Origin of the sequence: Lactobacillus kefiranofaciens (assembly GCF_900103655.1) — a bacterium.
Taxonomy (GTDB): domain Bacteria; phylum Bacillota; class Bacilli; order Lactobacillales; family Lactobacillaceae; genus Lactobacillus; species Lactobacillus kefiranofaciens.
This window is the reverse complement of record NZ_FMXC01000020.1, coordinates 1-41,293: the sequence shown is the minus strand read 5'-3', so window position 1 is coordinate 41,293 and position 41,293 is coordinate 1. Positions and strand designations below refer to the sequence as shown.

Sequence of the window (41,293 nt, the reverse complement as noted above, 5' to 3'; positions counted from 1 at the left end):
AAAAGCATCAGTTCATGATGCCAGGGAGACAGTTGAACTGATGGAAAATACCCATCCATCTAATTACTATCTTCTTGGCGACGAAGGCTATTTAGGCAAAGAACTGCATCAACAGCTAAAACAAATGGGTTATGAACTTTGGACACCATATCGTAAAAATATGACAGGAGCTAAAAAGCACAATGATCATCAATTGATGGCTATTCGCAGAACAATTGAAAGCGACTTTTCGCTTCTGACCTATTACAATGCCGAGAACAATCGAGCACGTAGTCTGATAGGCTTTCAAAGCCGGTTAGAAATTGCAATTTTAGCTTATAATTTGGCTTATTGTCTAGAACGATTTAACTAGCACCACGCGTATTATATTATACATATTAGCCTAAAAGTCACTTACTTATTTTTAACTAAAATGCTCTGATGGTTAATAATTTAACACAATAAAAAACAGGCTTTAAAGCCTGTTAAATCGCCATATTTAGCACTCTCAAATTTTACTCAAACACACTCTAAACACATGCATTTTATCTGTGTGTTTGAATTGTGTTAATTTCAAAAAAAGCCTTATTATTTCAAAGAATTTCACATTAGTTCAAAGTAACAAAAAAGCCTTTCAAATCAAGCTTTGTTGAACTTCTTTGAAAGACTTAAACGTATTTCTAATGCTGACTAGAAGGCTCGAACTTCCGACCTCCTCATTACTAGTGAGGTGCTCTGCCAACTGAGCTAAGTCAGCAACTCTGTGTTGCTTCATCAACAACAGTATTTATTAAACCATATGAACTAGACTTGTGCAAGTCTTTTTGCAAAAAAAGTTAAAAAAGTTTGGAAAACTGTCAAATCAACTTATTTACGTTAGAATTATAATGTAACATTTATAGATTATCCAAATAAGGAGTGATTTGATGCAGACATTAGCTCCAATTTCTACTGAATTGGATTGGCTACTTAGAATTGTTGTTGCCGCCCTCTGTGGTGGCGTGATTGGTTACGAACGGGCAATTCAGAGAAAAAGCGCCGGTATCCGAACCCACATTGTAGTAGCGATTGCATCCGCACTTTTTATGATTGTTTCTAAGTACGGCTTCAATGACATATTGAACATGCGAGATATCGCGCTGGACCCATCAAGAATCGCCGCCCAGATCGTTACCGGTATTTCCTTTATCGGTGCCGGCACGATTTTGGTGAGAAAAGAACAAATTTCTGGTCTAACTACAGCTGCCGGCGTCTGGGCCACTGCCGCAATCGGGATGGCCATCGGTGCTGGGATGTACTTCATGGGCATTCTTTCAACGGCTCTGCTTTTCTTAATCCAGATGCTCTTCCACGATGATATGATCATTAGCAAGATTACCCCGCACATTCGCTTCAACATCCAGATTGAAGCCGCGAATACACCACGGATTCTTTCTCGTATTCAAAAAGAATTAGAGAACAGTCATGTTGAGAATATCTCAATTAAGATTCTCGATGTTAGTGAAAAATGGATTGTATTCTATGTAGACGGCGTAATCAATAATAAGCTTGATGAAAATAAGATCATCATGTCTTTAAGAAAGTACCCTGATATCGATCGAATCAGTTACACGCGTGGCGGTAGATCGAACGGCTAAGGGACACAACTTTAAAAGAAGTAGCGGAAAAGCTACGCATCTTACCTTCATTTCAGGTTCAAATGCAAGATTTAGCCGGCTCACAAGTCTTGCTTTTACCTCAAAGTCCTCGTTTAGGCGAACTCCAGATTTTAAACTGGACCAATCGCTTAGAGACAGATCCTTATCCTCTTCAATTTACCGCGGCCACTTTTCGCTTAACTGCCGATACGATCATCATTGTCTACCGCGGTACTGACAGCTCATTGATCGGTTGGAATGAAGACATGAACATGAACTATATGCCTAAGGCCTACGGTCAAGACGTGGCGGCTGATTACCTGAGAGAAATCGCACAAAAATATCCTAATGACAAAATCTACTTAGCTGGTCACTCTAAAGGTGGCAACTATGCCGAATATGCATTAAGCGTGGCTGAACCGGAGTTGCAAGACCGCATCATTCGTGCACTCAGTTTTGACGGACCCGGATTTTTTCACCAGGTCTGGAAGGCCCCCGGCTTCGTGCGCGCTGAAGCCAAGATGAAGACTTATCTGCCAGAAAGCTCTATCATCGGTACCATGCTGGATCATCCTGAACGCGTAATTATTGTTAAAAGCACGGCACCAATGGTACAGCAACACGATCCGCGCAGATGGAGCGTGGGTCGAGATAGCTTCGTTTTAGCTGATAGTTTATCTTCAGGAGCTCGTTCTTTGCGTCATTCCTTTATTGATTTTAACCATACTATTCCTGATAAGCAGCGCGGTGAATTATGGGACGCACTTTTTCAAGCCTTCGATGAATTGAACATTACCGATGTCTTTCAAATCACTGCGCACAAATTATTGGGTACCGTTCGCTTCAGCCGAGTAATTATGTCGCTGCCACCGGAAACGCGAAAATACTTTTTGCATATGCTCGGCGAAATTATCAACGCCATTCGTGGCAACATTAGTTTGCCATTTTCTGAGACGGATTTTGCCATGTATCCCAAGAGCAATGATTCAAAGAAGGCACCGATTTTCTTTGAATTTTATGACACTACGGTGCCAAGCATTTTGCCTGACGAGATCAAAAGACGATTTATAGCAGAAAAAGAAGCAGAGAAAAAGAAGTAAAGTTTCACATGAAACACAAAAAGGACACATTGCGTGCCCTTTTTTATTATTCAATTTTAGTTCTTAGTCAGTTCTTCTATTGAGCATCCATAATACGAATGAAACAACCAGCACTAAAATAATTGCTCCTAGCAGCGATGGCACGATTGCCATACCTGCTACGTTTGGTCCCCATTCGCCAAAGATTGCTTGACCAAGAGATGAGCCGATTAAACCAGCTAAAATATTAGCAAGCCAACCCATTGCACCGCCTCTGCCAGTGGTAGCACCAGCAATAGCGCCAATAATAGCTCCTACAATTAAAACCCAAATCCAGTGTAACATGAGTATCACCTTTTTTCTTTCTAATAGCTCTGTTAGTTTGTCAATGTTTTAATGTTCAAGATCTTCCTTCAGCCTCTTAGCCTTATCTTTGATCTTGCCTTTTGCCTGTTGAGCTTTGCCTTGGGCTTCGCGAATCTTGTCGCCGGTAACCTTACCTTCGACTTCTTTCACTTTGCCGACAACTTTGTCTTTTAAGCCATTATCTGTCTTATTCATTGTCATGATCCCTTTCTATAATTCAGATAAATCTATTAGCTTTATATAGTCTATACTACAGGATTAAGTCAAAAAAGGATATAAAAAAAGACTCCCTTACGTCTTTCTTAATAAGTGGAGTCTTTCTATTATATACTTAGTTAGTTCTTATATATCTTTACTTAAGCAAATTCTTAGCAAGCTCAAAGTCGCCCAAGGTAGCAGATCCGTTGTGAGCAACGGCTGGACGTACGATCAGGTCATTCAAATCTGGGATTGCTACATAGTTATTGTTGAATTTATTGAAAAATTCTCTTACCTTAACCAGATCATCTTCGTTTAAAACTGAACCACCAACAATCATTACATCAGGACGTGCTGCCATGTAAACATTAAAAAGCATTTGAGCAATGTAATATGCGGAGTAAGTGAAGACCTTGTTGTCGCGAGATAATTTTTCACCAGGGATACCAGTTCTGCCTTCAAGACTTGGACCCGCAGCCATTCCTTCAACACAAGCATCATTGTGGAATGGACAAGCACCCTTGTAGTCATCGCCAGGGTAGCGACGCACTAACATGTGGCCCATCTCAGGGTGATGGTTTAGACCTAAAAGCTTGCCTGCTTGTACAATCCCGGCACTTACGCCAGTACCAACAGTTGCGTAGAAGTAGCTCTTAGAATCATCGCGGCCGCGGGCAACATATTCACCGTAGCAAGATGCATTAACGTCGGTAGTCATTACTACAGGAATGCCGAGTTCTTTTTCAAAGAAACCTTTGACATTAGTCCCAGACCAGCCTGGCTTTGGAGTGTCCAAAATATAACCAAAAGTACGAGACTTAGGGTTGATGTCAATGGGACCAAAGGTACCGATGCCTAATGCATCTACCGGGTGCTTTTTAAAGAAGTCTGCAGACTTTTGCAAGGTTTCCTTATTGGTGGTAGTAGGAATTCTGTCGCGGGCAACTTCCTTGCCACTTTCCACATCTTGTACTGCTACAATAAATTTGGTACCGCCGGCTTCAATACTGCCGACATATTTCTTTTCTGCCATATTCTCATCCTTTTCTTGTAAGTTTCTTTCTCCAAATAGTTTTTGTGCTGCACTTATTATAAAGAAAAAAGTCCTTAGGTGTAAGGGCTTTTATGTGTATGTAACTAGATTTGTTTACTTATAATTTATTTTGTTTCATCCGCAACTTCTTTTGACTTAATATCTTTAACAGGTTGACCATTTTCATCAAAATAATCATCGAGGTCGCGGCACCAGATCATCGCCATTGTACCTTTGCCCACGTGTACACCGACCACTGGGCCAATGATGCTGTTATCAAACTTATACTTCGGAGACTTGGCACTATAGTCTTCAACCCATTTTTTCTTTTGCTCTGGATCAAGCGAATCAAAGATCGTGCATTGAATCTCATAGGGCATGTTCTTAGTCAGATTATCAAAGTCATCTTGAATATGCTTATAAGCTCGCTTAGTTTGGCGTTCCTTGGCAATTGCAGAGATATGACCTTCTCCCTGCACGTCAATTGATAAAATTGGCTTAATCTTGAACAAGGTTCCAACAAAGCTAGCGGCATTAGATAAGCGGCCAGTGCGTTTCAAGTGACTCAAATCATCTACCATAAAGCGCACATCCATCGTTTTTTGCAAATCGATAAGATCATGCATAATCAGATCTACGTCCGCTCCTGCCTCAACTAGTCGCCCTGCTAGCATCGCAAAATCTGCTTCGCCAGCACATGTAATCTTGCTATCAAATGGGTGAATCTTAATTCTGTTTTCTTCTCTAGCCACGCTCATCACAGTAGAGTAATAGCTTGAAAGTCCACTAGAAATGCTAACAATAATCACATCGGTGTAACCTTGATCAACATACTCATCAATTTTCTTTTTTAAGTCACCAATTGCTGGTTGAGAAGTAGTAGGCAAATTGGTTGCTTGAGCTAGTTTTTGATAAAACTCCTCATAGCCAATATCGATCAAATCGCGATAAGTTTTACCGTCCCAGATAATTGGAATTGGCAAAACATCGATCTGGTATTTTTCTTGTTGCTCTTTGGTTAAGTAAGCCGAACTATCTGTTAAAACGGCAATCTTCATAAATAAGTCCCCCTTCGATCGTTATACCTATTCTACTTGATAGTTAGTAAAGAAAAAAGAGGATTGCAAAAACCACTTTCTAGAATAGATCTAAAAAGTGGCTTTTAACTTCAAATCAGTTTTTTATTTGTTATTAGTGCCGGTAGCCTTGTTGACAATCTTTTGGTATTCACGCAAGCCATCAAAGTCTGAATCCTTAGCATCAACATAACCGTAGTGGTTGTAGATACTTTCAATAATCTTGTTGCCTTTCTTCGACTTAGCGATATTCTTAAATGCCTTAGCTAACTTCTTTCTGAATTTTTCAGGCATATCTTTTCTAACCGCAATAGTGTCATTAGGGATCCACTGGGTGAAGTAGATTGGCACAACGTCCGTCATTGCCTTCTTGTCATCCTTAGCAGCAATATTACGTGCATCAGAGAAGACAAATGCGGCATCGACATCACCGTTTAAGACTGAAAGAACTTCCTGATCGTCACCCTTAATGTTGACGAGCTTGCAGTCTTTGGTGACATTCAAACCCTTCTTGTAAAGTTCCGCAACTGGGTAAACATAACCGGATGCAGAACTTGGATCGTCGATGGCAATCTTTTTGCCCTTTAGATCTTTCCAGGACTTAATCTTTGAGCCCTTCTTAACAACGATCATGCCGCGATATTTGTGCATTAAAGTATGGTTCATCTTGCCTGATGGTTCATCGTAGCCGTAACGTTCTGCTTGCAAAAGCACATCTGCAATCCCACGCTTATGCGCCAAAATATATGAATATGGTGGCATGAAACCAACGTCTACCTTCTTAGATGACATTGCTTCAACTAGACCACTATAGTCGGTAGAGACCGTGACGTGGACTGGAATATGAAGTTGCTTTTGGAGCAGCGTACCTAATGGCTTGGCTTTGGCTTCCATCTTGTTGGCTTGCGTACTTGGTACGAATTCAACATTCAATTCTTTAGGTTCATTTGATGAAGATGAACTCTTCTTATTGTTTGAACATGCGGCAAGCGAAACGGTAGCTAACACTGCCAACGCACCAACTAATACTTTTTTGAATTTCACCACTTATTTTCCCTCCATAAGTATATTCGTGAATTACATTTTATACTAATAGGTATAGCAGAAAAATTGGTATTATTCAATATAAAATACAAACAATTATAATTATTTTTGCTTTAAATATTCATATATACTGGATTGATAAATAAAAAATAATTTTATTGCTTATAATGATCAATATAGATTAGAAAGGATTTTTTATGACTATAGGACAAGCATTACACAAAATTAGATAAGAATTATATCTTACTCAAAAACAAATGGCGGCTGACATTGTCACTCGTCCTTTTTATGCCAAAGTTGAAGCAGGAAAAAGCAGAATTAGTGCAGACAAATTAGCAAAAATTCTTTTTGAATATGATGTTGATGTCGCTTACTTTTATCAACTATTACGACCAACCTATATTTCAAAGCAAAAAAAGATCGAATCAAATTTAAATAGTAAAATGGAACAAGCTTTTAATAGAGGAAAAATTGACGAAATAGAATCATGCTACCAAGAAATTTTATCGCAGTCTCATTCCAAAATTTTGAAATTGAGAGCCATGATATCCGTAGCTAATCTAAAAGACGAATTAAAGCAAGTTGATCCTCAAATAAAAGCAGATTTACTCGTTGAATTTAATGACGAGCAAAATTGGATGACTAATCCTGAATCACTACGTCTCTTCACGAATACAATGCCATTATGGCATCAAGAAAGCTTAGCATTTTTCATCAATAGACTACTTGCTAGAGCTAAAAATAATAAAAATCCTTCTGAATTAGAGCAAGAAAGATATCTACGTATTTTCGAAAATTATTTATCCATCTGCTATGATAGAAAACTTACCCCAAAACAATTTCAAACAGCACATATTAAAGAAATAATCGACTTCATTATGGATTCGAAACCTACTATTCATTTTTTACTTTATAAAATTGCCTGCCTATACTTAAAAAACTTACTTTCAGGTAACCGAGAAGGCGCACAGAATATTAGAAATGAAATGAAAAAATATGGTTACGAGGATTTAATTCAAACTTGGCCAAAATAATTTGTACACTATATGATACAAAGATAATTTATTCAAAACATTGGGAGTAGTATTTAAGCATGTAGTAATAAGAAAGGAGGTTGCACAGTAATGTGGTGGCAATTACCTATTCTCATCCCAGCTGAGAACTAAAAGCTTTGAAAACTATCAGGAAGATAATTAATTATGTTAAAAATCAAACAAAGCACATTATTAATTTTATTAGTAGTATTTGCCACTATTGCAATAGTGGCAACTGTCGTATTAAAGGAAAATGTCATTAACTCTGACCATTGGCTTTTGGGTGTTCCAATTAGATGGACCATTCCCTATTTAACTTGGTCTTAGTTTCATAATTGTTAGGAGTGATCTTGTGAATGAAAAAACAGTACTAGCAATATTAAAAAATAGAAAAAGAAATAGGTTTTTTCTAACACTAGAAGGAATCTACGCAATTATCTTATTATTTTCCGTTTTGTTTTGCTTTCCACTATTTATTTTGGAATTAAAAATTCAATTTATTTTAATTTCAACTTTTTATCTAATTAACTGGATAATAATAAAATTTCACAAACACTCTTAGATTAAACTTTCAAAAAGATTTGCAGTAATTTTTTATTGCAAGTCTTTTTATTTTCATATCAAAAAAGGCGTTCATTTTACTGAACACCCCTAAATATTTAATTACCATTCGGATCATCATGCGCATAATCCAGATTTGAGAATCGGTTAAACGGCTTAGAGAACATCAATTTAACAGTGCCCCGACTACCTGAACGGTTCTTTTCGATAATGACTTCCACTTCGCCATTATCGTCTTCGGCACCTACTTCATCTTGACTGCCACTATTTTCACCGTCTTCTGGCTCATCACGATAATAGTCATCACGATATAAGAAGGAGACGATATCGGCATCCTGTTCAATTGATCCAGATTCACGAATATCGGACAATACAGGCCGTTTATCTTGTCTCTGCTCTACTGACCGTGATAACTGAGAAAGGGCAATAACGGGCACGTGAAGTTCCTTAGCCAGCTTCTTTAACTGACGCGAAATTGCGGAAACTTCTTGCTGCCGTGATTCGCTTCTTGGTCCTTCAATCAGCTGCAAGTAGTCGATTACGATCAAGCCTAAATTGCCCTTTTCCTTAGCCAACCGCCGCGATTTTGCTCGGATCTCACTCATCTTAATTCCTGGCGTATCATCAATAAAAATACTGGTATTAGCTAACGACCCAGCTGCAACAACCAACTTTTTCCACTCATCTTCATCTAGTTGACCAGTCCGCAAGTGCTGAGAATCAATTAGCCCTTCAGAGGCCAGCATTCTCTGCACCAACTGCTCGCCACTCATTTCTAGAGAAAACATGGCTACTGTATTTTCAGTATGCAGCCCTACATATTGCGCCACATTTAGCGCAAATGAAGTCTTACCTACACCAGGACGAGCCGCGATAATAATCAGTTCATCATCATGAAATCCGGTAGTCATCTTATCCAGTTCAGTAAAGCCCGTTGCTAACCCGGTAACTGCATTGCCATCATTAGGGATACTGTTGATCTCGCTTAATGTAGAATTAACGACATCCTTGATCGTCCTGAAGCCACCTGTATTATTTTCAGAAGAGACATTCATGATCTCGCTTTCGGCGTCATCAAGAATATCAGTCACATCATCTGAACCGTCTATTGCCGTGGAAATAATTTTTTGACTGGCAGAAATTAATCTCCTAAGCAAAGCCTTTCTGTGCACAATCTGTGCATAATATGTTACATGCGCCGCCGTTGGCGTGGCCATGGCTAATTCTGAAACATAGCCAATCCCACCAATATCATCTAACTGATTACGCTTTTTTAATTCATCCTGCAGAGTCAGCGGATCAATTGCATCCCCGCGATCAGACAATTCCAGCATTGCTTGAAAGACAATCTGATTAGCCCGCTCATAAAAATCTTCCGGCTGAACTACCGCACTAGCATCGGCAATTGCTTCTGGATCGATAAAAATCGCACCCAGAACAGCTTTTTCAGCATCAGAATCATGCGGAATTTGTTGAGAAACGATATTATCCATCAATCACAACCACTTTTTTAATTAAATTAATCTTGTTCAGTAACGTGAACACGAATAGTTGCTTCAACGCCCTTGAACAACTTAGCGTGAACGTTGGTGTAGCCTAATGTCTTAATTGGTTCAGGCAAGTTAAGCTTACGCTTATCAACCTTAATGCCGTATTGCTTCTCAAGGCCTTCAACAATCTTCTTGCTAGAGATTGAGCCAAATAAACGTGAGTCAGTACCAGCCTTTGACTTGAAGTTAACGATTGTCTCGTCTTTTTCGAGTTCTGCCTTGATCTTCTCGGCTTCAGCTTTTTCAGCTTCATAAGCGGCCTTTTCATTAGCTTCTACACGCTTCAAGGTGTTCATATTGACCTTAGTGGCTGCCTTAGCTAAACCACGCTTGATCAAGTAGTTTTGTGCATAACCATCTGGCACGTTCTTAACTTGTCCACGCTTGCCGCGACCTCTAACGTCTTGTGTAAAAATAACCTTCATATTTCTTTTCCTCCTAATCGTTTTCTTGTTCATATTCATCAATTGCCTGCAGCAATTTTGCTCTCGCTTCTTCAATAGTAACATCTTTGATCTGCGTTGCCGCATTAGAAAGATGTCCACCACCGCCAAGCTTTTCCATGATAATCTGGACGTTGATCTTGCCCATTGACCGCGCTGAGATACCAATTGTATCAGAGCTGCGCCGCGTAATGGCAAAACTGGCACCCACATTTTCCAAATCAAGCGCCGTATCAGCAGCCTGGGCGGTAATAATCGGATCAATGATCTTATTATCCGGTCCACATAAAACGGCCATATGAGGTTTGACCATCTTCAATGTAGCTACCAAATGCGTCTTTTCAAGGAAGCTGTCGATATCTTCTTTTAAGAGCAGGCTGACCACAGCTGAATCAGCTCCAATCGAGCGCAAGTAGCTAGCCGCATCGAATGTTCTGGTACCAGTTCTAAGTGAAAATTCCTTCGAGTCAACCACAATCCCAGCCAGCATCGCCGTGGCTTCTAGGTCAGTTAATACCCGCTTGCCATTAGCTGGCTGTTGATACTCAATCATTTCCGTAACTAATTCACAGGCTGAGGAAGCGTACGGCTCCACATACGTCAGCATTGGATTCTCCGGGAATTCTTCACCTCGTCTGTGGTGGTCAATTACGATAATCCGATTTTTCAACCGCTCGTACAATTTCTGCGAATAAGTAATGGAATATTTAGAGTGGTCCACCATGACCAGCATCGACTTATCCGATACTTCCGCTAACGCAACCTCAGGATCGATAAAAATATCCTTATCCTGATTTTTCTGCTGCATTCGGGTAACTAACCGGCCAACATCATAATTCGTCTTGTTAGTGTCCAAGACAAAATTAGCTTTCACGCCATGCAGACGCGCCAATTTTACCATTCCGATTCCGCTACCAACTGAGTCCATATCGGGACGCTGATGCCCTACAACGAAGACGCGATCGGCATCCTTGAACAATTCGCTAACTGCTTGTGAAACCATTCGAGCTCTGACTCGAGTTCGTTTTTCCATCGGATTGGACTTACCGCCATAAAAGCGAGCATCCTTGCCCGGCTGACGCAAAACTACCTGGTCGCCGCCTCGACCTAAGGCCAAATCCAAGTTAGACTGCGCCTGGTTGGCAATCTCCGACAAGGAGTCGCTACCAAAGGCAATACCCATGGATAAGGTAAGCGGCGTGTTATTACGACTCGTTTCTTGACGAACTTTATCCAAGACGGAAAACTTATCTTTTTCCATCTCAGCTAGATCCTGCATATGCACTAAGATCAAAAAATGGTCTTCATCAATTCGCTTCAGATAAGCCTTAAATTTCTTAGCATAATTACTCAACGTGTTTTGCACATACGAACTCATGCTAGTCAATTCTTGGTCATGCATTGTTTCACTTAACTCATCGTAATTATCGATAAAGATCTGCCCAATAGCCAGACGCTCTGCCTTGTATTTATCCTCAATTTTGGCATAGCGCGTAATATCCAATAAATAAATGACGCCCAAGTCATCTTGAACTACCATCTCAAAGCGGTGGCCGTCCCAGTCAACAAGGTGATTTTCTGAAGTTTTAGCTGCCAGTACCTCATTAAGCAATTTGTTTAAATTAGGGTCAACTGCCTCAATAGTATGGCCAACCAGATCATCATCTTTTAAATAAAGCTGCAAGTAAGGGTTCACCCACTGAATTTGGTGATCTGAGTCATACAATAAGATCCCCAATGGCATCTTAATCATGGCTTCTTGCTCACTACGCTTTATCCTGTAAGACAGGTTAACTGCAAAGTTGGTTGTATTGCCTGCTAAGATATAGGTTCCATAAATTGCAAATGCTACAGTTAAAATGAAAATTAACACCATAGCTAAACCGAATAACGGATTCATGATCATCGCGATAATGCTGCCCAGCAAAGACAGCGCTAAGATTATCGCTACAGAAGCCGTTAATCTGGAATCCTTGATAAATTCAGGCAATACTAGCTTGTGTATAAAATCTTTCATGAAGATCCTTCCTATTACAAGGTGAAATACATCAGTTTCAATTATACCTTATAACGTGCTGGGATTGAAAAAGTAGATACGAAAAAAGGACAGAACTTAATGTCCTGTCCCTTGGTTAAATTCGATCTAAATTAGCCTTCAGCAACGAATGGCAATAAGCCCATGATACGAGCTCTCTTAATTGCATTAGCTACTTTACGTTGGTTCTTAGCACTAGTGCCAGTAACACGACGTGGTAAAATCTTACCTCTTTCTGAGATAAAACGTTTCAACAGATCGACATCTTTGTAGTCAACGTAGTCGATGTGGTTAGCTGCAATGTAGTCAACCTTACGACGACGACGGCCACCTCTTCTTTGTTGAGCCATGTTCTAGAATCCTTTCTTAATTAAATTAGAATGGAAGATCATCATCAGAAATATCAATCGTATCGCCAGAACCAGCAAATGGATCTTGCGCCTTATGTTGTTGATTGTTATTATTCTGTGGATTATTATTTTGCGATCCACCATTATTTTGGAAATTATTAGTGCTTGGTGCACCATTATTATTTCCAGTATTCGGTGTGTAACCACCATTTTGACCGCGGGCTTCACGATCCTTGCGTGATTCGAGCAATGAGAAGTTATCAACAATAACTTCGGTGACATATACTCGTTGCCCATCTTTATTATCATAACTTCTGGTCTGAATTCGGCCATCAATACCAACTAGTGAACCCTTGGAAGTAAAGTTGCAGAAGTTCTCTGCGGCCTTTCTCCAAATTACACAGCTAATAAAGTCTGCGCCTCTCTCGCCTTGGCTATTCGTAAATTGACGGTCAACAGCAAGAGTAAACGTAGCAACCGAGATTCCACTCCCAGTAGTACGCAATTCAGGATCACGTGTTAAACGGCCAACAAGTACAACTCTATTAATCATACTTATGTACCTTCCTTTCCTAAATCACATATCATTCAAGATAATAAATTAAAAATTACTTATCTAACTTAACGGTCATTGAACGTAAGATGGCGTTGTCAATCTTGGACAAACGGCCAAATTCGTTAACTGCGTCAGCGTTGTCAGCAGTGAAAGTCATAATGTGATAAGTACCTTCACGATACTTTTCGATTTCATATGCGAAACGACGCTTGCCCCAGTCTTTGGATTCTACCATAGTACCACCGTTATCAGCGATAACCTTGTCGTAGTTTTCTACGAGGGCCTTCTTGCTGTCTTCATCGACATCAGGCTTGATAATGTAAGTTACTTCGTACTTTGTAGTTGCCATGACTATTGCACCTCCTTTTGGACTATATGGTTCTTGCTAAAATCAAGAACAAGGAGTAATTGAAAATATTACTCGCAATTTCTAATTCTAGCATATAAATAAAAAATTACCAAACAGTTTTTCACGTGATCCAAGTGTTTTTTACCACTCACTATTTATTACGCAAAAAAGTTTGATAATTTTTTCAAAAGTTCAAATTTTTTGTAAATTTAATTATTTACTCATTGTTTTCGTTGTCATCATCGCCAGTTTGATCTTGTTCTTCTTCAGTTGGAACAATAGTTAAGCTAGCAACTTGACTGCCCTTGTTGACTTTGATCAAACGTACACCCATGGTGCTTCTACCAGTTTGAGAAACATCCTTGGTGTGGAAGCGAATCATAATTCCATCCGTGGTAATGACCATAATGTCCTTACCCTTTTCAATTACAATTACGCCAGCCAGTGGACCGTTCTTTTCGGTGATATTGGCGGTCTTAATGCCTTTACCGCCACGACCTTTGACTGGATATTCAGCGGCAGAAGTACGTTTGCCGTAACCCTTTTCTGAAATTACCAATACCTGGTCATCACTGCCTAAGACGCCGGAACCAACAACATAGTCGTGTTCACGCAGGTTAATACCGCGAACACCGGCTGCAGTTCTACCCATAGCTCGGACATCATTTTCATTGAAAGTAACGGCATAGCCTAAATGAGTACCAATCAAGATATTCTGCTTACCGTCAGTAGTCAAAACATTGCTCAATTCATCCCCATCACGCAGGGTTAAAGCAATCAAACCACTATTTCTAATATTAGAAAATTTGCTGACGTGGGTGCGCTTGACCGTTCCCATCTTGGTAATGAAGAACAGATAATTGTCTTCTGCTCCTTCTGGAATATTGATTACAGTTTGAATCTTTTCACCCTTTTCCAGCTGGAGCAAGTTGACTACAGGCAATCCTTTAGCAGTTCTGCCATATTCAGGAATTTCATAGGCCTTCTTGGAATAAACCTTACCGGCATTGGTAAAGAACAAGAGCGTGTCATGCGTACTTGAATAAATCAAATGTTCAATAAAGTCGTCATCTTGTACGCCCATTCCTTTAATCCCTTTACCACCACGGTTTTGGGTCTTAAATTCTTGAATTGGCATTCTCTTGATGTAGCCATTATGCGTTACCGTTAGCAAAACGTTTTGCTTTTCGATTAAATCTTCATCCTCAATCGAAACGACCTCGCTAGCACCGATCTCGGTTCTACGTTTGTCGCCAAAACGCTTTTGAATATCAAGCAATTCATCATAGATGATTTGGTTGATTCTTTCTGGTTTAGCCAAAATATCCTTGTAATCTGCGATTTTAACTTGTAAGTCATGGTATTCTGCTTCAACCTTGTCACGTTCCAAACCTGTCAGACGAACAAGGCGCATGTCCAAAATAGCTTGAGACTGCTTATCATCAAGCCCGAAGCGACTAATTAAAGTTGCCTTGGCAATATCACTAGAATGACTGCTACGAATAATGTGGACAATTTCGTCAATATTGTCCAGCGCGATTCTTAAACCTTCCAGAATATGTGCTCTGGCTTCAGCCTTAGCCAATTCAAACTTGGTTCTGCGCGTTACTACGTCTTCTTGGTGATCCAAGTAGTATTGCAGCATTTGCTTCAAGGTTAAGAAGTGTGGCGCACCGTCAACGATGGCAACCATGTTCATGCCAAAATTGGCTTGCATTTGCGTTTGCTTGAACAAATTATTTAGCACCACGCTGGCACTGGCATCCCTACGAATGTCAATGGTGATCCGCATACCAGTCTGGTCAGATTCGTCCCGCACGCCGGTAATACCATCAATAATTTTCTCTCTGGCTAAATCCGCGATCTTTTTAACCAATTCAGCCTTGTTAACCATGTACGGAATTTCACTGACAATAATCCGTTCACGGCCGCTCTTTTCGGTTTCAATATTGGTTTTAGCGCGAACTACAATGTTGCCCTTTCCAGTTTCATAAGCACGGTAAATGCCACCGAGGCCCATAATAATACCACCGGTTGGGAAGTCTGGACCGGGGATAACTTTCATCAAATCCTTAGTTGTCGCATCCGGATTTTTCATCAACATGTGTAAACCGCTAATTACTTCAGTTAAGTTGTGCGGCGGAATATTGGTCGTCATCCCAACGGCAATACCATTTGCACCGTTAACCAACAGGTTAGGAATTCTAGCTGGCAAAACAACCGGTTCATTTTCGGTATCGTCGTAGTTTCTTTGCCAATCAATGGTGTTTTTGTTGATATCCCGCAACATTTCCACAGCGATTTTGCTCATTCTTGCTTCGGTATAACGCATTGCGGCTGGTTCATCCCCATCGACAGAACCAAAGTTGCCGTGCCCATCTACTAGCATGTAACGGTATGAGAAATCTTGAGCCATATGGGCCATAGCTAAGTAAATTGAGGAGTCGCCGTGTGGGTGAAATTTACCCATAACTTCCCCCACGATTCTAGCACTCTTCTTGTATGGCTTGTCAGGCGTAACGCCTAATTCACTCATTCCATAAAGAATACGACGCTGCACTGGCTTTAAGCCGTCACGAACATCAGGCAAAGCACGCGCAACAATAACTGACATCGCGTAGTCCAAAAAGGAGCTACGCATCATACTGGTCAGATCGACGTTTCTAATTCTACGATCTTGAGTTTGATTATCGTCCATCTAAAACCTCCTATGCATCCAAGTTTTCAACATACTTAGCGTTCTTTTGGATAAAGTTGCGTCTTGGTGCAACCTCATTGCCCATTAGCAATTCAAATACAGCATCTGCATCCTTGGCATATTCTGGGCTGACCCGGTCGAGACGTCTATTTTCAGGATTCATGGTAGTTTCCCACAATTGCTCTGGATCCATTTCACCTAACCCCTTGTAACGCTGAACAACCGGTTTAGGACTTGGTTGCAAACTGCCCAAATAATCATGCAATTCTTCATCAGTATCAAGATATTTAACTACCTTGCCTTGACGAACTTGGTACAGAGGCGGACGAGCGATGTAAACATATCCTTTTTCAATCATCGGACGCATGTAATTGTAGAACAGCGTGAGGAGCAGCGTTCTAATGTGAGCACCATCGACATCGGCATCAGTCATGATAATTAACTTGTGGTAACGAGCCTTAGAAACATCAAAGTCTGCACCAAAGCCTGTGCCTAAAGCTGTGAATAACGATCTGATTTCTTGGTTAGCCAAAATTCGATCCATCGAAGCTTTTTCCACATTCAATATCTTGCCTCGAATTGGCAAAATAGCTTGCGTCAAACGAGAACGTCCTTGCTTAGCAGAACCACCGGCTGAATTACCCTCAACGATGAACAATTCTGAAATGCTTGGGTCGTTACTAGTATTATCAGCTAATTTACCTGGCAAATTAGCAATTTCCAAACCAGACTTTTTCCGCGTGACTTCACGTGCACGTTTAGCAGCGGTTCTAGCACGTTCAGCAAGTTGGCCCTTTTCCACAATCTTGCGCCCAACTGACGGATTTTCCATCAAGAAGCGACCGAAAGTTTCAGAGAAAGACTTATCAACAGCAGTTCTAGCATCGGAGTTGCCTAGCTTAGTCTTAGTCTGTCCTTCAAACTGTGGATTAGGGTGTTTAACTGAAACAACTGCAGTCATCCCTTCACGGATATCTTCCCCAGAAAGGTTGTCATCCTTGTCCTTCAAGATCTTAGCTTTGTGAGCATAATCATTCACTACACGAGTTAACGCAGTCTTAAAGCCAGCTTCGTGCATCCCACCTTCATAAGTGTGAATATTGTTGGCAAAAGTCATTAAAGTCGTCTTGTAGCCATTAGTATATTGCAAAGCCACTTCAACATCGATGCCGTTATAAGTGCTTTCTACATAGATTGGATCGTCAAATAATACTTCTTGGCCCTTGTTCAAAAAGGCAACATATTCTTTAATCCCGCCTTCGAACTTATACACATCAGTTTCCGCACTGTCTTTGCGCTTGTCAGTAAAGGTGAGTTTTAATCCCTTGTTCAAAAAGGCCAGTTCACGAATTCTCTTCTTCAGAATCTTGTCATCGAAAGTGGTAGTTTCGGTAAAAATGTCTGGGTCCGGATAGAAATGCACAATAGTCCCATGCTCATCAAGAGGAACTGTACCAATTTGTTTCATTTCATCCTTAACGCGGCCCTGATCGAAATCGATAAAATACTTCTTGCCATCGCGCATTACGGTAACATCAAGCTTAGTGGACAAAGCGTTAACAACTGAAGCACCAACACCGTGCAAACCACCAGATACTTTGTATCCGCCACCGCCAAATTTACCGCCGGCATGTAGCACAGTAAAGACAGTCTCCAATGCAGGGCGTCCGGTTTTTGCTTGAATATCCACAGGAATTCCACGACCATCATCTTGCACAGTTACGCTGCCATCTTCATTAACAGTAACCTCAATTTTGGTGGCAAAACCAGCCAAGCGTTCATCGATACTGTTATCAATAATTTCCCACGCCAAATGGTGCAAGCCTTGAGAACTAGTCGAACCGATATACATACCAGGACGCTTACGAACCGCCTCTAGGCCTCCTAAGACCTGAATTTGACTGGCATTATACTTGTCGGCCTCTTTTTCATATTTTTTGACCTTTTCAAGATTTTCTTTTGAATTATCAGCCATTTAATTCTCCTTCTCCAAACTAATTTTGCCTGATTGAATGTGATACACGCGCGGCTTCTTGATTATTTCCCAAGAAATTCCAGCCAAATCCGTGGTAGTAATAAAAGTCTGCGTTTTACCATGAATATAATTAAGCAGCGCACTCTGGCGACCATGATCAAGCTCACTCATCACGTCATCTAATAAGAGCAGCGGATATTCATCAGTTAACTGATGAACCAGTTGAATTTCAGCTAGCTTAATACTCAAGGCAATTGTTCGCTGCTGTCCTTGCGAGGCGTACAAATGAGCATTTTTATCATCAAGCTTGAACTCAATATCATCTCGATGAGGCCCCGAAGTTGTAGTTCCTTTGCGTATTTCAGATTGCTTGTTGCGCTGAAAACTAGCTAAAATCTTTTGATAGATTTCTTCAGTAGTATCACCAGCTTCAATGTCGCTTACTGACGGATGATAAGCAATGGTCAATCTTTCACTGCCTAGGCTAATATGCGCATAAGTATCACTAGCATAATGACTCAAATAAGTTAGAAATTTAAAACGGCGAGAAATAACCTCCGCCGCGATTCCAGCTAATTGATCTGAAAGGACATCCAAGAAAACCAGGTCTTTCGCCTGCTTCTTAGCAAGCTGCTTTAAATAATTATTCTTTTGCAACAAGACCTGACGATACTTACTGACAAAGTACAAATATTCCGCATTAATCTGGCCAAATTCTTGATCCATGAAACGGCGACGCAGCGCAGGCGCGCCTTTAATCAATTCCAGATCCTCAGGCGAAAATAAAATGGCATTCATTTGGCCCACATATCTGGAGAGTTTGGCCTGCTCCACTCGATTTATCCACACTTTTTTGCCCTTCTTGGTGATTAACACTCGCAAAGTCAGATCTACCTGACTCTTTTGCACATGCCCAAGTAAATTGGTGTATTCCCCACCAAAACCAATCAGCTCTCGATCACTGCTAGTTCTATTAGAACGAGTCAATGCCAAAAAATAAATTGCTTCTAGCAGATTAGTCTTGCCTTGAGCGTTTTTGCCAATGAAGATATTCACGTTAGGATCAAAATCAATGTCTAGCTTTTTCAGATTACGAAAGTTTTGTACCGTCAAATGATCAAGATACATTAGCTTTCCTGCCGAAACTCATATTTTTGACCGTTAATTTCCAAACGATCACCGACATGCAATTTTTTACCTCTGCGATCTTCAGGTGCTCCATTTAAAGAAACGGGGCTGTCTTGCAAATAAAATTTTGCCTGTCCACCAGATGAGATGATGCTCTCTTCTTTCAGGAATTGCCCTAAGGTAATGTAATCGCCCTTAATTATAAAATACTTGATACTGCTCACCTTCAATACTCTTTTTACTATTTAATTATATTAGTTTTTTAAGTAAATAACAAACTTAAAACGCTATTTAACGCCATTTAAGCTTTTTTTGGTCATCATGTCTTTTCACACTATTTAGCCTCAAAATAATAGAGAGACAATTTTATGGACTTAAGAGCTAAAGGCAAACAGAAAAGCCGCCCAAGAGAGCGACTTTTTAAATAACTAAAAATAATGCACGTGAATTAATAAGTTCTTACTGGTGTGATTAATTGAACAAAATCAACATCTTCCTTATCAGGATTGATAATGAGTGGACGTAGCGGCTTAGTAAAGTTCATAATTACGAAATCAGTTACTGAAGCTCTTAACGCATCACGCATATAATCTGGGTTGAAAGAAATTTCTAGATCATTTCCTTCCAGATTTCTGAAACTAACATCTTCTTCCACATTACCAATTTCGGCTGACTTACCTGATAATTTCGCGGTTTGGTTTTCCACATTCAACGTCAAGGTAACGACATTGCTACGACCCGCATGGGTTAACAAACTTGCACGCTCCAATGCGCTAGACAATTCAGGAATATCAAACTCAACGCTAGTAGTTTTTTCGTTTGGGATTAAACGATCAGTATCTGGGTAGTTCCCATCAAGTAAGCGTGAATAGAATGAGAGGTTGCCAATTACAAACAATGCCTGATTTTCCCCAGGGCAAATTTTAACTTCAGGGTCAGTTTCAGCGATAATTCTGGATAGTTCTTGCAGACTCTTGCCTGGAATAATCAAATCAGTCTCAGCTTGCGGTCCGTTTTCTAATGCAATGCTTCTTTGTGACAGACGGTGTGAGTCGGTCGCTACAGCCTTAATATGATCTGGGTTAAAGAAGAAGCGAACACCGGTTAGAATCGTTCTAGTTTGATCATTGGATGTAGCAAATTGCGTTTCATTAATGATTTCACGGAACGTTTTACCTGAAATAGTAAATGAGGCAGCATCTGAAATTTCGGGTAAACGTGGATAATTATTGGCATCCAGTCCATTAATGGTGAATTCACTGTTTTCAGAAATAATTTGCGTCTGAAAGCTTTCTTTAACTTCAAAAGAAAAGTCTTTACCAGGTAATTTTTTTACGATTTCACTAAAAAATCTAGCCGGTAAGACGATGGATCCAGTAGATTCTACATTCAAATCTTCATTTACTGGAATTTTAATTTCGATAGAAATATCAGTGTCGCTTCCAGTTAAGATTAACTCATCTTCACTTAGAGCTAATTTGATGCCACTAAGAATAGGAATGGTAGCTCTAGATGAGATGGCTCTCATTACATTGTTTAAGTTCTCGATAAATAGATTACGATTAATTGTGAACTTCATTTTTTCCTCCTAAGGTTGTGTGAGCTTTATTTATTTTAATTATATATTTAATTAGTAGTAGTAGGGCCTGTGATTTTTGTTGAAAACTCCTAAGAAGCTTAAAATAACGGAATTGTAACGGTTAAAAACTTGTGTAAAAACTTGTGGAGTTATCCACAGTGGAAAACTTTTAGTGCTCGAGAATTTGTTTCAAATCGAAGACTGCAGTTTTGATATCTGCATCAGTTTTCATTTGCTTATTGATTTTATCACAAGCATGCATTACAGTTGTATGATCTTTGCCCCCGAATTCTTGACCGATTTTAGGTAGACTGGCATCTGTTAGTTCTCTTGAAAGGAACATTGCAATTTGCCGCGGCACTACTATTTGCCGTACCCGTTTTTTACCTCGTAATTCAGCAGTTGAAGTTTGGAAGTAGTTAGCAACTACTTCCTGAATTTTGGATATTTGAAGTCCCCTATTTTTTTGTACTAGTTTTAAGTCGACTAAAGCTTCACGTGCCAAATTTACATCAATATCTGCTTTTTCGATCGTGGCATATGCCTGAACTTTAACTAGTGCACCTTCAAGTTCTCTAATATTAGTGTCTACTTGAGACGCAATATAGTCGAGCGTATCATCGTCAATTGTGAGACCTTCTGCTTCTGCTTTTCTGCGCAAAATAGCAATTCGGGTTTCTAGATCTGGCGGCGTAATTTCTACTTGCAGGCCCCAAGTGAAACGCGAAACTAAGCGTTCCGATAAATCGGGTATCTCAGTTGGCAAGCGGTCACTGGTCATCACGATTTGTTTTTGATCGTTATAGAGCGTTTCGAAAGTATGGAAGAATTCTTCTTGAATTCCCTCTTTTTTAGCAAAGAATTGAATATCATCAACTAAAAGCAGGTCACAAGTTCTGTATTTCTCGCGGAATTGGTTCTGCGTTTTGTTTTTGATTGAATTAATAAAGTCATTAACGAAAGTCTCACTCTGTATATAAACTACTTTTGCGTTAGGTCTTTCAACCAACATCTGATGTCCAATAGCTTGCATTAAGTGAGTTTTTCCTAAGCCTACTCCACCGAAAATAAATAAAGGATTATAAAAACTACCGGGACTATCTGCGACAGCCAATGCTGCACCGGCGGCTAATTTATTGCCTTCACCTTGAACGAAATTATTGAAAGTATATTTTTCATTTAATTTCAGGTCCTTGGTGAATTCTGCTTGTTCCTTTTTTTCACGTTGAATTCGAATATCATGCTGCGGTTGCGGAGTAACGAGCCGTTCAGGACTATCTCCATCTTCACTTATTTGAAATACAGGTAATAGTTCAATTCCAGCATAGCCATATGCGGATTGAATTAATTGAGAAGATAGATTTTTTTCCCAGTAACCTTTAGCAATAGGATTTTGTACTAAGATTTTTAATTCACGCGTATTTTTATCGTAAGAAATAGGTTTGGTGTTTTTGAACCATGCATTATAGGCTACTTCATTAAAACGAGCGCGCATTTCGTCGTTAAAATGCTGCCAAAATTTTTCGATGTCGAACAAATTGCATCCCCCCATTGATAAAAAGCATATTTATTTTAGCATGAGATGAAGAAGTTTTCCACAGGAGAAAAATAAATTAACAGTATCTACAGTCTGTGGATATTTACAAATGGGATATGCACATTTTGACATGACACAAGCAAAACTGTTACTTTATGCACAGCACAAGTGTGGACTATGAATGCTATTCTAGCAGTTATCTAGTTAAAATTCCATATGCGTTATCCACATGGTGTGAATTAAGTTTTTAACAGCCTGTGAGTTGTGGAAAATGCTGAGAATTACCTTGTGCATATCTTTGCATAAAAATTTTATTTTTATTTTTATCCACATTTAGTTTTCCGTTTTTTGTAAAAATTGCACACAAGTATGCACAGGCTTTTTTTAATAAATACTTGGTTTTTCTTGCTTTTCGTGCTATTCTTAATAAGAAATTGTGCAGTTGGCACAAAGATTTTATGGAGGTGCAGTTTATAATGACAACTAAAAGAACTTACCAACCTAAAAAGCGTCATCGTTCACGCGTTCACGGTTTTATGAAGCGTATGAGCACATCAAATGGCCGCAAGGTTTTAGCAAGACGCCGTGCAAAGGGTAGAAAAGTCTTATCTGCTTAAACCACTGAATCCCAGTGGTTTTTTTAGTCTACTAGAGTGGAATGAAACGTTTTGAGAAAGTCTTATCGAGTAAAATCTGAAAAAGATTTCCAGCAAGTTTTTGAATCTGGCGATTCAGTAGCCAATCGTGCTTTTGTAATTTATAAGGTAGAAAAAACAGAGAATAAACATTTTCGCGTGGGTATCTCTGTAGGAAAAAAGGTTGGTCATACCGCGGTCGCCCGTAATCGACTCAAGCGTTATATTCGGGCCGTGATTGATGAGGAAAAGCTGCAGATTAATCCGCATGTTGATTTTTTAATTATTACACGGCCTTATGCTCGCGATTTTAATATGGTCAAAGTTCGTAAAAACTTGCTCCATGCACTGGCTTTGGCGCATATTATTGAAGAAATGCCAGATGAAGTTGAGGAAAATTAGATTGAAGGACATTCTGACTAAGAGAAATGTCAAACGCCTTCTTGCAGTTCTTGCATTGATTACACTTGTCGTTGTATTAACGGGGTGTGCTACGCAAGGCGCAAACGGTCAATCAGCACCAATTTCGCATAATAGCGGCAATTGGTGGGATCGTTGGGTTGTTTACTATATGTCAGCTTTCATTTTGTGGTTAGCTAAATTAATGAGCAATAGCTATGGTTGGGCGATTATCATCTTTACCATTATTGCTCGTGTTATTTTGCTTCCTTTGAATGCTATTTCTATTCGAAGTACAACCAAGATGCAAAATATTCAGCCACAAATTAATGAGTTGCGTAAGAAATACCCAGGGCGTGACACTGAATCCAGGACATTATTACAACAAGAAACTAGCAAGCTTTATAAAGAAGCTGGTGTAAATCCATATACAGGTTGTTTACCTGTATTGATCCAGTTGCCTGTTATGTATGCTTTGTATGGTGCGATTTTGCGCACTCCACAATTGCAAAATGGGCACTTCTTATGGATGGACTTAAGCAAGCCTGATCCATACTATGTCATGCCAATTTTGGCAATGGTTTTCACCTTCGTAGCAACGTATATTAGCCAATTGTCAACACCGAAATCATCCCAAAATGGGATGACCAAGTTGATGACATACGGGATGTCCGTCATGGTTGGTGTGATGGCACTACAATTCCCGTCAGCCATTACGCTTTACTGGGTAATTTCCAACCTGTTCCAGGCAGTGCAGACCTTTATCTTGCAGAACCCTATTAAATATAAGAAGCAGCAAGAAGCTAAGGCAGAAGCTGAACGCGAGCGTAAACGTAAACTAAGAAGAACTTACAAGCGTTTAGGACGCAAAAACAAATAAGAATATAAATCTAAAATGATTTTTAGATAAAGTAGTCAAAGTGCTTTATCCATCATGATTATTCGTGGTAGGATAATGCGCTTTTTTTATTGAAAAAAGGGAAAATTATGGCTCAAACTTTAACAGAATTCGATACCATTGCCGCAATTTCTACACCTATTGGTGAAGGCGGAATTTCTATTGTACGAATGTCCGGTGAAGATGCGGTTAAGATTGCTAATGAGGTTTTTAAAGGTGCAGATTTAAGCAAGGTGCCAACACATACGATTCATTACGGTCATATTATTGACCCTGATACTGGTAAAACTATTGATGAAGCAATGGTTACAGTGCTGTGCGCACCTAAAACTTTTACGCGCGAAGATATTGTTGAGATCAACTGCCACGGTGGTATCGTAGTTACGAATCATATTTTGCAGTTGCTGTTAAGTCACGGCGCGCGAATGGCAGATCCAGGGGAATTTACTAAACGTGCCTTTGTTAATGGTCGAATTGATTTAACTCAGGCAGAGAGTGTGATGGATATTGTGCGTGCTAAGACAGACAAGGCGCGTCAAGTAGCTGTTGGTCAACTAGCAGGTGGTCTGTTACATAAGATTAAGGCAATGCGGCAAGAAATCTTGAATACTTTAGCTAATGTTGAGGTTAATATTGATTATCCGGAATACGATGCCGACACTGTCACAGCCAAGCAAATGGCGGATACTGCAAATTCGGTAATTAAGAAAATTGACCATTTATTAAAAACGGCTCAAGAAGGTAAAATCTTGCGAAATGGCTTGGCTACTGCAATCGTAGGTCGACCAAATGTGGGAAAATCATCCTTGCTTAATTATTTAACGCAAAGTGATAAAGCAATTGTAACCGATGTCGCTGGAACTACGCGTGACACCTTGGAAGAATATGTATCTGTAAAAGGCGTACCTCTAGAACTGATTGATACGGCTGGTATTCACCATACGGATGATAAAGTAGAAAAAATTGGGGTAGAGCGTTCTAAAAAAGCGCTTGAACGTGCTGATTTGGTCCTTTTGTTGATTGATGCTAGTCAGGACTTAACTACTGAAGACAGGGCTTTGCTCGAAGAAACCAAGTCAAAGAAGCGGATCATTATCTTGAATAAGTCCGATTTAGGGCAAAAAATAACAGCAGAGCACATGAAGAAATTAACTGGCAGTGATGTTATTTCGACCTCAATTTTAAAGGAGCAGAATCTTGATCAGCTTGAAGAATTGATCAATAAGTTGTTCTTTGCTGGAATCGAAAATTCCAATGATCAGATTATGGTTACCAATCAACGGCAAGCATCCCTTTTGAGCAAGGCCAAAAAAGAGCTACAGGATGTAGTTAAAGCCGTTGATGATGGCGTGCCGGTGGATATTGCGCAGATTGATTTTACTGGAGCATGGGATACCTTAGGCGAGATCACTGGTGAAAGTGCTCCTGATGAGTTAGTAACGCAATTATTCAGCCAATTCTGTTTAGGAAAGTAGGATAGAAATGATTAAGACATATGATTCAAATGAGTATGATGTAATTGTCGTAGGAGCTGGTCATGCTGGCTGTGAAGCAGCATTAGCTAGTGCCCACATGGGTCAAAAGACATTATTAGTAACAATTGGCCTTGATATGGTGGCCTTCATGCCATGTAACCCTTCTGTAGGTGGGCCAGCTAAGGGGACGGTAGTCCGTGAAATTGATGCTTTGGGTGGCCAAATGGGTAAAAACATTGACGCTACCTATATTCAGATGAGAATGCTTAATACGGGTAAGGGTCCAGCAGTTCGAGCTTTGCGGGCACAGGCTGATAAGTGGCAATATCATGAGCATATGAAGGACACTATTGAAAATACACCTAACTTAACCTTGCGTCAGGCGATTGTAGATCAATTGGTAGTAGAAGACGGCGTCTGCAAAGGCGTAATTACCAATACTGGAGCAAAATATCATGCTAAAAGCGTGGTTTTAACCACTGGTACGGCCGCACGCGGCAAGATTATTATTGGGGAACTAACTTATTCTTCAGGTCCTAATAACACTACTCCTTCAATTAAATTGTCAGAAAATTTGGAGAAGCTTGGTTTTAAACTACGTCGTTTTAAGACGGGTACGCCTCCACGGGTTAACGGTAATACGGTTGACTATTCTAAGACTGAAGAGGAGCCTGGTGATAAGACTCCGCGTCATTTCTCATATGAGAGTAAAGATGAAGACTATTTAAAGCATCAAATTTCTTGCTGGATGACCTACACTAATCCAACTACGCACGAAATTATTAGAGACAATCTTGATCGTGCACCAATGTTTAGTGGAATTATCAAGGGCGTAGGTCCACGTTATTGCCCATCAATTGAAGATAAGGTAGTGCGGTTTGCTGATAAGAACCGCCATCAGATTTTCCTTGAACCAGAAGGCAAGACTACCAAGGAAGTCTATGTAGGCGACTTCTCTACTTCGATGCCAGAAGAGATCCAGTTGAAGATGGTTCACTCAGTGGCTGGACTTGAGCATGCCGAATTGATGCGCCCAGGCTATGCGATTGAGTACGATGTAATAGAGCCTTGGCAATTGAAGCACACTTTGGAAACTAAGAAGATTAAGCACTTATTTACTGCTGGTCAAATGAACGGGACCTCAGGTTATGAAGAAGCTGCAGGCCAAGGCTTAATTGCTGGCATTAACGCGGCATTAAGTGCACAAAGCAAGCCGGGCTTTACTTTAGGAAGAAATGACGCTTATATTGGCGTATTAATCGATGACTTGGTAACTAAAGGTACTAATGAGCCATACCGTTTGTTGACTAGTCGGGCTGAATATCGTTTGATTTTGCGGCATGATAACGCGGACTTGCGTTTAACTGAATATGGCCACCAGCTGGGCCTAATTTCTGATGAACGTTACAAGAAGTTCGAAGAAAAGAAACAGGCCATTAGGGATGCTAAAGCTAGATTGCATGAGATTACTGTTCACTTAACCGATGATGTTCAACATTATCTTGAAAGCATTGGTCAAGAACCAATGAAGGCCGGGGTGAAGGCTGACGTTTTCCTCTGTCGTCCGCACGTTAAGATTGCAGATATTGAGCGTTTAACTGGTGAAAAAGTTGCTGGTGATCGCTACGTCAGAGAGCAAGTGGAAATTGGCATTAAGTATGCAGGCTATATTGAAAAAGAGAAGACCAGAATTGCTCGCTTGAAGCGTCAAGAAGCCAAGAAGATCCCAGCAGATATTGATTATGAGATGATCGAGGGTTTGGCCACAGAGGCACGACAAAAGTTTGAAAAGATTCGTCCTGAAACTTTAGCTCAAGCAGAACGTATTTCTGGGGTAAACCCAGCTGATCTGGCAATTTTAAGCGTCTATATCCAAAACGGACGCTATTCCAAGATTAAGAAATAATGTATTAAAGAGCACGACTTGCTAGGTAGGCTGTGTTCTTTTTTGTATGGGTTAGAAAATAAATTTTTTTATTTATTTTTTAGCTATAAGCAATCATAAATATATATAAAATTATTAAACTTTAGTATAATAATGTGCATGTACTCACAATGTAAAACGCTCACAATTAGCCGGATATAAGTGATAATTTATCTTACTTTGTGAAATGAGTATTTTAACAAAAACGCTTTCATATTTGATATAATGCGCATTTTGGCGATTTGCAATTGTGAAAAAGTGTGGTTTAATACATTATGAAAGCAATGAAATTTAAGGAGATGCACATAAAATGACAAAAATTAATGGTTCTGATGCAATGCTTAAAGTTATTTATGATTGGGGAATTGATCATATCTATGGTTTTCCAGGTGGTTCATTCGACTCAAGTATGAACGCCATCTATGACTTTAGAGATAAGATGAAGTTCATCGAAGTTCGTCACGAAGAAGCTGGCGCACTTGCCGCAGCCTCAGAATACAAGATCACAGGTAAATTAGGTGTATGTTTTGGTTCAGCAGGTCCTGGTGCCGCTCACTTATTCAACGGTTTGTACGATGCTAAATATGACAAGACTCCAATGGTAGCAATCGTAGCCAACGTTCCAACCAGCAGACAAGATATCGACTTCTTCCAAGCCTTTGACGAAGACAAGTGGTTCTTGAACGCTAGCGTATGGTGCCGTCAAGCTAAGACAGCTGATCAAATTCCTATTTTAACTGATGAAGCTATTCGTCAAGCTTATGCACGCAAGGGCCCTGCAGTAATTATCATTCCTAAGGATTACGGCTGGCAAAAGATTGATGACAACTTCCGTGTTAACAAAGACGCTCATCCAGAAGCAAATTACCCAGCACCAACTAAGACTTCAGTTGATGAAGCTGTTAAGCTTTTGAAGGAAGCTAAGAACCCAACCATGTACATTGGTTTAGGTGCTAAAGATGCCGGTGATGAAGTTAAGGAATTTGCTGAAAAATTCAAGACTCCAATTATGTCATCATACTTAGGCAAAGGTATCGTAGAAGATAAGTTCCCAGCATACATGGGTACCATCGGTCGTCTTGGGCCAAAGGCTGCACAAGAAGTTCAAGGTGCAACTGACTTAGTTGTTTGGGTTGGCAATAACTCACCATTCTCAGTATTATGGTTCCCTAAGGATGCCAAGGTAATTCAAATTGATGTTGATCCAGCTAAGTTTGGCAAGCGTCACTCAACTGATGTATCAATGTTAGCTGATGCTAAGAAGGCATTGAGAGCAATTATTGACGCTGGTGAAACTAGAAGCGAATCACCACTTTACAAGGCTGCTATTGCAGACCGTGAGAATTGGGATGCTTGGCAAGATAGCTTTAAGAATTCAGATGAAATGCCTGTACGTCCAGAGCCAATCTGGGATGTAATCAACAAGAAGGCTGACGACAATGCTATCTTTGCAATCGATGTTGGTAACGTTAACGTTGACTCATGTCGTCTTTTGAACTTGCATGACGATCAAAAGTGGACTACTTCAGGCTTGCACGCAACAATGGGCTACGGTGCTCCAGCTGCCTTAATGGCTGCAACTGTTTACCCAGACCGTGAAGTATGGCAATTAGCTGGTGATGGTGGCTTTGCTATGATGAACCAAGAATTGCTCACTATGGCACGATGGCACGCTACAACATGCATGTTTTGAACATTATCTTCACTAATGAAACATTAGGTTTCATTCAAGCAGAACAAGAGGATGAATCTAACCAACCATTATCAGGCGTTATTATCCCTGACAACGACTGGGCTAAGGTTGCTGAAGGTATGAACGTGAAGGGCGTTACTGTACGCACTAAGAAAGAATTCGAAGAAGCAGTTAACGAATTCAAGAAGATGGATGGCCCAATGTTAATCGATATTAAGTACACCCATGAAATGCCTTACTCAACTGAATTGAACTCACTTGACGATCCAGCCTTCGTCAAGAAGTATCAAGCCGAAGACTTGAAGCCATTCAGCTACTTTGCCGAAAAGTACGGCTTAGAAGCTGATGCTGCAACAGGTGCATCTCAACATGAAGAATCAGAACCAGAAGAAGACGAAGCTCCTGATACAGTTTCCGGTGCTTCACAACACTAATTTGGTTGAGTAATCAAAAAAAAGCGAGACGAATGTCTCGCTTTTTTTTTGACAATATTTCCTGGGAAATATGAGAATTTGAATTTCTATAAATTTGATCCATAATAGTGTGTGCAATCTTGTAATTAAAGAGGCAAAATATTATGAAGTCTAGAAAAATTTTAACAAGTTTACTTGCTGCAGCTTCAGCTATTGCTATGTTTTCAAGCGTTCCTACAACGGTTAGTGCTGCAAGTAACAGTTCAAAGGTAGTTGCAGCTAAGGCTGATAAAGCTGTAACAATTAAAAAGATCCCTCGTCTCAGCAAATGGGGCTACGTTGTAACTGTAAATTCAGATTCTCAACCTATTTCTCTAGGTAAAGCTAATTATCGAAAGATGTTAAAAGATTCTGAATTTAGAAGCAAAAATACTATCAGTCCTCGAAAGGTTAAGAACGTTAGATTCAAAGTAGTTAGAATTGCATACGCTAAGCGTCATAATGGTGCATTATTGTATTTAATTACTTCAAAAAACAATAAATATAGCACATGGACTACTAATCCTAGCATGAAATACTATGCTTTTAACAGCAAGGCACTTAGAGGAGTGACTAAGCCGCTTAATAGGATAAGCAATAGAGCTACTGCCCAATTTCCAACTTATGAAAATCAAAAAGTTTCTAAGAAAGCTAGAGATATTAGAATCAAAAGGAATAAGCGTGACTTTAAGTTAGCTGTTAAAGCAGCCAAGAAATTAAAAGGACAACAGCGTAAGTTTGTTTTAGCATCTTTAAAACAGGCTAAAAAAGATGGCTATATTACTAAATTGTCATTACCACTAGCATATAATATCTTGCTTTGGGGAATAGACCAATAAAAATAATATTTCCTGGGAAATATTCTACAATAAGTAATGTGAAACATTTTTGCCCAATAACAAAAAGATTATTAGATAAAATTATAAAAGCGGAACCGTTTGGCTTCGCTTTTTTTAGTGCTAAAACGTATAATAATACTTGATGAATTTTGATTAATGGAGGATATACAAATATGCAACAATTCGGCGTTATTGGCTTGTCCGTCATGGGTAAGAACCTTGCTTTAAACGTTAGAAACCATGGCTTCTCAGTTTCTGGTTTTTCAATTGATAAGCCAGAAGTGGATGCTTTTGCCAAATATGAAGATGATAAATTAAAACCATGCTACAGCTGGGAAGAATTTGTTAATTCCCTGGAAAAGCCACGTAAAATTTTGATCCAAATTATGGCTGGTGATCCGGTAGATCAAACTTTACAAAAGTTGCTGCCACTTTTGGATAAAGGTGATATTTTGATCGACGGCGGTAACTCAAACTATCACGACACTAACCGTCGTTTCCACGAAATGGAAAAACATGGCATTCACTTTATTGGCATGGGTGTTTCCGGTGGTGAAGAAGGTGCCTTGAATGGTCCAGCCTTGATGCCAGGTGGTGATGAACCAGCATATAATAAGGTTGCTCCTATTCTTGAAGCAATTGCTGCTAAGAATACTGAGGGCAAGCCATGTGTCAGCTACATGGGTCCAGAAGGTGCAGGCCACTACGTCAAGATGGTTCATAATGGTATCGAATATGGTATCATGCAAGAATTTTCTGAAGTTTACAATTTGCTCCGTGATGTTGCACATAAGAGTAATGATGAGATGTCCAAGATTTTCGATAAATGGAACCACGGCAAGGTTGAGGCTTACTTGAGTGAAATTACTTCAAAGGTTTTGGCTCAAAAGGATGACTTAACTGCAGATCATATTATTGATCACATTTTGAATGTCGCTTCATACAAGGATACAGGTAACTGGATGCTGGAAGATGGTGTCGTACTTGGTGCCCCAGTAACTGTTGTCGGTGAAGCTGTAATGGCACGTTTTATGAGTAAGCAAGCTCATTTGGCAATTAAGAGTGGCATTAAGCCAACTAAGTTTGAATATAAAGGCGAGATCCCTGATGACTTGGTTGACGAATTTGAAAAGACCTTACAATTGGCTCAAGCTGTCGCATATGCGCAAGGTTTCCAACAATTGACAATGGCTGCAGATGCATATAAGCGGGACTTGAGATACAAGGGCATTGCCCAAGACTGGGAAGCTGGCTGTATCATTCGTTCCGCAATGTTGAAGGATATTGAAAAAGCTTATGACAAGGGAGACAAGTTAATGAACTTGTTCCAAGACGATTACTTCCGCGACTTAATGGAAAAGAATCTGCCAGCATTACGTAAGTCAGTTGAATTTGCTACTAAAGCTGGTGTTCCAACCCCAACTTTAAGTGCGGCTCTCAACTATTTGGAATCAATCTTTAATCCAAACTTGCCAGCTAACTTGATCCAAGGTCAACGTGACTACTTCGGTGCTCACACTTACCTGAGAAATGATCGTGAAGGCGTCTTCCACACTGAATGGTATGAAGAGAAATAATTAGTTTCACATGAAACTAAATAAAGTCAGTTAGAGTAAATTCTAGCTGGCTTTTTAGTGTACAATAAATAGCGACACAGTTTTTCAATTAAGGTAGAGGGGGACTTTATGAAAGACGAGGGAAATAAAACCAACATTAAGCTGCTTTTACAAGCACTAGTTGTTGGTATCTGTACTGGTATAATTGTCGGTTTATTTAGGTTTGGAATTGAGAAGACATCTGCCTTCTGGTTATATCTGTTCCAATTAGCTCATCAAAATCCATTATGGTTTGTTGCAATTATTGCAGGATTTATTGCAGTTGCCGTAATTGCCGGTTATTTTGTTAAACAATATCCTCATGTTGGTGGCTCTGGTATTCCAGAAGTAAAGCTGCAGCTGCAGGGAAAGCTGCATTTACAATGGCTGCCAATTTTGTGGCGGAAATTAATTGGCGGTATTCTGGTAATTGGTACAGGCTTGTTCTTAGGACCAGAGGGACCATCACTGCAGTTAGGTTCAACAATTGGTCAAGGTGTAGGTCAAGGCTTTAAGCAAGATCGACTTAATTCGCGAATTTTGCTGGCTACTGGTGCTTCAAGTGGTTTGTCTGCTGCTTTTGGTGCGCCTTTAAGTGGAGCTTTATTTGTCCTTGAAGAAGTCTTTCATAATTTCTCACCACTTGTTTGGATGAACGCCTTAGCAGGTGCGATTGCTTCGAACTTCGTAGTTTCTAATTTATTTGGGATTCATCACGCGTTAGCAATTCCATATAATTACTCTTTTCCAATTGGGCTCTACTGGCACTTAATTATTCTGGGCATTATCCTTGGTCTCTTAGGTCACCTTTATAAGATTGGCTTATTTAGCTTGAAAAAAGTTTATGCTAAGATCACCTTTTTGCCTCGCTGGCTGCATGGCTTGATTCCATTAGCTATTTTGATTCCAATTGCTTATTTTTGGCCAATTATCACGGGTCCAGGTAATCGTTTGATCTTGTCTTTGCCACACATGATTACTAAAACTGGTTGGGGCTTAGTTGGTCTGTTAGCGTTCTTCTATGTAATGAGAATTGTTTTCTCAATCGTAGCTTACGATTCAGGCTTGCCCAGTGGTATTTTCCTGCCAATTTTAACGATGGGTGCCTTGATTGGTGCAACTTATGGTCTATTTATGGTCCGAATTGGGTTGATGCCACAACGTTTTGTAGTAAACTTAGTCATCTTTTCAATGGCGGGCTATTTCGCCGCCATTATTCGTGCGCCATTTACTGCCATTACTTTAATTACGGAAATGGTAGGTTCACTGCTTCATTTGATGCCGTTAGCCGTTGTAGCGTTCATCGCGCTTTTGGTAGATGAGCTGCTTGGCGGTAAGCCGATCTATGGCCTTTTAGCAGCTGCTATGGATACGAGTAGCGACCGCAAGGCTAACTATACTGGGCAGGCCGATCAAATGACTCTGCCGGTCTATGAGAGCAGTAAACTGGTCGATAAGCGAGTCTCAGAAATTAAGTGGCCTAAAGATGCACGGATTAGAATGATTCACCGTGATGGGGATGATATTATTCCAACTGGTCAAACCGTTATTCGTGGTGGCGATATGTTAGTGCTTGAATTTGATTCCAGTCAAAGAGGCAACGTTTATAGCAAGATGAAAGATTTGCAAGGCGTTGAACTTGATGGGTAATAAAAGAGTAGATTAGGCGGTGTAAACCGGCTTTTTTCTTGCTAAAAAACGGCTAATAGATCATACTAAAAATCATGTAGAAAAGAGAGATGAGCATTGAATAATTTAGTCCAAATCACGCTAAACGCAGATCAAGAAAAATATGATTTAGCTGGGGATGAGAGCATCACTTTCATTGATGTCAATTCATATTATATTGGTCAAATTACGAGTCAGCATCACGGCTGGATTGTTTTAGAATCGGTTGATCAAGATGGCAATCGCGGTGGAGTAGTATTTATTCGCGCAGATCAGGTAGCCAAGATTGAAAATGATACGCCGGCGCTACGTTATTATGCAATTGCTACGATTCGTGATCCGTTTGGGATGCAGCGTTTGAATCGATCAGTAGTTGATTGGGACTTTACTAACATTCATGATCTTTTAATTAACGTGACGGATACCCATCCCTTGATTACGTTTGAGGTAAATGACGGGCAAAATTACACAGGGATTATTACGCAGCTTAGTCGAGACGAAGTGCGTATTTTAGAGCGAAACGAAACCACCCTGGAGCATTTTGCTACGGTTATCCCATTAAAAGATATCGTCTGTATCGATGTTAACAGTATTGATGATCGGTTGTTTGTTAGCTATTTAAAGCAAAAGAGAGAATTTCAAAATGGCCTCGATTTGGTAGAACTTTATTTTGACTATACTTTTGATGATCAATTTGGCAGTTTTGCTATTGGTAAAGTATTGAAATACGATGATGAGAATCTGCTGCTAGAGAGTTTGAATGAAGTGGGCCAGGTAGAGTCAATTGCTATTATTGCCCGAAATCACATTATTCATACTGGTGATGAATCAGAAAAGCTAAATTATTTTAATTATTTAGTTGAATGGCAGAAGAAAAATAAAAGTTTTGATCCTGATCATTTAGAAAGATCTGTAAATGTAGCTGGAACAATTAAATCACCTAAAGAAGTAGTTGAAGATTGGCCTAGAAATCGTGTGGTCAAGATTAGTGACGCGATCTATCATTATCCTGATCGGCTGGGGCTGATTGCAGATTACACAGAAGATGGTTTTGACTTAAAAATTTTAACTGAGTATAATCTTGGCGAAATCAGCGATCATGCTTATGAAGATATAGTGAGTGTCGATCTAGTTGGCTCGGATATGAAAAGAATGCAGAATTTTCTTGATTATGGTGGGTAAATAAGTTGGCGGCAGCTGGCAAATTTTTATATAATTAACCCAGAAATGAAAGGAAGATGTTCTATGGGATTAACTTTTGACAACCCTAATAACTTACAGAAGATGCTGGATCGCTTTGCGACTGTACCAGATCCAAAGAAGACGCCTAAGCATAAGGATCCTGAGGAATTGTTAAATAAGGATTCTAAGGATAAGAAGAAAAAAGATAAAAAGTAAAAGAAAAAGCAGATTGCCTAAAATGTGAGCAATCTGCTTTTTTAGATGATTAATTATTTTCTGCTTTCTTGATAAATTGTGGTGAAGTTTCTGGTGCCCAAATAAGACAAACCAGAAAGGCTACCAATAGCACAATGGCACAGACGATCATGGCTAAGCTAGCACCACCCGCATTAGTTAAAACAGGCAGCAAGAATGTACCGGCAGCCGCACCGATTCGACTGATCGTGATACAAGTACCAACACCTGTACCACGAACTTTAATGTCAAATAATTCTGTTGGATATGGGTAATCTAGAACTAAGCCAGATGAAAGGATAATAGCGAACAAGGCGAAAATGCCTAATTTAACCATTGAATTCAAACTGGGGATTAGAGCCAAAATAGCAATTAAAATGCCAGAGATAAGGAAGTTGCTGATTAAGAAGGCGCGGCGACTGATGCGGTTGAAGATTAAGATCCCTAGAACTACACCGATAAACATCCCACCGTTATAGATGAATTCCTGAAACGGTGCTGTTAGTAATATTCATGCTCTTTAATAAAATGGGCAGGAAGATACTGATGCCGAAGAATGAGAATGCTTGGCAGGCATAGAAAATTCCACCAACTAAAGTACGACGTAAATATTTCTTGGAGAATAATATTGCCCAGGAAATATTTTTAGTCATTTTCTTTTTATCGCGTCTAATAAAGCGTGCGGGAAGTCTCCACTTGCGTCCCATATGTTTGCGGATGACTTTGCTGGCTTTTTTGACTTTACCCTTGCTGGCTAACCAGCTTGGGGATGCAGGAAGTGGGAAGAAGCTTCTGAATAAGGCTGTAATTAAAGCGGGAACAGCCCCGGTAGCTAAAATGATTTGCCAAGTATAACTGCCAAAGCCGGTAATCATGGTACCTGCTAAATAAGAAAGGATAAAGCCAATTGTCCAGTAGATTAACAAATGGCTTTGTCTTTTACTATCTTCACCCTTAGGTAGCCATTCAGTTAATAAGGCGTTACCGACCGTGTAGTCAACTGCAATCATCAAACCGATGCCGATTCGAATAATGAAAGTTAGTAAGAAATTAGCAGTTACTAAGTGTAATAAAGTAAAAGCAGCTAAGATATACATATTGATCATCAACATTTTGCGGCGGCCGATTTTGTCGGAAAGTCGCCCAATAATTAAAGAACCGGCTAGGCCGATTAGAGAACCAGCTCCGATTAGTCCCGTCCATAAATCGCTGATTTGAATATATTTAGCTGCATTAGAAAGTGCGGTCCCACTGATGCCTAATGCATAACCACAGGCAATTTGCCCTAAAACTACGGCAATCATGACCCGTAAGTGAACTGGCATTAGCGGTGCGCGTTTATAATTCTTTTTAGTCTTAATAAATTTTTCGCGTTTGATTTTTTCGTTATTTTCCATAAGTGCAAGTAAAAACTTGCTTATTCCTCAACTCCTCTAGATAAATAGAAATAATAGCTTTACATAATACATACTAACAAATAATAAGAAATCATGCAAAAAGGCATGAAGCTACATCTCTTGATTTGGTATCGAATGTAGATTAGGATTCATTTAAAAGTAAATTGATTTAGATCAAGAAAAGAGAACTATTATGAAAAAACATTCGGCAGTAGCTTGCATCGGTCAAGCTGGTTTATTTGCACAATTACCAGAAGAAGATTTAACCAAAATTGCACCAATTTCTACTCATCAAGAATATTTCCCTAAAGGCAGCATCATTCGTCAGCCGGGCGATGGCAAAGATGGATTAATATTTTTAGATCAAGGCAGTGCCAAGATTTATAGTCTAAACGAGGCCGGTAAAGAGACGGTGCTAGGTGTATTGAATAAGGGTGATCTTGATGGACAGCAGAACCTTTTTCAAGATAACCATGAGGAGAACTTCGTTCAGGCTTTGCAAGATACTTATGTCTGTTCAATTAATCGTCGCGATTTTCAGGATCTTTTGAAAAAGACGCCAGATCTAGCTATTAATATGTTGAATAATTTTGGTGAAAAATTGGTAGCCATTGAGACTAAATCAATTCGGCGCAATTCAATGAGTGCTAAGGATCGGTTGCTGGCCTACTTGGAAGACTTAGCTAAAAAGCAGGGCAGACGTGACGTACAGTTAAAGCTAAAGAAAAAAGATCTGGCCAGTTATTTGGGTGTTACGCCGGAAACCTTAAGCAGGCAATTGAAAAAATTGGCAAAAGAAAACCGGATAAAATTATCCGGTCGAAAAATTATTTTACTTTAAGCAGTCGTACCTGCAATTTTAGTTTTGTTCAGCAGTAGCGAACTAGTTACTACGGATACGGAACTGAAGGCCATTGCTAAACCGGCAAGTTCAGGACTAAGAGTTAAACCAAGTCCCATGAACAGACCTGCGGCAATAGGAATGCCGATAGTGTTGTATATCAAAGCCCAGAAGAGGTTTAATTTGATTCTGTTGAAAGTCTTCTTAGAAATGTCTAATGCTCTCACAACGCCCATTAAGTCGTTTTGAACAAGGACAATTCCGCCAGATTCGATGGCGATATCTGTACCTGAACCCATTGCAATCCCGACGTTTGCAGTAGAAAGGGCAGGAGCGTCGTTAATACCGTCACCAACAAAGGCAACTGTTCTGCCACTATTTTGCAATTTCTTGATTTCAGCGGCTTTTTCGGTTGGCAAAACGCCAGCGATTACTTGATCAATTCCGATCTCTTCGCTGATTGCTTGAGCAACATTTTCGTTATCACCAGTAAGCATAACAGTTTTTAAGCCGCGCTTCTTAAGCTCCGCAATGGCTGCCTTAGAGCTAGGCTTAGGCACGTCTTGAATGGCAATTAAACCAATAATTTCTTTACCTAAACCAACGTAAACGACGGTCTTCGCTTCTTTTTGCAATTTAGCAGCTTGATCTTTCATTTCCCGGGAAATAGAAATATCTTCTAATAAGCGTTCACTACCAACAAAGGCCTCTTGGTCACCATAATTGGCTTTAACACCTTTACCTTCAATTGCAGCAAAGTTTTTCACGTTAGCTAAGGAAATATTATTTTCATTAGCCTTTTTAACTACGGCAGTAGCTAGTGGGTGTTCGGAATTATTTTCCAAGCTAGCCGCAATGGTTAAGACCTTATTTTGATCGCCAACCACATCGGTAACCTGTGGCTTACCAACGGTGATGGTACCAGTTTTGTCGAAAACAACTGTGTCAATGTCGCTAACTTCTTCCAAAACTTCACCGTTCTTGATTAAAACGCCCATCTTAGCGCTACGAGCAGTACCTACCATTAAAGCGGTTGGAGTAGCTAGTCCAAGAGCACAAGGACAAGCGATCACTACTACGGAAACGGCAAAGAGCATAGCGTTAACGGCTGTTGCGCCTAAGAAGACGTACCAGAGCACAAAGGTGATAATCGCAATGATTAAAACGGCTGGTACGAAAATATTAGAGATCTTATCAGTTAAATTCTGGATTGGCGCATGACTGGTTTGGGCCTTTTTAACTAGATCGACAATCTGAGATAGCATTGTATCGCTGCCAACCTTGGTTGCTTTAAAGGTAAAAGTGCCGTTGGTGTTGATCGTTGAACCAACGACGTCGTCACCTTTTTTCTTAGTGACTGGCATGCTTTCACCAGTAACCATTGATTCATCAAGAGTGGATGAGCCATGGACAATTACGCCATCTACAGGAACCTTTTCGCCTGGCTTAACGCGGATGATATCGCCGACCTTAACTTGTTCAAGTGGGACTTTAACGAATTTGCCGTTTCGTTCTACTTCGGCATCTTTAGCCTGTAGGTCAATTAATTTAGCTAAGGCGTTAGAGGCGTTGTTGTGCATCTTTTCTTCCATCGCATCCCCGAGTAAAACGAAGACCGTTACGAAAGCAGCACTTTCAAAGTAGACTTCGCGTCCCGTGAACATGGCGAAGATACTATAGAAGTACGCTACAGAGGTGCCGACGGCAACCAGCGTATTCATGTTAGCGTTATGGTGCTTAAAAGCGGCCCAGGCACTGCTCCAATAAGGTGCAGCAGAGATAGCCATGATGATTGTGGTCGTGATAAAGGCGATCCAATTATAACCTGGCATCATCCAGTGAAAGGGCATGGCAGACATCTGAATTAGCATGGGAATCGCTAAAACAAATGAGATCCAGAAGCGTTTAATATTAGAGAGATTCATTACTTAACGACGACCTTTCCATGGAACATGTCCATTCCGCAAGCGTAGGTATAAGTACCTGGCTTGTCGGTTGGGATATCAATGGTGACTTCTTTTTTGTCATCTAATTTTTGATCAAAATTCAAGTCTTTTGAAACGACTTCATTCATACAGCCCATATTGTCTGAGGGAATGAATTTTAATTGGGCAGTTTTACCCTGCTTGAAAGTAACCGTATCTGGTTTGTAGCCATGATTTTCTGCATTAACAACAACTTTTTTAGTTTGATTCTTTGAAAAAACACTCATTATTTAACAATAACCTTTCCATGAAACATATCCATTCCGCAGGCAAAATTGTAGGTGCCTTTTTTATCAGTTGGAATATCAATTGTAGTAACTTTTTGCTTGGTTAAATCTTTGTTAACGCCAAGTTGTTCAAAAACAACATGGGACAAACATGCAGTTGAGTCCTTCATATCGAAGTTGACCTTGGCGGGAACGCCTTGCTTTAAAACAATGGTTGAAGGGGAGTAGCCACCTTTGACCACAATATTTGCTTCTTGTGAACCTTGTTCAACAGCAGCAGTACCCACAGCTTCTTGGTGTTTACCAAAGAACCACCAAAGGATAAAACCAATTAGTAAAATAGCTACGACTAATGTGATGATTTGCGAAATACCCATTTTATTTCTCTCCTTTTAGCACAGATGCTCTTTTCCTGGTAGGCAGTTGCATGGCACCATATCAGGAGTTGTTTTCTCTTTTTGAGCAATAATCTCTTTCATCTTAGCTAAATCGCTTTTTGAAATAGGGGAGTCAGCGAGCAACTGCAGGATGACTTCTCCTTTATGCATATTGCACATGCGATCGAGCAATTCTTGTGCTGCCTCGGTCATTACTTGCGTTTGGTTAACCTTAGCCGAGTAAACGAAGTGCCGACCTTCCTTAGTAGTGTTAAGCAAGTTTTTATTAACTAAGCGGTGCAATAAAGTTTTAATAGTTGATTCGGACCAGTCTTTCTTGGCCTGCAGTTCTTGAATTATTTTAGTAGAACTGACAGGTTCAAGCGTCCAAATAATGCGCATGATTTCCCATTCGCTGTCGGAGATCGTGCTTTCTTTTTCTTGCAGTTTAACCATTTCTTCCTCCTATCGTTCACATTTGTAACTATACTACTTAAATTTACATTTGTAAACATTGATGCAATAAAAAAAGCATGTTTTTGATATGAACCCCAAATTTGGGACATATTATTGAACTGCTTTATTTAAAACCATATTTCGATATTCTATCGGAGTATGGTTTTTTAGTACTGTTTTAATTCTATCATGGTTGTAGTAATGAATGTATTCCTTGATTGCTTGTTCTAATTCATCCATGGTTTTGAATGTCTTTTCAAAGCCATAGAACATTTCTCGTTTAAGAATGCCAAAGAAGCCCTCCATTAAGCCATCATCCAATGAATTGCCCTTGCGTGACATAGACTGGGAAACACCATGATGTTCAAGCCATGCCTGAAAAGCTGCGTGCTGATATTGCCAGCCCTGATCAGTATGAAAAATTAAGCCATTAAGAGCTGGATGCTTTTGATAAGCTTGATCCAGCATGTCCATTACTTGTTTCAATACTGGATGACGGCTTAATGTATAAGCAACAATCTCTTGACTGCAGCCATCCATCACAGGTGATAGATAAAGCTTTTCTCCATTAAGGTGAAATTCAGTAATATCTGAGTACCAATGCCTATCTGGGATAATCGCCGCAAAATGACGTTTAATTAAATTGGGCTTGATTTTTCCAATAGTTCCTTTATAGCTTGAATATTTAAATCTGCGTCTAATCGAAATGGCATATAAATGCATTTTGACCATTAAGCGCTTAACACGCTTATGATTGACTATAATGCCTTCACGACGCAATTGAGCAGTAATTCTGCGATAACCATATC

35 protein-coding genes, 1 tRNA gene and 5 pseudogenes are annotated in these 41,293 nt (G+C 39.9%); 17 read left to right on the top strand and 24 right to left on the bottom strand.

Annotated features, from left to right (window positions below; all coding sequences use genetic code 11):
• Positions 1–352: pseudogene (locus tag BLP58_RS07930) on the top strand (IS982-like element ISLh1 family transposase); the annotation flags it as partial.
• A gap of 311 nt (positions 353–663) precedes the next feature.
• Here BLP58_RS07930 and BLP58_RS07925 read toward each other — a convergent pair.
• Positions 664–736 (bottom strand) — tRNA-Thr (locus tag BLP58_RS07925).
• A 169-nt stretch (positions 737–905) separates the two neighbouring features.
• On the opposite strand from BLP58_RS07925, the gene BLP58_RS07920 reads away from it, so the two are divergent.
• Together BLP58_RS07920 and BLP58_RS07915 are read left to right on the top strand one after the other, a co-directional pair.
• Positions 906–1,616 carry an MgtC/SapB family protein gene (locus BLP58_RS07920; RefSeq protein WP_013854909.1) on the top strand — a complete coding sequence of 237 codons (711 nt, stop codon included), beginning with the start codon at positions 906–908 and terminating at the stop codon, positions 1,614–1,616.
• Positions 1,600–2,716 (top strand): annotated as a pseudogene (locus tag BLP58_RS07915) (DUF2974 domain-containing protein); the annotation flags it as partial. The gene BLP58_RS07920 and the pseudogene BLP58_RS07915, both read left to right, overlap by 17 nt.
• A gap of 63 nt (positions 2,717–2,779) precedes the next feature.
• Here the strand turns inward: BLP58_RS07915 and BLP58_RS07910 are convergent.
• From BLP58_RS07910 to BLP58_RS07890, 5 genes are all read right to left on the bottom strand, one after another.
• Positions 2,780–3,040: a GlsB/YeaQ/YmgE family stress response membrane protein gene (locus BLP58_RS07910; protein ID WP_013854911.1), complete on the bottom strand. Its 261-nt coding sequence runs from the start codon at positions 3,038–3,040 to the stop codon at positions 2,780–2,782.
• Between the two features lie 48 nt (positions 3,041–3,088).
• Positions 3,089–3,256: a CsbD family protein gene (locus tag BLP58_RS07905; protein WP_074484260.1), complete on the bottom strand. Its 168-nt coding sequence runs from the start codon at positions 3,254–3,256 to the stop codon at positions 3,089–3,091.
• A gap of 157 nt (positions 3,257–3,413) precedes the next feature.
• Positions 3,414–4,292, bottom strand: coding sequence for an ROK family protein (locus BLP58_RS07900; protein ID WP_013854913.1), 879 nt, complete (start codon positions 4,290–4,292; stop codon positions 3,414–3,416).
• A gap of 125 nt (positions 4,293–4,417) precedes the next feature.
• Positions 4,418–5,350 carry a DegV family protein gene (locus BLP58_RS07895; RefSeq protein ID WP_013854914.1) on the bottom strand — a complete coding sequence of 311 codons (933 nt, stop codon included), beginning with the start codon at positions 5,348–5,350 and terminating at the stop codon, positions 4,418–4,420.
• Between the two features lie 123 nt (positions 5,351–5,473).
• Entirely contained in the window at positions 5,474–6,412 is a 939-nt protein-coding gene (locus BLP58_RS07890; protein WP_025084213.1) for a phosphate/phosphite/phosphonate ABC transporter substrate-binding protein, read from the bottom strand.
• Between the two features lie 248 nt (positions 6,413–6,660).
• Between BLP58_RS07890 and BLP58_RS07885 the strand changes: the two are divergent.
• Together BLP58_RS07885 and BLP58_RS12140 are read left to right on the top strand one after the other, a co-directional pair.
• Positions 6,661–7,446 (top strand): annotated as a pseudogene (locus BLP58_RS07885) (XRE family transcriptional regulator); the annotation flags it as partial.
• 165 nt (positions 7,447–7,611) lie between these two features.
• Positions 7,612–7,773, top strand: a complete 162-nt coding sequence (locus BLP58_RS12140; protein ID WP_013854917.1) for a hypothetical protein — start codon at positions 7,612–7,614, stop codon at positions 7,771–7,773.
• A 332-nt stretch (positions 7,774–8,105) separates the two neighbouring features.
• Here the strand turns inward: BLP58_RS12140 and dnaB are convergent, their stop codons facing one another.
• From dnaB to dnaA, 12 genes are all read right to left on the bottom strand, one after another.
• On the bottom strand, positions 8,106–9,500 hold the full coding sequence (dnaB, locus tag BLP58_RS07875; RefSeq protein WP_013854918.1) for a replicative DNA helicase: 1,395 nt from the start codon (positions 9,498–9,500) through the stop codon (positions 8,106–8,108).
• A gap of 26 nt (positions 9,501–9,526) precedes the next feature.
• The gene (gene rplI, locus BLP58_RS07870; RefSeq protein ID WP_013854919.1) at positions 9,527–9,982 is read right to left on the bottom strand and encodes a 50S ribosomal protein L9; all 456 of its coding nucleotides are present in this window, start codon (positions 9,980–9,982) and stop codon (positions 9,527–9,529) included.
• Positions 9,983–9,995: 13 nt separating this feature from the next.
• A complete protein-coding gene (locus tag BLP58_RS07865; RefSeq protein WP_013854920.1) occupies positions 9,996–12,017 on the bottom strand; it encodes a DHH family phosphoesterase in 2,022 nt (673 codons plus the stop codon).
• Positions 12,018–12,148: 131 nt separating this feature from the next.
• A complete protein-coding gene (gene rpsR / locus BLP58_RS07860; protein WP_013854921.1) occupies positions 12,149–12,385 on the bottom strand; it encodes a 30S ribosomal protein S18 in 237 nt (78 codons plus the stop codon).
• 25 nt (positions 12,386–12,410) lie between these two features.
• Positions 12,411–12,938, bottom strand: coding sequence for a single-stranded DNA-binding protein (gene ssb, locus BLP58_RS07855; RefSeq protein ID WP_013854922.1), 528 nt, complete (start codon positions 12,936–12,938; stop codon positions 12,411–12,413).
• Between the two features lie 55 nt (positions 12,939–12,993).
• The gene (rpsF, locus tag BLP58_RS07850) at positions 12,994–13,290 is read right to left on the bottom strand and encodes a 30S ribosomal protein S6 (protein ID WP_013854923.1); all 297 of its coding nucleotides are present in this window, start codon (positions 13,288–13,290) and stop codon (positions 12,994–12,996) included.
• 217 nt (positions 13,291–13,507) lie between these two features.
• Positions 13,508–15,988 (bottom strand): DNA gyrase subunit A, encoded by a 2,481-nt coding sequence (gyrA, locus tag BLP58_RS07845; RefSeq protein WP_013854924.1) that lies wholly within the window; start codon positions 15,986–15,988, stop codon positions 13,508–13,510.
• A gap of 10 nt (positions 15,989–15,998) precedes the next feature.
• Complete coding sequence (gyrB, locus tag BLP58_RS07840; protein ID WP_013854925.1) at positions 15,999–17,963, bottom strand: DNA topoisomerase (ATP-hydrolyzing) subunit B; 1,965 nt, start codon at positions 17,961–17,963, stop codon at positions 15,999–16,001.
• Positions 17,964–19,091, bottom strand: a complete 1,128-nt coding sequence (gene recF / locus BLP58_RS07835) for a DNA replication/repair protein RecF (RefSeq protein ID WP_013854926.1) — start codon at positions 19,089–19,091, stop codon at positions 17,964–17,966.
• Positions 19,091–19,315, bottom strand: coding sequence for a S4 domain-containing protein YaaA (gene yaaA, locus BLP58_RS07830; RefSeq protein WP_013854927.1), 225 nt, complete (start codon positions 19,313–19,315; stop codon positions 19,091–19,093). Before yaaA ends, recF begins: the two co-directional genes overlap by 1 nt.
• Before the next feature lie 224 nt (positions 19,316–19,539).
• Positions 19,540–20,670 carry a DNA polymerase III subunit beta gene (gene dnaN, locus BLP58_RS07825; protein WP_025084214.1) on the bottom strand — a complete coding sequence of 377 codons (1,131 nt, stop codon included), beginning with the start codon at positions 20,668–20,670 and terminating at the stop codon, positions 19,540–19,542.
• Positions 20,671–20,839: 169 nt separating this feature from the next.
• Entirely contained in the window at positions 20,840–22,207 is a 1,368-nt protein-coding gene (gene dnaA / locus BLP58_RS07820) for a chromosomal replication initiator protein DnaA (protein ID WP_013854929.1), read from the bottom strand.
• 476 nt (positions 22,208–22,683) lie between these two features.
• On the opposite strand from dnaA, the gene rpmH reads away from it, so the two are divergent.
• From rpmH to BLP58_RS11930, 11 genes and pseudogenes are all read left to right on the top strand, one after another.
• Positions 22,684–22,824: a 50S ribosomal protein L34 gene (gene rpmH / locus BLP58_RS07815; protein WP_003549412.1), complete on the top strand. Its 141-nt coding sequence runs from the start codon at positions 22,684–22,686 to the stop codon at positions 22,822–22,824.
• A 51-nt stretch (positions 22,825–22,875) separates the two neighbouring features.
• A complete protein-coding gene (gene rnpA, locus BLP58_RS07810) occupies positions 22,876–23,244 on the top strand; it encodes a ribonuclease P protein component (RefSeq protein ID WP_013854930.1) in 369 nt (122 codons plus the stop codon).
• Positions 23,225–24,121, top strand: coding sequence for a YidC/Oxa1 family membrane protein insertase (locus BLP58_RS07805; RefSeq protein WP_034536400.1), 897 nt, complete (start codon positions 23,225–23,227; stop codon positions 24,119–24,121). The genes rnpA and BLP58_RS07805 overlap by 20 nt, the downstream gene beginning before the upstream one ends.
• A 107-nt stretch (positions 24,122–24,228) precedes the next feature.
• Entirely contained in the window at positions 24,229–25,614 is a 1,386-nt protein-coding gene (gene mnmE / locus BLP58_RS07800) for a tRNA uridine-5-carboxymethylaminomethyl(34) synthesis GTPase MnmE (protein WP_013854932.1), read from the top strand.
• 7 nt (positions 25,615–25,621) lie between these two features.
• Positions 25,622–27,520, top strand: a complete 1,899-nt coding sequence (gene mnmG, locus BLP58_RS07795; RefSeq protein WP_013854933.1) for a tRNA uridine-5-carboxymethylaminomethyl(34) synthesis enzyme MnmG — start codon at positions 25,622–25,624, stop codon at positions 27,518–27,520.
• 328 nt (positions 27,521–27,848) lie between these two features.
• Positions 27,849–29,665, top strand: a pseudogene (gene spxB, locus BLP58_RS07790) (pyruvate oxidase).
• A gap of 143 nt (positions 29,666–29,808) precedes the next feature.
• Positions 29,809–30,522 (top strand): hypothetical protein, encoded by a 714-nt coding sequence (locus tag BLP58_RS07785; RefSeq protein ID WP_013854934.1) that lies wholly within the window; start codon positions 29,809–29,811, stop codon positions 30,520–30,522.
• Positions 30,523–30,695: 173 nt separating this feature from the next.
• Positions 30,696–32,099: an NADP-dependent phosphogluconate dehydrogenase gene (gene gnd, locus BLP58_RS07780; RefSeq protein ID WP_025084215.1), complete on the top strand. Its 1,404-nt coding sequence runs from the start codon at positions 30,696–30,698 to the stop codon at positions 32,097–32,099.
• A 108-nt stretch (positions 32,100–32,207) separates the two neighbouring features.
• Positions 32,208–33,767: a ClC family H(+)/Cl(-) exchange transporter gene (locus BLP58_RS07775; protein WP_013854936.1), complete on the top strand. Its 1,560-nt coding sequence runs from the start codon at positions 32,208–32,210 to the stop codon at positions 33,765–33,767.
• 96 nt (positions 33,768–33,863) lie between these two features.
• Entirely contained in the window at positions 33,864–34,967 is a 1,104-nt protein-coding gene (locus BLP58_RS07770) for a hypothetical protein (RefSeq protein ID WP_013854937.1), read from the top strand.
• Between the two features lie 63 nt (positions 34,968–35,030).
• Positions 35,031–35,183 carry an SPJ_0845 family protein gene (locus tag BLP58_RS11930; protein WP_003624933.1) on the top strand — a complete coding sequence of 51 codons (153 nt, stop codon included), beginning with the start codon at positions 35,031–35,033 and terminating at the stop codon, positions 35,181–35,183.
• A gap of 49 nt (positions 35,184–35,232) precedes the next feature.
• Here BLP58_RS11930 and BLP58_RS07765 read toward each other — a convergent pair.
• Positions 35,233–36,598: pseudogene (locus BLP58_RS07765) on the bottom strand (MFS transporter).
• 193 nt (positions 36,599–36,791) lie between these two features.
• On the opposite strand from BLP58_RS07765, the gene BLP58_RS07760 reads away from it, so the two are divergent.
• Positions 36,792–37,439 (top strand): Crp/Fnr family transcriptional regulator, encoded by a 648-nt coding sequence (locus tag BLP58_RS07760; RefSeq protein WP_013854938.1) that lies wholly within the window; start codon positions 36,792–36,794, stop codon positions 37,437–37,439.
• On the opposite strand, the gene BLP58_RS07755 is transcribed toward BLP58_RS07760, so the two are convergent.
• The 5 genes from BLP58_RS07755 to BLP58_RS07735 form a co-directional block, all read right to left on the bottom strand.
• The gene (locus tag BLP58_RS07755; RefSeq protein ID WP_025084216.1) at positions 37,436–39,364 is read right to left on the bottom strand and encodes a copper-translocating P-type ATPase; all 1,929 of its coding nucleotides are present in this window, start codon (positions 39,362–39,364) and stop codon (positions 37,436–37,438) included. The two genes, BLP58_RS07760 and BLP58_RS07755, sit on opposite strands and share 4 nt — an antisense overlap.
• A complete protein-coding gene (locus BLP58_RS07750) occupies positions 39,364–39,651 on the bottom strand; it encodes a cupredoxin domain-containing protein (RefSeq protein ID WP_013854940.1) in 288 nt (95 codons plus the stop codon). The genes BLP58_RS07755 and BLP58_RS07750 overlap by 1 nt, the downstream gene beginning before the upstream one ends.
• A complete protein-coding gene (locus tag BLP58_RS07745) occupies positions 39,651–40,028 on the bottom strand; it encodes a cupredoxin domain-containing protein (protein WP_025084217.1) in 378 nt (125 codons plus the stop codon). The genes BLP58_RS07750 and BLP58_RS07745 overlap by 1 nt, the downstream gene beginning before the upstream one ends.
• 15 nt (positions 40,029–40,043) lie before the next feature.
• A complete protein-coding gene (locus tag BLP58_RS07740; RefSeq protein WP_013854942.1) occupies positions 40,044–40,484 on the bottom strand; it encodes a CopY/TcrY family copper transport repressor in 441 nt (146 codons plus the stop codon).
• A gap of 111 nt (positions 40,485–40,595) precedes the next feature.
• Positions 40,596–41,293 (bottom strand): IS3 family transposase (locus BLP58_RS07735; RefSeq protein ID WP_056941233.1); only part of this gene is annotated, 698 nt, incomplete at its 5' end.

Coding starts and splice junctions, on each gene's coding strand:
- ssb (WP_013854922.1), bottom strand. CDS start 12,938: ATGATTAATAGAGTTGTACTTGTTGGCCGTTTAACACGTGATCCTGAA.
- BLP58_RS07910 (WP_013854911.1), bottom strand. CDS start 3,040: ATGTTACACTGGATTTGGGTTTTAATTGTAGGAGCTATTATTGGCGCT.
- rpsR (WP_013854921.1), bottom strand. CDS start 12,385: ATGGCTCAACAAAGAAGAGGTGGCCGTCGTCGTCGTAAGGTTGACTAC.
- BLP58_RS07905 (WP_074484260.1), bottom strand. CDS start 3,256: ATGAATAAGACAGATAATGGCTTAAAAGACAAAGTTGTCGGCAAAGTG.
- BLP58_RS07755 (WP_025084216.1), bottom strand. CDS start 39,364: ATGAATCTCTCTAATATTAAACGCTTCTGGATCTCATTTGTTTTAGCG.
- rpsF (WP_013854923.1), bottom strand. CDS start 13,290: ATGGCAACTACAAAGTACGAAGTAACTTACATTATCAAGCCTGATGTC.
- BLP58_RS07895 (WP_013854914.1), bottom strand. CDS start 5,350: ATGAAGATTGCCGTTTTAACAGATAGTTCGGCTTACTTAACCAAAGAG.
- gyrA (WP_013854924.1), bottom strand. CDS start 15,988: ATGGACGATAATCAAACTCAAGATCGTAGAATTAGAAACGTCGATCTG.
- BLP58_RS07745 (WP_025084217.1), bottom strand. CDS start 40,028: ATGGGTATTTCGCAAATCATCACATTAGTCGTAGCTATTTTACTAATT.
- gyrB (WP_013854925.1), bottom strand. CDS start 17,963: ATGGCTGATAATTCAAAAGAAAATCTTGAAAAGGTCAAAAAATATGAA.
- BLP58_RS11930 (WP_003624933.1), top strand. CDS start 35,031: ATGGGATTAACTTTTGACAACCCTAATAACTTACAGAAGATGCTGGAT.
- dnaN (WP_025084214.1), bottom strand. CDS start 20,670: ATGAAGTTCACAATTAATCGTAATCTATTTATCGAGAACTTAAACAAT.
- recF (WP_013854926.1), bottom strand. CDS start 19,091: ATGTATCTTGATCATTTGACGGTACAAAACTTTCGTAATCTGAAAAAG.
- dnaB (WP_013854918.1), bottom strand. CDS start 9,500: ATGGATAATATCGTTTCTCAACAAATTCCGCATGATTCTGATGCTGAA.
- BLP58_RS12140 (WP_013854917.1), top strand. CDS start 7,612: ATGTTAAAAATCAAACAAAGCACATTATTAATTTTATTAGTAGTATTT.
- BLP58_RS07750 (WP_013854940.1), bottom strand. CDS start 39,651: ATGAGTGTTTTTTCAAAGAATCAAACTAAAAAAGTTGTTGTTAATGCA.
- BLP58_RS07760 (WP_013854938.1), top strand. CDS start 36,792: ATGAAAAAACATTCGGCAGTAGCTTGCATCGGTCAAGCTGGTTTATTT.
- BLP58_RS07865 (WP_013854920.1), bottom strand. CDS start 12,017: ATGAAAGATTTTATACACAAGCTAGTATTGCCTGAATTTATCAAGGAT.
- mnmE (WP_013854932.1), top strand. CDS start 24,229: ATGGCTCAAACTTTAACAGAATTCGATACCATTGCCGCAATTTCTACA.
- BLP58_RS07740 (WP_013854942.1), bottom strand. CDS start 40,484: ATGGTTAAACTGCAAGAAAAAGAAAGCACGATCTCCGACAGCGAATGG.
- mnmG (WP_013854933.1), top strand. CDS start 25,622: ATGATTAAGACATATGATTCAAATGAGTATGATGTAATTGTCGTAGGA.
- rpmH (WP_003549412.1), top strand. CDS start 22,684: ATGACAACTAAAAGAACTTACCAACCTAAAAAGCGTCATCGTTCACGC.
- BLP58_RS07900 (WP_013854913.1), bottom strand. CDS start 4,292: ATGGCAGAAAAGAAATATGTCGGCAGTATTGAAGCCGGCGGTACCAAA.
- BLP58_RS07805 (WP_034536400.1), top strand. CDS start 23,225: ATGAAGTTGAGGAAAATTAGATTGAAGGACATTCTGACTAAGAGAAAT.
- BLP58_RS07785 (WP_013854934.1), top strand. CDS start 29,809: ATGAAGTCTAGAAAAATTTTAACAAGTTTACTTGCTGCAGCTTCAGCT.
- BLP58_RS07775 (WP_013854936.1), top strand. CDS start 32,208: ATGAAAGACGAGGGAAATAAAACCAACATTAAGCTGCTTTTACAAGCA.
- rplI (WP_013854919.1), bottom strand. CDS start 9,982: ATGAAGGTTATTTTTACACAAGACGTTAGAGGTCGCGGCAAGCGTGGA.
- BLP58_RS07920 (WP_013854909.1), top strand. CDS start 906: ATGCAGACATTAGCTCCAATTTCTACTGAATTGGATTGGCTACTTAGA.
- gnd (WP_025084215.1), top strand. CDS start 30,696: ATGCAACAATTCGGCGTTATTGGCTTGTCCGTCATGGGTAAGAACCTT.